Annotated in this window: 58 protein-coding genes (2 of these 58 only partly in view); 38 read left to right on the top strand and 20 right to left on the bottom strand. The window is 61.1% G+C overall.

Annotation, left to right across the window (positions count from 1 at the left end; translation table 11 throughout):
* From SIN04_RS00595 to SIN04_RS00585, 3 genes are all read right to left on the bottom strand, one after another.
* Positions 1-899: the 5' portion of a HEPN/Toprim-associated domain-containing protein gene (locus tag SIN04_RS00595; RefSeq protein WP_134493464.1), read on the bottom strand. 370 nt of this gene lie to the left of the window's left edge; 899 of the gene's 1269 nt are visible here — the first part of the coding sequence; its start codon is at positions 897-899; the stop codon falls past the left edge of the window.
* Between the two features lie 358 nt (positions 900-1257).
* Complete coding sequence (locus SIN04_RS00590; protein WP_166796091.1) at positions 1258-1401, bottom strand: hypothetical protein; 144 nt, start codon at positions 1399-1401, stop codon at positions 1258-1260.
* 16 nt (positions 1402-1417) lie between these two features.
* Complete coding sequence (locus SIN04_RS00585) at positions 1418-2338, bottom strand: DUF2971 domain-containing protein (RefSeq protein WP_244606082.1); 921 nt, start codon at positions 2336-2338, stop codon at positions 1418-1420.
* 600 nt (positions 2339-2938) lie between these two features.
* Here SIN04_RS00585 and SIN04_RS00580 point away from each other — a divergent pair.
* Positions 2939-3808, top strand: coding sequence for a DUF2726 domain-containing protein (locus SIN04_RS00580; RefSeq protein WP_134493461.1), 870 nt, complete (start codon positions 2939-2941; stop codon positions 3806-3808).
* A gap of 223 nt (positions 3809-4031) precedes the next feature.
* Positions 4032-4382, top strand: a complete 351-nt coding sequence (locus SIN04_RS00575) for a hypothetical protein (protein WP_134493459.1) — start codon at positions 4032-4034, stop codon at positions 4380-4382.
* A 29-nt stretch (positions 4383-4411) separates the two neighbouring features.
* Here SIN04_RS00575 and SIN04_RS00570 read toward each other — a convergent pair whose 3' ends face one another.
* From SIN04_RS00570 to SIN04_RS00560, 3 genes are all read right to left on the bottom strand, one after another.
* Positions 4412-5362, bottom strand: a complete 951-nt coding sequence (locus SIN04_RS00570) for a toll/interleukin-1 receptor domain-containing protein (protein ID WP_134493457.1) — start codon at positions 5360-5362, stop codon at positions 4412-4414.
* A 611-nt stretch (positions 5363-5973) separates the two neighbouring features.
* The gene (locus SIN04_RS00565) at positions 5974-6474 is read right to left on the bottom strand and encodes a winged-helix domain-containing protein (RefSeq protein WP_341263903.1); all 501 of its coding nucleotides are present in this window, start codon (positions 6472-6474) and stop codon (positions 5974-5976) included.
* Between the two features lie 513 nt (positions 6475-6987).
* Positions 6988-7257, bottom strand: coding sequence for a hypothetical protein (locus SIN04_RS00560; protein WP_244606072.1), 270 nt, complete (start codon positions 7255-7257; stop codon positions 6988-6990).
* A gap of 1484 nt (positions 7258-8741) precedes the next feature.
* Between SIN04_RS00560 and SIN04_RS00555 the strand changes: the two genes are divergently transcribed.
* The 5 genes from SIN04_RS00555 to SIN04_RS00535 all read left to right on the top strand — a co-directional run bounded on the left by SIN04_RS00555 (position 8742) and on the right by SIN04_RS00535 (position 14969).
* Positions 8742-10934 (top strand): ATP-dependent RecD-like DNA helicase, encoded by a 2193-nt coding sequence (locus SIN04_RS00555; protein WP_322843420.1) that lies wholly within the window; start codon positions 8742-8744, stop codon positions 10932-10934.
* 442 nt (positions 10935-11376) lie between these two features.
* The gene (locus SIN04_RS00550; protein ID WP_134493449.1) at positions 11377-12198 is read left to right on the top strand and encodes a helix-turn-helix transcriptional regulator; all 822 of its coding nucleotides are present in this window, start codon (positions 11377-11379) and stop codon (positions 12196-12198) included.
* Positions 12199-12289: 91 nt separating this feature from the next.
* Positions 12290-13168: a hypothetical protein gene (locus tag SIN04_RS00545; RefSeq protein WP_341263902.1), complete on the top strand. Its 879-nt coding sequence runs from the start codon at positions 12290-12292 to the stop codon at positions 13166-13168.
* A gap of 102 nt (positions 13169-13270) precedes the next feature.
* Positions 13271-14422 carry a hypothetical protein gene (locus tag SIN04_RS00540; RefSeq protein WP_244606071.1) on the top strand — a complete coding sequence of 384 codons (1152 nt, stop codon included), beginning with the start codon at positions 13271-13273 and terminating at the stop codon, positions 14420-14422.
* 226 nt (positions 14423-14648) lie between these two features.
* On the top strand, positions 14649-14969 hold the full coding sequence (locus tag SIN04_RS00535) for a hypothetical protein (RefSeq protein WP_134493445.1): 321 nt from the start codon (positions 14649-14651) through the stop codon (positions 14967-14969).
* A 680-nt stretch (positions 14970-15649) separates the two neighbouring features.
* On the opposite strand, the gene SIN04_RS00530 is transcribed toward SIN04_RS00535, so the two are convergent.
* From SIN04_RS00530 to SIN04_RS00500, 7 genes are all read right to left on the bottom strand, one after another.
* On the bottom strand, positions 15650-16249 hold the full coding sequence (locus SIN04_RS00530; RefSeq protein ID WP_134493443.1) for a hypothetical protein: 600 nt from the start codon (positions 16247-16249) through the stop codon (positions 15650-15652).
* A 1-nt stretch (position 16250) separates the two neighbouring features.
* The gene (locus SIN04_RS00525; RefSeq protein WP_134493441.1) at positions 16251-18617 is read right to left on the bottom strand and encodes a DotA/TraY family protein; all 2367 of its coding nucleotides are present in this window, start codon (positions 18615-18617) and stop codon (positions 16251-16253) included.
* A gap of 107 nt (positions 18618-18724) precedes the next feature.
* Positions 18725-20482 (bottom strand): hypothetical protein, encoded by a 1758-nt coding sequence (locus SIN04_RS00520; protein WP_322843418.1) that lies wholly within the window; start codon positions 20480-20482, stop codon positions 18725-18727.
* 29 nt (positions 20483-20511) lie between these two features.
* Positions 20512-21711 carry a hypothetical protein gene (locus SIN04_RS00515; protein WP_134493435.1) on the bottom strand — a complete coding sequence of 400 codons (1200 nt, stop codon included), beginning with the start codon at positions 21709-21711 and terminating at the stop codon, positions 20512-20514.
* Positions 21712-21721: 10 nt separating this feature from the next.
* A complete protein-coding gene (locus SIN04_RS00510; protein ID WP_134493433.1) occupies positions 21722-22264 on the bottom strand; it encodes a hypothetical protein in 543 nt (180 codons plus the stop codon).
* Entirely contained in the window at positions 22261-22734 is a 474-nt protein-coding gene (locus tag SIN04_RS00505) for a hypothetical protein (protein ID WP_134493431.1), read from the bottom strand. The genes SIN04_RS00510 and SIN04_RS00505 overlap by 4 nt, the downstream gene beginning before the upstream one ends.
* Before the next feature lie 61 nt (positions 22735-22795).
* Complete coding sequence (locus SIN04_RS00500; RefSeq protein WP_134493429.1) at positions 22796-23230, bottom strand: hypothetical protein; 435 nt, start codon at positions 23228-23230, stop codon at positions 22796-22798.
* Positions 23231-23521: 291 nt separating this feature from the next.
* On the opposite strand from SIN04_RS00500, the gene SIN04_RS00495 reads away from it, so the two are divergent.
* From SIN04_RS00495 to SIN04_RS00375, 25 genes are all read left to right on the top strand, one after another.
* Positions 23522-23956 carry a helix-turn-helix domain-containing protein gene (locus SIN04_RS00495; protein ID WP_134493427.1) on the top strand — a complete coding sequence of 145 codons (435 nt, stop codon included), beginning with the start codon at positions 23522-23524 and terminating at the stop codon, positions 23954-23956.
* A 69-nt stretch (positions 23957-24025) separates the two neighbouring features.
* Complete coding sequence (locus SIN04_RS00490) at positions 24026-25144, top strand: hypothetical protein (RefSeq protein WP_322843417.1); 1119 nt, start codon at positions 24026-24028, stop codon at positions 25142-25144.
* A gap of 670 nt (positions 25145-25814) precedes the next feature.
* Positions 25815-26420 (top strand): DotI/IcmL/TraM family protein, encoded by a 606-nt coding sequence (locus SIN04_RS00485; protein WP_244606070.1) that lies wholly within the window; start codon positions 25815-25817, stop codon positions 26418-26420.
* Between the two features lie 16 nt (positions 26421-26436).
* A complete protein-coding gene (locus tag SIN04_RS00480) occupies positions 26437-27390 on the top strand; it encodes a DotH/IcmK family type IV secretion protein (protein WP_134493421.1) in 954 nt (317 codons plus the stop codon).
* Positions 27391-27484: 94 nt separating this feature from the next.
* Positions 27485-28642 (top strand): DotG/IcmE/VirB10 family protein, encoded by a 1158-nt coding sequence (locus tag SIN04_RS00475; protein WP_322843415.1) that lies wholly within the window; start codon positions 27485-27487, stop codon positions 28640-28642.
* 187 nt (positions 28643-28829) lie between these two features.
* Positions 28830-30320, top strand: a complete 1491-nt coding sequence (locus SIN04_RS00470) for a hypothetical protein (protein ID WP_134493417.1) — start codon at positions 28830-28832, stop codon at positions 30318-30320.
* An 11-nt stretch (positions 30321-30331) separates the two neighbouring features.
* Complete coding sequence (locus tag SIN04_RS00465) at positions 30332-30871, top strand: hypothetical protein (RefSeq protein WP_134493415.1); 540 nt, start codon at positions 30332-30334, stop codon at positions 30869-30871.
* Between the two features lie 100 nt (positions 30872-30971).
* Positions 30972-31400 (top strand): hypothetical protein, encoded by a 429-nt coding sequence (locus SIN04_RS00460; RefSeq protein WP_244606068.1) that lies wholly within the window; start codon positions 30972-30974, stop codon positions 31398-31400.
* A gap of 152 nt (positions 31401-31552) precedes the next feature.
* Positions 31553-32029 carry a hypothetical protein gene (locus SIN04_RS00455; protein ID WP_341263901.1) on the top strand — a complete coding sequence of 159 codons (477 nt, stop codon included), beginning with the start codon at positions 31553-31555 and terminating at the stop codon, positions 32027-32029.
* Positions 32030-32111: 82 nt separating this feature from the next.
* Positions 32112-35171: an ATP-binding protein gene (locus SIN04_RS00450; RefSeq protein ID WP_322843412.1), complete on the top strand. Its 3060-nt coding sequence runs from the start codon at positions 32112-32114 to the stop codon at positions 35169-35171.
* 48 nt (positions 35172-35219) lie between these two features.
* Positions 35220-35660, top strand: a complete 441-nt coding sequence (locus tag SIN04_RS00445; RefSeq protein WP_322843411.1) for a DUF805 domain-containing protein — start codon at positions 35220-35222, stop codon at positions 35658-35660.
* A gap of 63 nt (positions 35661-35723) precedes the next feature.
* Complete coding sequence (locus tag SIN04_RS00440; protein WP_341263900.1) at positions 35724-36221, top strand: DotD/TraH family lipoprotein; 498 nt, start codon at positions 35724-35726, stop codon at positions 36219-36221.
* A complete protein-coding gene (locus tag SIN04_RS00435) occupies positions 36214-37170 on the top strand; it encodes a type IV secretion system DotC family protein (RefSeq protein WP_322843409.1) in 957 nt (318 codons plus the stop codon). The genes SIN04_RS00440 and SIN04_RS00435 overlap by 8 nt, the downstream gene beginning before the upstream one ends.
* Before the next feature lie 20 nt (positions 37171-37190).
* On the top strand, positions 37191-38363 hold the full coding sequence (locus SIN04_RS00430; RefSeq protein ID WP_134493399.1) for a type IV pilus twitching motility protein PilT: 1173 nt from the start codon (positions 37191-37193) through the stop codon (positions 38361-38363).
* Between the two features lie 40 nt (positions 38364-38403).
* Entirely contained in the window at positions 38404-38622 is a 219-nt protein-coding gene (gene icmT / locus SIN04_RS00425) for an IcmT/TraK family protein (RefSeq protein ID WP_244606067.1), read from the top strand.
* Entirely contained in the window at positions 38619-39029 is a 411-nt protein-coding gene (locus tag SIN04_RS00420; protein WP_134493395.1) for a hypothetical protein, read from the top strand. Before icmT ends, SIN04_RS00420 begins: the two co-directional genes overlap by 4 nt.
* Positions 39026-39547, top strand: a complete 522-nt coding sequence (locus tag SIN04_RS00415; protein WP_244606066.1) for a lytic transglycosylase domain-containing protein — start codon at positions 39026-39028, stop codon at positions 39545-39547. Before SIN04_RS00420 ends, SIN04_RS00415 begins: the two co-directional genes overlap by 4 nt.
* Before the next feature lie 3 nt (positions 39548-39550).
* Positions 39551-40717, top strand: a complete 1167-nt coding sequence (locus SIN04_RS00410; protein ID WP_134493393.1) for a hypothetical protein — start codon at positions 39551-39553, stop codon at positions 40715-40717.
* Positions 40718-40779: 62 nt separating this feature from the next.
* Positions 40780-41247, top strand: coding sequence for a hypothetical protein (locus SIN04_RS00405; protein ID WP_134493391.1), 468 nt, complete (start codon positions 40780-40782; stop codon positions 41245-41247).
* Positions 41248-41250: 3 nt separating this feature from the next.
* On the top strand, positions 41251-43623 hold the full coding sequence (locus SIN04_RS00400; RefSeq protein WP_244606065.1) for a type IV secretory system conjugative DNA transfer family protein: 2373 nt from the start codon (positions 41251-41253) through the stop codon (positions 43621-43623).
* The gene (locus SIN04_RS00395) at positions 43620-43778 is read left to right on the top strand and encodes a hypothetical protein (protein ID WP_166796084.1); all 159 of its coding nucleotides are present in this window, start codon (positions 43620-43622) and stop codon (positions 43776-43778) included. The genes SIN04_RS00400 and SIN04_RS00395 overlap by 4 nt, the downstream gene beginning before the upstream one ends.
* 144 nt (positions 43779-43922) lie before the next feature.
* Positions 43923-44444 carry a DUF2726 domain-containing protein gene (locus SIN04_RS00390; protein ID WP_134493389.1) on the top strand — a complete coding sequence of 174 codons (522 nt, stop codon included), beginning with the start codon at positions 43923-43925 and terminating at the stop codon, positions 44442-44444.
* A gap of 34 nt (positions 44445-44478) precedes the next feature.
* Positions 44479-44655 carry a hypothetical protein gene (locus SIN04_RS00385; RefSeq protein WP_166796083.1) on the top strand — a complete coding sequence of 59 codons (177 nt, stop codon included), beginning with the start codon at positions 44479-44481 and terminating at the stop codon, positions 44653-44655.
* A 76-nt stretch (positions 44656-44731) separates the two neighbouring features.
* Positions 44732-44884, top strand: a complete 153-nt coding sequence (locus SIN04_RS00380; protein ID WP_341263898.1) for a hypothetical protein — start codon at positions 44732-44734, stop codon at positions 44882-44884.
* Between the two features lie 18 nt (positions 44885-44902).
* Complete coding sequence (locus SIN04_RS00375) at positions 44903-45223, top strand: hypothetical protein (protein WP_134493387.1); 321 nt, start codon at positions 44903-44905, stop codon at positions 45221-45223.
* Between the two features lie 97 nt (positions 45224-45320).
* Here the strand turns inward: SIN04_RS00375 and SIN04_RS00370 are convergent, their stop codons facing one another.
* The gene (locus tag SIN04_RS00370) at positions 45321-46055 is read right to left on the bottom strand and encodes a helix-turn-helix transcriptional regulator (RefSeq protein WP_134493385.1); all 735 of its coding nucleotides are present in this window, start codon (positions 46053-46055) and stop codon (positions 45321-45323) included.
* A 197-nt stretch (positions 46056-46252) separates the two neighbouring features.
* Between SIN04_RS00370 and SIN04_RS00365 the strand changes: the two genes are divergently transcribed.
* Entirely contained in the window at positions 46253-47617 is a 1365-nt protein-coding gene (locus tag SIN04_RS00365) for a hypothetical protein (protein WP_341263897.1), read from the top strand.
* Positions 47618-47662: 45 nt separating this feature from the next.
* Here SIN04_RS00365 and mobF read toward each other — a convergent pair whose 3' ends face one another.
* From mobF to SIN04_RS00345, 4 genes are all read right to left on the bottom strand, one after another.
* Positions 47663-50791, bottom strand: a complete 3129-nt coding sequence (gene mobF, locus SIN04_RS00360) for a MobF family relaxase (RefSeq protein WP_134493381.1) — start codon at positions 50789-50791, stop codon at positions 47663-47665.
* Between the two features lie 2 nt (positions 50792-50793).
* The gene (locus SIN04_RS00355) at positions 50794-51120 is read right to left on the bottom strand and encodes a hypothetical protein (protein WP_134493379.1); all 327 of its coding nucleotides are present in this window, start codon (positions 51118-51120) and stop codon (positions 50794-50796) included.
* Positions 51121-51250: 130 nt separating this feature from the next.
* Positions 51251-51889 carry a hypothetical protein gene (locus tag SIN04_RS00350; protein WP_280178201.1) on the bottom strand — a complete coding sequence of 213 codons (639 nt, stop codon included), beginning with the start codon at positions 51887-51889 and terminating at the stop codon, positions 51251-51253.
* A 2-nt stretch (positions 51890-51891) separates the two neighbouring features.
* The gene (locus SIN04_RS00345) at positions 51892-52191 is read right to left on the bottom strand and encodes a BRO-N domain-containing protein (RefSeq protein WP_134493375.1); all 300 of its coding nucleotides are present in this window, start codon (positions 52189-52191) and stop codon (positions 51892-51894) included.
* A 761-nt stretch (positions 52192-52952) separates the two neighbouring features.
* Here SIN04_RS00345 and SIN04_RS00340 point away from each other — a divergent pair.
* From SIN04_RS00340 to SIN04_RS00320, 5 genes are all read left to right on the top strand, one after another.
* Positions 52953-53555 carry a hypothetical protein gene (locus SIN04_RS00340; protein WP_322843404.1) on the top strand — a complete coding sequence of 201 codons (603 nt, stop codon included), beginning with the start codon at positions 52953-52955 and terminating at the stop codon, positions 53553-53555.
* The gene (locus SIN04_RS00335; protein ID WP_134493373.1) at positions 53552-54343 is read left to right on the top strand and encodes a hypothetical protein; all 792 of its coding nucleotides are present in this window, start codon (positions 53552-53554) and stop codon (positions 54341-54343) included. Before SIN04_RS00340 ends, SIN04_RS00335 begins: the two co-directional genes overlap by 4 nt.
* Positions 54340-55050: a hypothetical protein gene (locus SIN04_RS00330; protein WP_134493371.1), complete on the top strand. Its 711-nt coding sequence runs from the start codon at positions 54340-54342 to the stop codon at positions 55048-55050. Before SIN04_RS00335 ends, SIN04_RS00330 begins: the two co-directional genes overlap by 4 nt.
* A 128-nt stretch (positions 55051-55178) precedes the next feature.
* On the top strand, positions 55179-55421 hold the full coding sequence (locus SIN04_RS00325; RefSeq protein WP_134493369.1) for a type II toxin-antitoxin system VapB family antitoxin: 243 nt from the start codon (positions 55179-55181) through the stop codon (positions 55419-55421).
* On the top strand, positions 55418-55828 hold the full coding sequence (locus SIN04_RS00320) for a type II toxin-antitoxin system VapC family toxin (RefSeq protein WP_134493367.1): 411 nt from the start codon (positions 55418-55420) through the stop codon (positions 55826-55828). Before SIN04_RS00325 ends, SIN04_RS00320 begins: the two co-directional genes overlap by 4 nt.
* Before the next feature lie 110 nt (positions 55829-55938).
* On the opposite strand, the gene SIN04_RS00315 is transcribed toward SIN04_RS00320, so the two are convergent.
* Both SIN04_RS00315 and SIN04_RS00310 read right to left on the bottom strand, forming a co-directional pair.
* Complete coding sequence (locus SIN04_RS00315) at positions 55939-56076, bottom strand: hypothetical protein (protein WP_166796081.1); 138 nt, start codon at positions 56074-56076, stop codon at positions 55939-55941.
* A gap of 480 nt (positions 56077-56556) precedes the next feature.
* A protein-coding gene (locus SIN04_RS00310) for a hypothetical protein (RefSeq protein WP_197732049.1) crosses the window boundary here: on the bottom strand, positions 56557-56989 show its 3' portion. 140 nt of this gene lie beyond the right edge of the window; the window shows 433 of its 573 coding nt (coding positions 141-573); its start codon lies beyond the right edge, outside the window — the gene reads right to left on this strand; its stop codon occupies positions 56557-56559.

Below are 56989 nucleotides of genomic sequence, written 5' to 3'. Positions count from 1 at the left end.
TTTGCCGGAAGATTGAGCTGCCGCGTCCGTTCAAAATTGGCAGCGCCTTCAGCGTCATTGTCATAAACAACGATGACGTTGTTCAGCACCCGGATGCTGATGAGGCCCTGGACGAAGCGAAACACGTTGCCGGTTCCAGTAAAGGGGTAGCCTTCCTCCATATCGACGAAATCGAAAAAGTCGGCGATGTGAGGTCTTAGGAGGCGAAACCCGTTGCCTATAATCGCCGCGTCAGAGCTTCCCTCGGTGACAATCAGAAAGCGCGACGACTGATCGACGGGCTTCACAAAATCGCTGCGCTTCGCCCAGCCTCCGTCTTCGACATCATTGAACGCCCATTGCACATTCAGGCCGCGTGCCGTTGGATTTTCCGCAAGCAGGTGGAGGATGGTGTAGGCACTGAGGTTCTCCATGCCTTCCGCGATGCATCCGAGTTCCATTGGGTCGGGGCCACTCGCTTTAAGGCCGAGCCGCGGAAGGATTTGGCGCCGGAAGAATTTGCCGAAATCCTCGCTCCCTTCGCCATAATTCGGAGACAGCGAGCTGACATCAATGGATGCCAAGGCCTCGCGCAAATCAGAGAACGAAAACGTGGTAGCATCGAAGCCATTGAATTCGGCCAACGCCGCAAACTCGGCGTCGCATACCGAATGGGTGTGGCCGAGCAAATTGATCCGCTCGATCACCTGCGCAAGCGGCTTCGATAAGCCTTCCTTTAGCTCGGTGATCACCTCCCAATCGGGCGCGCCGTCCGCGCCCTCAATCTCTTGTCCCGCGTAATAGTAGGGAATTTGCGCCGTATCATCGGACTGAAACAGCGCGCTGTGATCGACGAAACCATTGTTCTTTCCCCAATCGACTTCAAGGCGGCCGACCGCGAGGCTGATCATCGATCCCATAACGCAATCCTCGACTCAAAGCCGTGCCGCATACTCGGCTGGCACCAGATCGTAACCCTGATCGGCGACGCCAACAACGATTTCAAAGCTGCCGGTTGTCGCATATCGCGGCGGAATTCCGCCTGCGCCTGACAGCAGGTATAGGCTCTCCACTCGCGCAGAGTCCGTCATAGGTCGAAACTGACCGCGGGGCGCTCCTGAAAACCACCGTTCGCAGGAACAAGCCGATCGGCGGCTTCCCCTGGCTCGCGCGAGAAAGCCGCCATTCCGATTCCGGCCCGCCGCTTCTGTTTCGCGCCCGTTCCGGACCTTGTCGGGCCGCAAGGATCGTCCGCCAAGCCGACGATCGCCAACTGCCCTACTCAGCTCTCCAGAACCCTTGCGCGCAAGCCAGAATGACCGGTAGCCCCTTGGCGATGAAGGTCAGGCGGTCGGCCGGCGACATTTGGCAGAGCCGGTTGGCCTGCTTCTGCTCGATCTCTGGTGCCTTAGGGTTTGCCATCACACGCGCCTTCTCGTCACTTGATGGGCTCAAACGACAGGGCGTAGGCTCCCGGGGAAATCCGTGCCTGGAAGATCGCCACATCCTTGTTCAGGGCACGCGCTGCCGCAACGAGCTCGTCGCGGTCACCCGCAGCTACACGATGGCCGAGATAGAGTTCGGCCAGTTCGGTCGCATAGTAAGAGATGAACACGGCCGGTTGCCCTTCCGGGACATAGGATGGGATGACGACGCGTAGTTCCTCCTCGTAAGCCCATTGGGTGCTTTTCACGGCCGTCAGCGAGCGGGTGAAGGCGCGCATAGTTTCTGGGGTCGGTGCAGGCATGTCCCCCACCAGTGGGTCGAAGGGTTTATAAAAACTCGGCCGGATGTCACTGTAGGTGACGGGCTCGAGCAGGCACAGGAACGAGTCCCGTGCAGCATCCGGCCGGAACCCGAACACCACCCCGCGGTGCTCGTCAGCATAGTGCGACCACATAAGCAGGTTGCTGTTGCTCCGTGTAGCGCAGAAGATCCCGGAGTTCCTGAACTGGGCGACGATCGCGGCCTTCTGGATTTCGAGGGCTTCGCGCTCTGTCTTCAATTGAGGATACATCTCCTCGACGGCTGACGAGGCGAAGAGCGCAAGCAGCTCATCACGCTGTGCGACCGTTCCTGCGTTCATGGCGGCTGATGCAGCAATGGCCTCCTCTAGCGGCACGCCGATCCGCTTGGCGAATTCCGCGGGGTCACGGGACAGTATGTCGACAAAGGTCACCGCGGCCGCCTTGTAGCTGTCCTTCAGCTCGACGTCGAAAAGGTCGTCGATATAGGCGTCGAACGGGTCGTTCATCTCGGTCGGCCGGCCGATGCGAAGGGTGCGGTTGGCGATGATGAGCCGCGCCGCTGCCGGGCTCGTGTATTTGTAGACGATGTCAGGTAACTTCAGATGGGGCACACTCAAAATTACACTCCGCGTTTGTCCCAAGGGGGGCAGCGTCCGATATGACAGACGTCCGCTTCTAAGCCCTTTCCGAAGGTCTCTTATCGGCCAGCTGCTTCTATTTCGCGCCCATCTTCGCCGTTCACGAGCCAAACTCGCCTTCCCGAAAACGGCCATTCGTTCGGGTTGCCTCGGAGACACGTTTTGCGCAATTTGTGCGGCCGAGCCTGAGCAGCGCTCCTGACCCTGAGCCGACACTGAGAACGTCCGGTTCCAGGCGTTTTGGCAGCTGGACCTTCCCGGACACGCAGAACGCCAGCTTTGCGGCAGCCTCCCAGAGGTTATTCTGCGAATATCCCGATAAGGGATTACAATCGATTTCTTGGCGATCTTTTGGGGATTTGGGGAAATGACCGTGAAATATACGATCTAATGCAAGAATGACGGAATGTCAGGCGAATGCGGATAACTCGGCTAAAAAGTTAAAAACTTTCGATCGGTCCGGTCGCTTGACGTCGAGTTGGGCGAAACAAACGTTCTGATTGGGCTGCGAAGCCGTATGGCCGCCACGACTAGGATGGCGGCCAGCTCTTTAGGGTCTTTGGTGAACGCGTCATGCTGAAACGACTATCCAATCGTGGCGAAATGTATGTGCACGACCTCTTGGTACCTGCCGCCGACCGTCATAACGCGGAAATCTATCGGAAAGTGCGAATAGCCGACGTTGTTGACATCAAACATTTAACCTCAGACCCTCTCGGACGCCTTGCCCTGATGGGGCATCTCGATTTCGTCGTCACCGACCGCAATCATGATCCGCAATTCGCCATTGAATTCGACGGTGGAGGTCACGAGAGCAAAAACGACCACCTGAAAGACGAGATATGCCGGCAGTCTAAGTTAGCACTCTTCCGCCTCACGCAGAACTCCACCTGTGTCCAAATTCGAGAGGCTTCCTTTGTGGCTTACCTCGTGGATGTCTGGTTCTATGGCCAAGAGTTCGCGCGGATGCAGGCAACGGGCGAACTCGGACCCGATGAGCCGTTCATGATGTCCGCATTTCTGAGGCCCAATGCGAAAAACGTCTTTGACAGCGAATTCTATTACGTATTGAGCGCCATGGCGCGGCTGAAGCAATTGCTTAACACGGGCAATCCCGTGGAGCATTTAAATGCGGCGTCAATTTCGATGACCGGACCCGAAGGGCAATATGCGGCCTTCGCCCAACACGGCAATTTTTGCGGGAGCTATCGCATCGCTGTCCGCACAATCAGTTGGGGAGATCTGGACGCCTTCTCGGCCACGCGGGAACTCAGCGAATTCTGCCATGCGCTGGCCTATCACGATCTATGTGAAGATATCAAAGCGTGCCGATCTGAGCCTCCCCTTCCACGCCCGGTCATCGACATCCCGAAGGAAATCGCCTACCTGAAATCGAAAGGCTTTCGCTTAGTGCTCGGGTTCTGCACACCTGATGACTGGTAACGCGCACGCATTTGAACAATTGGGGCCGGTTTGTAGGGCGCGGAAGGGTCGCGCATAGAAACAATGGTCAATCATTTACTTATATGTAAGCCTGGCGTAGGGGGACAGCAACTGACGTCGCGTCATGGCGGCGTCGCGCCAATCTAGGTCATTCTCGTGCTATTTTGGCGTGATCCGAAACGGCCATTCAAAATAGCACGAAGACGATAAACTGGAGTGTTCGATGGAACTCGTGACCTTGGCACACGCAACCCTTAATAGGATCGGGTCGGCGTCCGCAACGGGAATGGTGAAACACACAGAAGTGCGCCGGGTGGGTGAGGTCCCCGACGGAAGTCCTGAAGCGTTGCGAGAGCTCGTAATGACGATCGCCGAAGAACACGGAGAGCCGCGTGAAAGCTTACAAATGATGCGGCAAGAGAACGGGTGGCACTACACCCAGCAACGAGACGCCGTCGTTTTCAACATCCAAGGGCGGAACGTGCAATACAGCACGCCTTACGCAATTTGCTACGCGCATCCGGCGTTGAAAATCGGCGAGAGGTACTTCAAGCTTGACGAAGTGAAGTGTTGACCTGCGCGCCCCAGATCGCGGGCCTGAAATCAATCATATTCGATTCCAGCCTGTCTGACGAACTCGCCCCACAGTGTTTCCGCGGCCTGCTCCGGCGTTGTCCTCTCCCGGTCGCGCCCGGACGACATCCCGTAATGGTCCATATTTAGGAAAAGCTGGTAATCGTCGTTAGTGACCCGAATCGAGCCGTTTGAGGTATTCCTCTCGGCATGAGGCTGGTTGACGTAGCTGATGTCGCCAAACCCGACGTTCCGGGACTTGCAGTTGTGGACCGTGATGTGAGCCTCACCTCGCTGGCGCTTCGCCCGGTTCACCACGGAGCAGGTGAAGGCCGTCGCGTCGATGTCCTCAAACTTGGAGCGCAAATCATCGCCGATTTGGGCTAGCTCGGCGCACGAAGCACGGAAGTAGTCCCGAATGGTAGTGAACGCCCGGTCCGCATACTCGGCGCGTTGGATGGAGTCGAAATCCTGCTTGATGCGAGGCCGTCGCGCCTGACCCGGCGACGCGATCCCGTCAGCCGGTGCGCTCGTCCCGTTCCCGGGGACCTCGATGAGGCGTCGCAAGCCAACCACCACGTTCAGATACGCGTTGTTCGGGTTGGTGAAGCCGGAAATCGGTTGACCATCCTTGGGAAGAGCTGCGAAGTCCTTGAATGGGGACGAAAGCCAATCGCAGGGCTCCAGGATGACTGGCACAATCCGCATTCGCCCTGCCGCGGCTAGCTCGAGCGCTCGGGCGAATTCCTTGTCATAGCAGTATTGAGACGCGAGATAGTCCGGGCTGACCAGCGCCAAGAAGATTTGGCTCCGCTCCAGCTGGGCGCTAATCACGCCGTCGAGTCGGTCGCCAGCCAGAATGGCATGGTCGCTCCAGGTGGGCAATGTGCCTTCTCGCTTTAGGACTGCAAGATGCTTGTGCAACCGTTCGAGCGCTTTCTCGTCGGCATGAGAATAAGATAGAAAGGCCTCTGCGACCATAATGAGACTCGCGTTGGAGGATCAAGCGCTGACTTTAGCCCATCGCCGTTTGCGGCGCACCTGACCGGCTCCGGCGGGCTTAAGGCTACGCAACAGAGGCCTATCGCCACAGTGGAACCAGGCGTCGTTCTTGGTGGAAGCCGCCTACGTCGTCGACGAACCCGCCGGTTGCAGTCGGCGCATCCGGAACGCATGCTTCCGCGATAACGGGCTAATATCACGCTTCGGGCAGCTTGGGCATGTGAGCTTCGGACCGTGGCAAACTGTAACGATGTCGGCCTTTTACCGCTCAGCGCCTGAAAGCTGTCAGTCTCTTTCCGGCCCGCTCCTGCCGTTAGGATAGCACGCCCCACAGTCCCGTCATGGCGCGAACCCGCCCGGCATACCGGACGGGTCTTTGGAAAGCCGCCGAGGCCCGCCAACGTCAAGGGCCTGAAGATCCGTGGCATCCAAGTCCCGGATCTCCACGTCGATACAATCAAGGCGAAGGCGCGAGAATTTCGCCAGGCCGCCCGCTGTGCATTCAGCGCGCTGAATGTCTCGTCGGCCTGGCAAGGGTTCCGTCTCGCGCCCGCGATCCCAGGGCTACAAGCGCCAGAACCCTCCCTTTTTTACTCGGCAGCTTCTGCCGGTTGATTGCTCGCTTCGGTTGACGCAGCAGGGCGACGTCCGCGCGCCTTCGGCAGCGACCATTTGCCGTCCGTGTTTTTGGCAAGGCCCCGCTTTTTCAGCGCTTGCAGCGCAAAGGACACCGTTCGATTGTTGATGTCCCGGCCGGTGGCCTTGACGTGTTCGGCAATCTCGGCGGCGGAAAGCGCGCCATGCTGGTCGATTACGCCGGTGATAGCGTTGCCGATGGTCTGGCGCGCCTCGGCCGGCGCCTTTGCCTTCGGTTCACTCTGAACCTTCGGTCGAAGGCTCGCCTTCGGCGCGGGCTTCTGTTTCGCCTTCGGGCCGGGCTTTTGTTTTATCTTTGGCTCGGGCGCCGGGGGTGCCTGTCGCGCCGAACTCTTCTCAAGGGCGAGGAGTTCGCGCTCGGCGATGCGAAGATCAGCGATCTTCGTCTCCAGCTCAGCGATCTTCGCGTGGATTTGTTCGACTGCGGTGGGCATGATGCCTTTCCTTATGTTGATGGGGCGACGGCTGGCTTTCAGTTCGGTTGGACTGAGATGGCCGATTTTGGAGATCACGAAATGGCGCGCGCCTTATCCTGACTCAATTATCTTCCGCGCCGGGGAGACGTTCTTCGTCAAGTGATTCGATCAATTCGCACGAATTCTTTTTGGAATCTACAGTCCACTCCAAATCACCGCGATCTTTTTCACAACAAGGTTCAAAAGGGCGTGAAGAATCGGCTGCGCGTTCGCGCGGCGCGCTTAACGGTCTGACGCAAATTGCGGTGGAGGGTTTAAGCGCCAAAGCGATGAGGCCGGACTTCGATCGAATGGCCGGCTGCAATGGCGGTGAGGTGCGAGAGGCGCGTTGCCGATCTCTGAGACCACGACCAGCTATCCAATTGGGCGCCGCGCGAAACCGGAGCGCGTCAAAGACCTGAGCGGCGCCTGCATCGCACGGTCGAGCACGTTCTGTGGTCATGCCTCAGCGCTTTGAGTGCGCACTGGGCGTCAATCGGATTTCCGTTGCGGCGATATGGCGGCTTTGTCGTCGCGCTTTTCGAACCGAATGACGACGCCAGGAGCGCGCCTGCGCGCGCTGATTCGACTTCGACCCGTTCCGGTCAACACGTAATGGCCACGGCTGTCGTCCCAACGCATCAGATCGGCCTGGACGGCCCTCTCACGGAGCACCATCGTCATCGGATCTTGAACGTGAGCCGGCGCGATGTCGCCATGCGCGTCGACCTTCGTTAAGGCCTCGATCAGTCTTTTTTCCAAGGGGTCTGTCATTGCGGTTTGAACATGATAGCGCATAGCACTCTGGGCAAGGGCGCCGGCTTAAGCTCTGCAGGGGCTCAACAAGTACCCCGAACGCCCGCCAACAGACTTGCCCCGGGCCTTCCCGCGGCTCAGACGCCAGCCTGCCACCTCAGCCTCGATAATTTCGTTGGTCTCACAATTGCGCCACGCATCCTCCGCGCGGCGGCAGGGAAAGGGAACCACATAGGTTCCATTGTGATCCACGCACAGCAATTCGACCGGCGATCCCTCGTCCGGAAATCGGTCGACGATGAACTGCGCGATCCTGTCATTCAAAGAGGTCAAGTTCTGGCGCCTGTTGCCTGGAAGATGAAACTTAGCCCAAAGTCAGCGCGCAGCCTGGCGCAAACGCCGCTTCCATTTCTCGCCGGCGATAAGCGCCGTCTCGAAAACCCAACGCTTTTGAATCGGTCTGCGCTCGCGGCGAGGCCTTGAGACGATCGATATTTCCGGCGATGAACTCTCAGCAGGCAGTTCCTCGGCAACTCTCGCAACTTCACCTTTGGGTTGGAGGGTTCGTTTCTGGCGCCCGGCGGGAGATGATTTTTCGGCCTTCCCCGGCCCGCGACCACGGCGGATTTTTTCATCCGCGTTGCCAGATCGCACCGCGGGCGCATCCTCCGCGGCGACAAGACTCTGCAGTATGCGGCCTGCGGGGGCGTTCGGTGACGAAGTGGTCTCGGGCGAGGGGGCTGCCGAACCGCCTTTGCGAAACACCGCGTCGGCGGCTTTCAACGCAGCGCTGCGTTCATCATCATGATTGGCCTGGCGAGTCGCGAAAACGCCGAGATCCAGGAACGACGGCTTGGAGCCATCAATCTTGGCGTCGCCGATAGGGCCTGGATTAGCAGCCGGCGGTTTGGTCGAACGATTCTTGAATTCCTTAATGAAGGGGCGGACGGTATGACGCACTGGACCTCTGGATGTGAAATGCTCCTCTGATGAGGAGCCAAAAGGACCGTTCAGTCCCCGCGCCGGCATGGACATGATCGGTCTCGCATGAAGGAATTGCCTATGCCTGGACGGCGATGGTTACTCGTCCGGCGAAAGGCATTGCGCATCTTATCTGACGTGAAACGTGCATTCCCTGACACGGAATGGACAAAAAATGCAGTCGACAGAAGCGTATCTCAAGCATCTAAGGATTTTGCAAGGAAACGCAATGGCTTTCTTGGAGGTCAACGCAATAACTATCGCAACACATCAAGGTCGCCTGGCAGAGGTTCCTCCGGATGGTGATGGGTTTCGAAAGGTCGCCGTTCAAATTGGAGCGCCGCGCGTTGAGTGATGAAGTTTGAGCCTCGCCGCCGCCCGCACTAAAAGCATAATCGACGCCATCCCACGGGATGAGCCCGATTTCTGAGTCACCTGCCTGTTGAAACCGCAGCGCCGGCGTCGTTGGATATGGGATACCCGTCGGCGTCCCGCGAAGGCGAAGCATCTTGAAGCCCCAAGCCCATGCGGCTCCCTCCCGTGAAACGCTCGTCGGCTCCGTCGAGCGGGTGACGTTTCACAATGAGGAAAGTGGCTTCGCTGTGCTGAAGGTGAAGGCGCGCGGGCGGCGCGATCTTGTCGCCGTCGTCGGCCACGCCGCTTTCATCTCGGCCGGCGAGTTCATCCACGCCGTCGGCGTCTGGTTCACCGATCGCACGCATGGCCTGCAGTTCAAGGCCGATACGCTCAAGACCACCCCGCCGACGACGGCCGAGGGCATCGAGAAATACCTCGGCTCCGGCATGGTGCGCGGCATCGGTCCGACGCTCGCCAAAAGGATCGTCGGCGCCTTTGGCGAAGCGACATTCGAAATCATCGAGGCCGCCCCCGAAAAACTGAGGGAGGTCCCAGGCATCGGCGAGTTCCGCGCCGGGAAGATCGCCGCGGGCTGGGCCGAGCAAAAGGCCGTTCGCGACATCATGGTCTTCCTGCACTCCAACGGCGTCGGCACGTCGCGGGCGGTGCGCATCTTCAAGACCTATGGCCATGACGCCATCCAGGTGATGACCGAGGATCCCTATCGGCTCGCCCGCGACATCAAAGGCATCGGCTTTCGGACGGCCGACGCCATCGCCATGAAGATGGGCATGACGAAGGAGGCGCCGCAGCGCGTTCGGGCCGGGATCTCGTTCGCGCTGCAGGAAGCGACCGACGAGGGCCATTGCGGACTTCCGGTCGAGCCGCTCGTCGAGCTCGCGACCAAACTCCTCGAAGTCGACAAGACGATTGTAAGAACGGCGCTGGATCATGAACTGACCCATGATGAGATCGTCGCGGATGCGATCGGCGCGGAACCTTGTATTTTTCTGCGCGGCCTCTATCTCGCTGAACGCGGCGTCGCTGAGCGGCTCCTCTCTTTGACGCAGGGCTCCCCGCCCCGGCCGGCGATCGACGCCAGCAAGGCGATCGCCTGGGTCGAGAAAAAAACCGGCAAGACGCTCGCCGCCTCGCAGCGCGCCGCGCTCGAGATGGCGCTCGGCGCCAAGGTCGCGGTCATCACCGGCGGCCCCGGCGTCGGCAAGACGACGCTGCTTGACGCTATCCTGCGCATCCTCGCCGCCAAGGGCGTCAAAATCCTGCTCGGCGCGCCGACCGGGCGCGCGGCCAAGCGAATGACCGAGCAAACGGGCCTCGAGGCGAAGACCATCCATCGCCTGCTCGAGATCGATCCTATCCACGGCGGCTTCAGGCGAGGTGCGGAGAATCCATTGGCATGCGACCTGCTCGTCATCGACGAGACGAGCATGGTGGATATTTCGTTGATGTTCGCCGTCATGAAGGCAGTCCCGCCAAAAGCCGCCCTTTTGCTCGTCGGCGACGTCGACCAGCTGCCCTCGGTCGGGCCGGGCCAGATCCTCTCTGACATTATCAATTCCGGCTCCGTTCCGGTCGCCCGATTGACCGAAGTGTTTCGCCAGGCCGCGGAGAGCCGCATCATCGTCAACGCCCACCGGATCAATCGCGGCGAAATGCCTGAATGGCCAAAGCGCGGCGAGGATTCGGATTTCTGGTTCGTCGACACCAAAGACCCCGAAGATGGCGCCGCCAAGGTCGTCGAGCTCGTGCGCGAGCGCATTCCGCGCCGGTTCGGCCTCGATCCTATCCGCGACATCCAGGTCTTGTGTCCGATGCAACGCGGCGCTCTGGGCGCGCGTTCGCTTAATGCCGATCTTCAGAAGGCGCTCAATCCGAACCCGCCCACCCGCATCGAAAAGTTCGGCTCGGTCTTCGCGCCCGGCGACAAAATCATCCAGACCGAGAATGATTACGACCGCGACGTTTTCAACGGCGATCTTGGAACCGTGCTGCGCATCGACGAGAACGAAGGTCTTCTCGTCGCCGGCTTCGACGGCCGCGAGGTCGAATACCCGTTTGGCGAGCTCGATGCGCTGCTTCCCGCCTATGCGATGACGATCCACAAATCGCAAGGCTCCGAATATCCGGCCGTCGTCATCACTCTTGCGACGCAGCACTATGCGATGCTGGCGCGCAACCTCGTCTACACCGCCATTACGCGCGGCAAGCGCCTCGTCGTCATCGTCGGCCAGCGCCGGGCGATGGCGATCGCCGTGAGGAGCGGGGCAGGGCGGCGACGGTGGACAAAACTGGAAGAGTGGTTGAAGGCGCCCCGGAGGACATGACCGGCGCGTTCGCCGACCGATGAGCGATGAGCGCTCTGCGGTCCCACGGCTGGCGGCTCCCCGCCCCGACGCAATCCGCAAAAATCGCATGCGACATCGTGGGCGATGCGCGTGATCCGGATCGGATAGGTTCAGGATACATGCAAACAGTTCTCACAAAAGCATGGGGATCAATGCGGCCCCGGTAGCCCGAAAAAGATCTTTTTGGATAACTTTTCTGTGGTCGCCGAACTCTGGCGCGGAATGACCGGGCACGGCCGCTATCGCGCCTGGGGAATTCTCAGACAGAACGCCGCGATGTTCGCTCGCTTTGGCGTGCCGGACATTAAGACGCCTGCGACAGTCCGCCGCAGCACGGGTCGAAGACAATTTCAAAAACTACCGCCGATAGGGGATACCGCGACCACGAGCGGGGCAGTTACAAAACTGTGATGACTGAGCGTTGGCGCTCGCGATCCGGCTCGTTAAGCACCGACCGTGCCGCCATGAACTGCATCGACGCGAATATTACTGTTTTGTGACAGGCTGTCTGTCGAAATGCCAAGGAGGCGAGGTCGCGGTGAGAAGTGGAAACGAAATTGGAGCCGAGGTCCTGTCGCATTTCGAGAGAGAAGCCAGTGCGTTGGATCTTCCTGAATTCCTGGAATTCGTGCGCAAGCATCATCGCCTGGAAACGCTATCCTATGTGTGGCCCGCGCGCGGCGTCTGGCTGATCAAGAACACCTGTCTTTCTCTCGCCTATAGCGATGCGTGGCTCGATCATTGCGCTGCCAAAGCGTGCGTCGCGGCGCAGGAAGAGAACGCGCTGGACTGGAGCTTTATTTCGCGGCTCGATGCGGCGATTGAGCAGGCGCGGAAAGAGTCGAACTTCAGTGTGGCCAGCTGCAGGATGATTATCCCTTTGCGTGGGGAGCGCGGTTCGCTTGATGCGGTGGTAGGCGTTACCGTTAACGAGCCGGACGAGAGTTGGCCGAGAAGGCGGATCGGCCTCACCAGAGATCTTATGAATGTTGCGCATTATATCCACCAGCGCGCCGATGTTCTTTGGCCCAGTGGGAGCAAAGAAGAACATGAGCCTTTGACCATGCAGGAGATGGAATCGCTTGCCGGGTTGGCGGACGGCGTAGCGCTGACTGACATAGCCATGGCGATGCGGGTGGGCGACTCGGTGGCGCGCGCCTGTCTCGATTCGGCGCGTTGGAAACTGGGGGCTCTCACGCTCGCGCAGGCGGCGGCGAAGGCGCTTCGTGAGGGATTGATTTAGCTGGCACTGAGCCCTTGCCAATCAAACGAGGGGGACGATCGGCGAGGAAGCGCAAAGAGGATCAGGGCGGGGAACAATGTTTAGGGAATCGTTGGAACAGAAGGCTCACGTCGCGCCTCGCGAAGAGATCACGAGTGCAGATTTCGCGAGAAACGACAGCGAAGGCTTATGCACGAGGCCCTATTTACATGCCGCATGCGAGGCGTTTTGGCGGATCACGGATCAGATGCCGGCCACGGCCGACGGCAGCTTCGGGGGAGAGCTGTCAAGCGATGATGACGCCGAATTCGAGAGGTTTGCCGAACTATTGAGGGAACGCCGCCGCATTTGTCATGCGGTAGCCGCGACGCCTGCGAACAGCATGGAATCGCTGACGACGAAAAAAGAGATTGTTTACGAAATCACGCGAGAGGAAGGCGCGTCAGAGACAGCAAATCGTCTGATTGCTTCGTTGTTCGCGGACTTCGATCGCTTGATGGGCACTCGATCTGTTGGGCAGGTCAAGCGCCTTGCAAAAAGAATGGAAGGCATGGACGCATGCGTGGCTGCAAGTGAATCGGACGATAGTCATCTTTTTTCTGCGTGTATCGGGTTCTGGCAAGTTTGGGAAAGCGCGGAGAGGTTGTGGGAGGAGATAGAGTCAATCGAAATCGGTGGCGGGCAAGTGCCGATAGAGGCGGACGGGAAAGCAAGCGAATGCCTTGGAGCACTGGAAGCATCGATCGTCGCATTGACGGAGAAAGAAGCGCGGTCAGTCGACGGGATCGTAGCGAAGATGGAAGTTTTCGCGATCTCCCTTCTGTTTCAGGATTGCATGGAAGGGCTTCGACTATTAGCGGCGTCCCTGTTCGACGATCTTGATCGTGTCATCGCGGCATATCGTCCAGATACGAGGACGTCTTTCTGCAAAGGGGTAAGCGATCGCCGCACCGTCGTTGGCAAGGATTTTCTAGCGGTTGGAAAGCGCTGACGAACCAGTCGGCGCTTTTTTTTTGATGGGCCTGAATGTTCGTCCGTTTTTCGTTCGCGCGCGGCCTCTGTAGCTTCTCCGCAGGCAACAGGAGGTTTTTGAATGCGTGAACTTTTATCTTTGATGCTGATCGGCGGTGCGCTTGGCATCGCGGCGTCGCCGGCTCTGGCGGGAGAAGCGCCTCATTGCTCGCTCGATGCGTCCGCGCCCGTGATCAAGGCGGCTAATCAGCCCGGTGCCGTGGGCGTGGAGACCCCCGCCGCGCAAGCGCCGGCAGTTACCGCGCCAGCGGAAAGAGGCGTTGCTGGCGGGGTACTTGCGGCGCCCGAGGGCGCGGATAAGATTCCGATTTTGAATCATATTATCCGAACCGGAGCGAAGCTTCTCGATCTCGGTTCGACGCATGGCCTGAAAAGCGTCGTCGCCCGCAATGGTGAACAATTCATGGTCCTTCAGATCGCTCCAGATGGGGAAGCTGTGGTTTCAGGGCCGCAGCTGGACCTTTCGGTGTCGACATTGCTGACGATCGCCGGCAGTCAGGTGCGGGAGCTTGGCGAGAAACATGGTCTGCGTGGCTTTTATTTGCAGAATGGACCTGAATTTCAGGTCCTCTACGCAACGCCGGACGGCCAGGCGACAATCGCGGGTGTGATGTGGGATTCGTCCGGCAAGAACCTCACGCGCGAGCAGGTCGCTCCGATCGCAGGAGCCCTGCCGACCGTGGTTGTCGGCAAGGATGGCGCCGCTGGTAACGCGGCGGAGGGGCAAGCGGTGACGAAGCCCGCTTTGGAAGCGGCGGAAAAGACCGCGTTCGGGACCATGGGAAATGAGGGAGCGCCCCGGCTGTGGCTGTTCGTCGATCCTTTGTGCAGCTATTCGGTGAGGGCGTTGCAGGAGCTGAAGCCGCTCGTGGATCAGGGTCGCGTGCAATTGGCGATCATTCCGGTCTCGGTGCTCGATTACGAGGATCAAAATCAGAGCACGCCTGCCGCGCTGGCTCTTTTGAGCAAGGATCCGGCGGCGATGGCTGCGGCTTGGGAGCATCGCGAATATAGAGGCGCACAGGCGCCCGAGGCGGCGGAGCGGCTTCGGAACAATATGGCGGCGTCGCAAGACATCGGGCTTCGTGGCACGCCGACGGTCGTCTGGCGGAAGGCGGACGGAACAGAGGGCAGGGTTGATGGCCTGCCCAACGACTGGAGCGCTGTGATTTCATCGCTGGGAGGGGACAATCATGTCGCCGCGTCAAGATAGCGGAGAAGGCCGAAGCGCGGGTGTGGAGGCTTCCCTGCCCGTAAAGAAAGGGCTCGGGGGGAGGCTGTGGGGAGGAACCTTATGGATCGCATCGGCTCCCTTGCGTCTCCTGCCGCGCGAAGAGATCGTCAAAAACGCCGATTTGATTCGCGGACTGATAGATGATGTGAAGCGCGGGCATCGGCGACGGCAAACGCTGAGAGTCGTGGACGACCGGTCGTTCGACATGGCGGCGACGGCGTTTTATCAGGGGGTGTCCGTCATGGATCTCGAGGCGCTGCTGTGGCGCCGGCGGCGATCGACGGCGCGCGCGGCCTACATTGCATTCGGGTTTGGGTGGTTGTTTTTTCTCGGATGGCTGTATCGGCTGACCCATACGGAGTGGAGCGCCGGATTTATTCTCACCGCGCTTCAGTTTGCTCCGTTCTGCGCCGTGTTTTTCCTGCTGGCCTTCAAGAGCGCGCTGGAGAACTACCAGATCAGGATGAGGCGGCTGGCGTCGGCGATGGAGTATCTGCAAACGAATGAGTCGTTCTGGCCGAGCTGATCGCGTGAGCTCGAGGCACGGAAAAAGGCGGCGTTTTTAACGCCGCCTTTTTGTTTGAGCCTCGTGGCGGTTGCCGGATATCGCGAGAGTTTACCGCATCTGATGCGCCGGCGCGTTTTCCGGTTGGCACGCAACCTCCGCGAACTTTGGCACGCAGTGTCATTTCTTCTGGCAAATCTGGCCCGCAGTGTCACGTGTTTTGGCAAAGTGCGCCGCGCGTTCTGGCGAACGCAAAAGAAAGTCGTGTAAAATCAATTAGGTCGGCCTCGGAATGTTTGGCAAGTCTCCCGACGAAAAGGTCAGAAGGTGCCCGCCGGCGCGCCCTTGCCATTTCCGGCAGCCCCGCTCGCCCAGCGAGAATTCTCATAATCCGGGCGATTTCCCTGACTTGAGGGCTCTGAGGGCTTTGTGATGGTGCCCTGTCTGTCAATTACCGGAGGGGTCCATGTGGCGTTTGACGAGCCATAGGCTGCGTTGGGATCGTAGTAGTAGCTCTTGATGGGTGGGGGAGCTACAGCGGCGTAGCTATTGGCTGATCGGACGTTGCCCGAGGCGCAGCCAGAAAGGAGCGCAGCGCAGATGACGAGGGCAGGGGGAACGAGGGATTTCATGATGGTCTCCTGTTGCGAAGACCATCATGGTTCATGAGCGCGCGAACGCGATGGAAGAGAGAGGAAGGATCAGGATTCGAGAGCCTTCCGGAGGCGGGTCCAGGCGGCGCCGATTTCTGCAGGAAAGGATGAAGGCCATTGCCCGGATGCGATTTGCATGGGGAGCGCCTCGGCGAACAATTTTAGATCCCGGTAGTCAGGATTGTCGGTCTTTTCGGCTTTCTCCGCTTGGGTGAGATGGGCCAGGAGGCGCATAAAGACAACCAAGAGGCGCTTTTCATCAGCGGTTTCTTTATGCTGGCTGCGTTCCAGCCTTAGTTTGGCCTCCCCCTCGCGGAGTGCCGTGTCCCGAAATCCAGCCATTTCATGGAGCATGGCGAGGCCCCGCTCGCCGAGGGCGACCAATCGAGCATTCTCTGCTTTGAGATCGGCGTTGTCGCGCTCAAGATGCTGGGCGTGGTCCATCCATTGTTTGCCCGTCGCATAATTATGATCGGCGGCGACTTGCGCTTGCTGTTGGGCGGCCTGGAGGCTGTCGATATAGGACTGGTCGATCGTGACGGGGCGGCGTCCTGCGAGACGCTCCTTGAAATCTTGCGCCCATTGATCCCGTTCAGCAGAGTGCTGGCCCTGCTGGTAGCCGAAGAGATAACTACTGGGACTTAACATATCAGGCATCCTGATGCGGCGGAGAACCTTTTACGTCGGTCGTCGCCTGAAGGGTTGTGTCCAGATGGGCGCTCTGGTTTGTCGAGCCGCCGGACGAGGAATTCGCACCGGAACGGCCAGGAAGGAGTGTTTGGTTGCTGGCTTGTGATTGGTTTTGTCCGCCAAGCCCCGCACCCCCGCCATATTGCAGCCTTTTAGGTGTAACGCTTTGTTCGACCGATTTCAAGGCGTTGCCGGCGCCCACGAGGGCGGCGCCCTGGGAGAATTCGTCCATGTCGACGCGATTGGTGGAGGAGAAGCCGATCAGCTTCGGCAGGTGATGGGGAATGATCGAAATCATGCGGAAGGACATGGTCGCGGTGACGAGATGGGTCAGGACGAAAATATTGAGGAGGATGATCAATCCGAGCCAGTTCGTGACCAGCCAGCCATTGCCGAGAACGAAGCCGGCGGCGATGCCGAAGCTCATGCGGATGAGCCACGACATGGCGGTGAAGATGAAATAGCCGAGGAACAAGCCGAGAAGCATGAGCACAGGACGGAAGAGCAGGTTGAAGATCAATTCGTAACCGGCGATCCCACGGCCATGCAGTCCTTCGCCTTCAAATGTCATATGGGCGAGCATCCACAAGGGAACGGCGACGACGGCTTCGCAAACGAGGATGAGATAGCCGGCGACGCCCGCCATCCATATGAGCCAAGGCACCATTGGGAGAATAAAGGCGATGGTGAGGCCGGGGATGAGCAGCCCCATGCAGGTGAAGAACACCGGAACGGCGAAGAATTGCATGAGGGCGCTGATGCCATTGGCGATGGCGCCGGAGACGCCGAGGGTGAGGACGTTAAAGAGCGGAGAACCTGCGGTCCCGGCTCCACCCGCGACAATGCCGGCGGCCCCGAGGGCGCTGACGGCGACCGTGATGAGTTTATTGCCCATGGCGACGAGGCCGCCAAACGGGTCGGTCCAATAGTCGCCCGCTGTCGGCGTCAGCATGCCGACGATTGTGTTGAGAAGAGTGGGGGTGAAAGTCAGCGTGCGGAAAAGCCGCTCGACGGCGCTTCCCGGATCGCTGCTGGAATATTGTCCGGTTGAGGTATCGGCATTGGCGCTGGGCGTGGTCAGCCCGTCGGATGCGTTGACGTAATTGCGGAGCTGGGTGAGAAATCCCGTCGACGAGGTAAAGAGCGGCGCAAGGTCCGATTTGAGAGACGGCGACAGGCCGTCGAAACTCGGCATATTGACGATGGGCGTGGAGCTGGCCAGCGACAATGTGAGGCCGTTGATCCGCGCGAATTCAAGGTAATAGGCGCCGGCTGACGTCCAGCCGAGCGCGGATTGCTGGGTTTCGTTCTGGAGCAGCCCAATGTTGCCGCTACGGGCGTCCGTGGACGCGGCGAGCTTGCTACGGATCTGGCTGGTGATTTGGGTGGCGGCGTTGGTCAGCTGCTGCGTGTAGCTCTGTGTAGTCGTCGTGTAGAGGGATTGCAGCGGCGACAAAGCGGATTCGCTCCGGGTTTGCCAATAGTTTTGTGCGACGCTTTCGATTTGGGGACGTAGTGTCGTGAGAATATTTTGAAGGATTGAATTTTGCTGGGCGGACATGTCGATTGAAACGCCGGCGAGATTTGCGCCCGCGGACAGCGGCTCGACCAGTGAGATCGTTCCGCAGGTCGCTGTGCCGGTGCCGTTACCGGCCGCAAGGGAATAAGTATAGGTGAGATTGCCGCCGTTGGCGTTGGTTATTGTTGTGACGGTCGGCGCGGGGACCAGCGTCGTCCCGCTTGCCTGGTTGATCAAGGCGCGGCAAAGCTCATTCTGCATGAGATCGAGAACAGTAATGGCGGTGCCTGGAATGATCGGGTCGGCGACAACCATGGCGTCAGGACCAATTGCCTTGATAGCGTTGGTATAGACCACGCGCGCCATGCCAATACCCCATTTGGTAGCCTGAAGCACAGCTGCCTGCCCGGTCGAGAAGCCAGACGAGAGAGGGAACATCATCACGGCTGCGAAACCGAGCCGCACCAGGAAGAGCGAGGACATGCCGTTCGAGAGAATTTGCGACGATTCGGCAACCCGGTGAATGTTGATGATCGTCGTATAGGCGAGATAGGACATGGCGATGGCCATGACGAAGCCAGTCAGCTGTCCGACGATCTGACCGATAATGGTCGCCGCGGTTCCCGTCGATGTTGGCGGCGTCCCGTCAATCGGGAAGACGCTCTGGACCATTTTCCAGGCCCAGTCGTCGCCGGGATCGAGGGCGGCCCAGCTGATGTCGAAGCTCGTGGCGGCCATGGCCGGGGAGGCGTCTCCGGCGAGGGCGAAGAGAAGAAGAACGGCGTGGGGGAAAGGAAAGCGCAGCATGGCATCCTCGATAATGAAATCTTGATCGAGGATGCCACGCGCGCGCGCGAACGGGATTTTCTAAAGCCGGGTTTTAGTGTGGCGGATATTTTGGGCGTCGTGAGAAGCTAACGGCCGGGGCTCGGGCTCGGAGAGGGACGGCTGTGCGCGTCATGGCCGTGATCGCGGGAGAATGCGCTACGGATGGAGTCGACGAGATCCTTGAAGACTTCCTTGGCTTTTTCCGCCGCCTCGTCCAAAGCGCTTTTCCCGGCTTCCTTCCCCGGCAGGTTCGCGGCGGCCGCGACAATCTCGTGGTCGATTTTTTCGAGATCGCCGAGACTGGTTGTGGGACGCGCCTTGGAGATCTCGGCGACCACGCCGCGCTGCGTGGCATAGGATGAGAGGTCATTGGCGGCTCTGTCGTAAGCCTTCTGAAAGCCGGGTTCTTCGCTCATCGCGCGATCGAACTCCTTCCTGAGATCTTCGAACGCGCCGCCAGGGGCCATTTCAGACAGGACTTTCTCCATGCCGCCGTCATTGTGCTCGGCTGCTTCCCTCATTCGCTCGAAAAGCGCGGCGGCGTGATTTTTCTCTAGAGAGGCGAGGGATTGTATGGCTTTGGATCCGGCCGTTTGGGCCGCCGTAACTGCCTTTGCGTCCCGGCCGGGCTGCATCTGGTCATTGTCGAAAATGCCGAAGCGGCCGATGAGATTGCCCTCGGGTGAGGCACGTTTGGCAGGCGCCGCATTTTCCGCCGCCGCCGCTTTGTCCGCTTCGAGCGCCGCCTGTTTGCGATCGAAGGGCGAAGGCCGGCGAAGCGATGCGAGCAGGGTCGCAAGTGCTGTAGCCGGCGTTGTGGCCGTTTGCCGCGTTTCCTGCGTGTTCTGATCGGCTCCATTGGCGTTGGCAGTCGCCGCGACGGGCTGCGCCGGGCTGATGGAAGCCGCAGGGGGCGCTGCCCGCGCGACAGGATCGGGGGGCGGCGGGACCGGAGAGGAAGCCTCTTGCCGCGCGGCGATCGACGGCGCCTGGTCCTCAGCGGCTGACGTGACGCCTGCGTTTTGAGGAAAGAGGATCGTTGGCGCCATGGCGCGCGGCGCGGCGAGTTCGGGAGGCAGGCTGACGCCCGCCTGTCTCTCGGGCGCCTCCGCGCTGGCGCCCGGGTTTTCCGCCGGTTGGGCGAGCGGAGGATGGCCACTGAAGGCCGCGATCTGTTCTTCGGGCGATGCGAGGGGTCGGCGCGCGCCATCTTCGGCGCCAGGAAGGGGTGGGTCTAGCGGAAGGTCGATGGACTGCGTCTGGTTTCTCTCAGCCAAAGGCACGGCCGGTTCCTCGGGAGTCTGGAGCGGGGTGGGCGCTTGCTCGGGGTCGTTCACCGGAAAGGGGAGGACGGCCTGATCCGGAGCGGTCGAGGTGATCTCATCGGCGGGAAGGTCTGGAGCGAGGGTGGACGTTTCGGTTGCCGTCGTTCCGGATTGAGGCGCGAGGGGGGCGTCGCCGATGGCATCGGGGTGGGACTCGACAATGAAGTCTTGCTTTCCGCGAGCGCGATCAGCCATGGCGGCGACAGGCGTTTCTTCGTTGCGCAGGGCGAGCCACGCTAACGCGGCCTCTTCGCCGCTCAGCGTCGCGCGGACATTCGAAACGAACTCGACGCGGTCTTCGGGAGGCAGGAAATTCAGCTTGTCGCCAAGCAGATATGTGACGTCATGGTGCGTCTTGCCGCGAGAGGTCGCGTCGGCAATTTCCGCGGTGAGGCCGTGGTCGTCGGCCTGGTCGCGATCGGCTTGCGCGCGCTGATTGAATTCAGCCTCGGGGTTGGGGCCGAGGTGGTGGCGGGGCAAGGGGCCATCGGGGGGAAGAGTGAGTTCGGCTTCGGGCATTTCGTGCGGTCCTTGAGTGGATGCGTCGATCAGTTTGACATGTTCGGGGTGGGTAGCTGCACGGTGGGCACGAAAGTGGCTTCCGTTGTCGCGGCGAGATGGGTTGCGTTGGCGCTCGCATTGAGAAGAGAGACGCGATAGAGCTGCGTTAACAGATAGTTGGTGGCAGCCAGCTCGTGCGCGATTTCGCGGGCGACGGAAGCGGGTGGCATGGCTTGGAGTTGGGCCGCCCAATCGACGTCGCTATAGCGGCGGTTCGCGTCGAGCATGAGCGCCTGGAGCCAGGAACCCGTGTCGATCGGCGTCAGGCCTTCATTTTGCATCTGCTGTTTTTGCGCCGTGCTGAGAGGGACGGATGGCGATTGCACGGCGACCGCATAGTCGAGGACGTTTCGCGCGAGGGACATCCGGGCGTTGTATTCTCGCCTTTTTGTAGCGGCCTCCCTGCCGATTTCGGAGGTCAATTGTTCGGCCCGGAGTGCGGCCGGGACGATCGGCTGGATCGCGTTGGTGACAAAATCATTGGCGGCGGTGACGCCGTCCTGCCCGCTCAGCGTGCCTGTGCCGAAGAGAGTGGAAGCGCGCTGATCGGCGTTCTGCGTTGAGGATGCGGTGCAAAGTCCGGCGGCGGCTTCGGTCGCCGAACAATATCTGGCGAAGTGGAGCTGGCTGATGGCGGCGACAGCCTGCGCCCGGCCAACATAGGCGGGTTGGCCGTTCGCCGCTTCGCCGCGCTGGTCGCCGACGTCTTCGATCGACTGCGCCACCTTCCAGGACTGGCCGGCGCCCACGGTGACGGCCTGCCCATTGTCGAGAGCTTGGCAGTGAACAGGACTGGTCGTGTGCTCGACGCCGATCTGAGAGTTGCGGAAGTCGCGCAGGACGCGGGTGTGCGAGATGAGCGCCCCGTCAACGATCTGTTGCTGCGCGTCAACCGAAGCCTTGGCGTAGTTGGCTTCCTGCGTGAAACCCTGCTGCAGGAGCTGGGTTACGGTGCCGTTTTCAGATGAGCCGAGGAGGCTGCCGATGGGGCCGGAAAGTCCAAGTTGGCCGCTGATGGAGGTAAGCGTGTTGGAAATCTGGTCCTGAAGGACCTTTAACGCGTTCTGCACGGCGATGCTGGCCCAGTCTACGACGAACATTTGCGAGAGGGCCGGGCTGGCGCCGAAGACCAATGCGCCGAGCATGGCGCCGGCGGCGGCGGATGTGAGAAGTTTCGTTTTGTTCATGGCGGGATCCTCAGTAAAGCCCAAGCATCGAGGTAATTGGATAGCCCGTCGGCGCCACGGCGTTGCCGGTCACGTAGAGTTTTCCGTTATTGTTTGTTCCAGTTCCAATATATCCGATCGGTGGACCGCCGCCGCCAAAGGTGAGTTTCGGGCAGGACAGACCGCCACCCAGCGTGCTGCCGCCAAGAAAGCCAAGCTTGAACCCGGTAATGGTAATTCCGCATTGTGGCGTGCCGAGAGAGCTTTGCCATACTGTTTTCAACTTGTTGCAGATCTGGTTTTCGATCGATTGCAGGAGTGTTGTCGGGTTCAGGAGATTGATGACGACGTTGAGGCCTGTTCCCTTGAAGAAACTATCGAGACAGGTCAGCGATTTAACTGATTGCGGCTGGGCTATATTGGTGTCGTCGGCCGAGATGCGCGACGACGCCGCGTTGGCGGCCGCCTGGGTGATGGCTGCGCAACCGGCGCTTCCCGCGGTTTGGGCGGCGGCGGCGTAAGGCAAAAGAGCGCCGAGGGCGGCGGCGAGCAGGGCAACGCGAAAGCGGTTCATGCCGGTTCTCCTTCGCGGGAGGCGTCGCGTGGCTGGCAGGCGCGGAGAAGCGCCTGGATTCGAGCGTCGTTCAGCATGCGGCGCACAAGGTCGCGCCGTTGCAAGGCCTCGAGTGACGGGAAGTCGGGGCGGGGCGCCAGCGCGTCTGGGGTGAAAAGATCGAGGACCATCGTGCGGCGGTCTTCATTGGCCACCGCGTACATTCGATCGAGGAGGGCGATGAGCTTGAGATCGCCGATTTTGCCGGCGATCGCCTGGAAGGAGGATCTGCCGGGTTCTTTCGTGAGATAGGTCTTGACCCGTTTCAGGGCGTCAGTCTGGGCGTCGCCGACGGCGACCGCGAGAGCCGCTAGAGCGGTGTCCAGCGCGGCGTGCTCGCGGGCTTGGCGCGCGGCGGCCTGCGGGACGGCCAGCGGCTGGACCGGCGCGTCGATCCAGCTTTGGAGTTCAGGGGAATTAAGATCGGGCATATGACCTCCGTAAGTTAATCCGGAGGATTATTGGGCAGCGCTGCGCGAATACCGAAAAGCGTCAGGGATCTTTTGCGGCCGGAGCGATTACGGCGGCGGCTTGATGACGCTTCAGCTCAAGGCCAAGGGGCCGGATAGCCTCAGTGAGGACGATGTTCCATCGTTTTCCACCCTGCCAGTCGACGAGGGCGTCCTGGTCGGCGCCGGGGGCGAAACTGACGTTGATGGTGGCTGGCACGATTTGCCGGACGGCAAATGCTAGGGGAACCTTTGAGCCGAAGCCGCGGGCCGTGAGCGGATCGGGGGCGAGATGGCGTTCGGCCCGGCGATTGTGGCGTTTGGCTGCTTGATGCGCCGGGCTTTTTGAAGAGGGCGCGGCGGCGTCCGCCGCCTGAGGGGGAGAAGTTGGCGAAGATGCGGGCAGCAGGGCGAATTCGGCGCGTGCGCCGACGCACATAGCGAGGAAAGAGAGGATCATAACCGGTGATTTGAGCATGCTGGTCTCCGTATGGAGATAAGCATGAGGCAGTCTGGCGCGAATGGCCGCAAAATAATATGGAGGTTGTCCGGAAACGAGCGGGCGAAGTCGGCGCGGCGGCGTGGGGAGGGGCGGCGCGGGAAAATGTCACGCGATCTCAATGGAATTTTTTATTGAGAAATAAACCATTCACAAACAATTCAGTCGGGTGAATGTGCTTTAGGCGGCAGGCTGGGTGCGATTAGAAGCTGAGAATATAAAGAAGAAGGAGGAAAATTAGTGGCGACAGGTCGGGGCGGGGGCTAACCAATGGTTAAAAAGAGCACAATAGGAAGTGTGGAGGATGACCGAGATCCTGTTCTGGTGGCCTTGGGCATTCGGGTGAGGGAACTGAGAAAAGCGTCTGGACTTTCGGTGAGAGAGTTTGCGACGGCCGCGGGGATGTCTCACGCTTATGTTGTGACGATTGAGGCGGGCGCAGCAAATTTTTCGATCTCCGTTTTGGGTAAAATAGCGAATATCCTTGGGGTATCGATAGCGTCGTTTTTTGAAGTGACCACTCCAACAGGAAACGCCTTCGATCCGGTTCTTTCGAAAATGGCGGCCGAACTTCGTCAGATCCGGCAGGAGTTGCAGTCGCGCGGGGACACGATAGGTACGATTCTGGAGGAGATCGAAGCCAGGCTGGAAAAGCCAAAAGAGGGACCGTCTGGCGACAAATCGAAAAAAAGCGATGGTCACTGACGATCACCTATTGACTGGACGCTAGAGACCATTAATTCTGCTTCGGATCGAGGGTCCGGAGCAGTTTGCGTGTTTCTCAGTCGGGATGATGTAACAGAGCAGAACGCCTCGCCGTCATGGCCCGAGGTCGTTCTCGCCACCGTTGCGACGGCGCTCACATCGTTCGACGCCATTCTCTGCGGCATGGTCGCCGCGGGTCTGGGGATAGACGCTCTTTCACTCTATCTCGGCCTGACGCGAACGGGGTTGCTCGATCGGCTGGCGGCGCTTGGCCTGCCGACGCCCCACGACAGGCCAATGCGGCGGGCGGGGGGTAAAAACCCCTGGAGCGCCGAGGACGTCCGCCTGCTTATCGCCGCATGGACCGACGGCGCGCATGTCCTCAGCATTGCCGAGACGCTCGGACGTTCTCGCGGCGCTATATATTCAAAGCGCCGCCGCCTCGGCCTTCCCTCTCGTGATAGCAATCGCCGGCGGCGTCTCTCCAACGACGAGACCCGTGCAGCGGCGCTCGCCTGGCACGGCGAGATTGCCGGCGATCCGGATCTTTTCTCCGCGAACCCTCGGCCCGCGCCGGCATTGGAAACGCGCCGCGCGCGGACTTCGACATATCGCTCCCCGTCCGCCCGCCGCGTTACGCGCGAAGACACCCCCGATCTTTGGGAAAGCAGCGACGCAGTCGGCCTCGTCGCCCCCGCCTCTGTGGATGCCGGCGAGGTTCTGGAGGCGCTTCGCGAGGGTTTTGAAAGCCCGACGACGTGGCCGGATTTTGGCGAACTGTCCGTTTGGGACGCGCCCGCCCTTCCAGAAACCGAGTCGAAAAAAAGCCGCCGGATTTCGATCCGCAAATTGTCGGCGGAGCAAAAAGCCGAAATCGAAGATAGAGGGCTGGCGGGGCAGAGGCCAAAGGCGATTGCGCGAGACATGGGGGTGACCGAGTGTCAGGTAACATCCCATCTCTGGCGGTCGGAAGTCGCTGTTTTACGAACCGAATTCGGCGTGATCCTCCTCGATGCGTATGATCCATCGGCCGCCGTGGAAAACATCAGGGCATGGCGGATCGAGAAGCGCCCGCCATGGAAGCATGGCGACAACGACAAACTGCGACAACCATATTGGCGGGTCCGAGGGCGCCACAATCTCCCAAGATTCTACACTCAATCGAAAAGGTTTAAGGGATTGCCGTAAAGCACACGCTCACGTGGGCCGCGCGCCAACCTGTGCGCCTGTTCCGATGCGCCGTAGCGCAATGCGCTAGGGATAAGCCTCTATTCGTTATTGTCCCACTGGATGATCTCTATATGGACGCGGTCGCGAGAGGCCGAGAGGATGAGTCGCTCCTGCGGCGCAAACGCCATTGTCAGTCAGCGGTGTATGAAACGACGCGAGTCGGACAGTGTACAGAGATGATCTCGCGCGCATTTCTTGAGATCGCATCGACTTGTATGAGTCGCTGTTTTGCTGGCATTGGTTCTTCCGCGTCATTGCAGGCGTCCCAGTCGCGCCGGAAACAGTCATCGTGATTGTGGGCAAATGGCGCGGGGGAGATGTTGAGCCGACACGGGTGTCGTTGCGTCGTCAATCAATCGGTTTCGACGCGGATCAAATAGGCGCGCCGGCGTGGTTTCGGGTTGTATCCGCGACTCGGCCACTTCGACGACCTGTTTGCGGAGCCCGAACTGAGCGTAGAGGTCGGCTTGGCGGCAAAGCCGCGACCAAGAGCCAACGTGCGTTCCATTACCCAATTAAGCTCGGGCGGTGCGGGAATAAAACACATAAAACATAGCTGGAAATAGCCCCATGCGTTCGCGCCGCGCGATGCCATGGTCTGGCTATGCAAAACCAGAACGCGGCCATCATGAGAAAACTATCCGATCCTGATTTCCAGGCATCGCTCGTCAATCGAAGCCTCGGCTTGGTGACGGGCCTTTCGGTCCTTCTTGGGGCCTTTGTGATCCATGACGCATGGATCTGGACGCATCCGCCGACGCCAAAATATTTCATCGTGGACGGCAAATCAGCGCCACGGGCTATGACGGCGGTAGACAGTCCTATTGTCAACGATGCGGAGCTGCTTGACTGGACGGTGAAAGCGGTTCTCGCACCGTACAACGTCAACTATCACGACTATCCGCTGGAACTAAACACGGCGGGGCGCCGCTTCACCACCAATGGCTGGTCCACCTTCGCGGGAAGTTACATCAAGTCGGGCAATTTCGAGGCGATGAAGAAGGGCATGCTGCTCTGCTTTGCGCAGGCGCAACGGTCGGCTGTTATCGTTGATTCGAAAATTGTCGGCGGCGCTCTCGCCTACAGGGTCCAAGTTCCGATCGTTCAGACCTGCCAAAATACAAACGAGGCGAATACGCAGAGGATGATGCTGACTGCGCTTGTGGTGCGGACAAACGCAGAAGACCATCCGGAAGGTCTGCAAATCGAGCAACTCGTCGCGGTGGCGCAGTGATATGAGGAATTCAGAGATGAAGCGACAGGCAGTGTGGATCGGATTGGCCGCCCTTTTGGGCGGCCCTTGCGTATCTTTAGCGCAGCAAGCGGGAGGTCCGCCGCCAAACGGGAATGCCGGCTCAATTCCAGGGCAGGCGACGGGTTCTGGAGCCGAGGCGGCAATTCCGTTGACGCCCGGGATGATTCGGGATCTAGGCAAACGACTAGGCGATAACAGACGTGCGCAGGAAGACGTCATGACGCAATTTGCGTCTCCGGCGAGCCGCCGTGTGAATGTCGCGTTCACGCCGGGACAGACGACGCCGATCATACAGGTCGTGAAGGGGTATCCTACGGCGGTGTCGTTTTTTGACAAGACAGGATCGCCCTGGCCGATCGAGTGGGACACGAATTCCAACCCGGCAGGGGTCGCAGGCGGAACCAACTGCAACGCCACGTCGACCGGGGGCGGCCCTGCGGTGGCGGCTGTTGGCTTCTACGTATGCACCCCGGTGGCGGGGAGCAACGTCCTGGAGATTACGCCCAGCTCGCTGCAGCCGCGTGGCGGCCTGCTCGTGACATTGAAAGGGGCTCCGAAGCCGATTTCCTTCCTGCTGATTGGCGGCGGCGGAACCTATGACGCCGACCTCAGCGTGCAGGTGTCGGAACGCGGTCCGAACGCCAAGGGACCGCCCGCGCAGCCAATGGCTCCGGACACCGCATCACCGTTCTTGACGTCGATGCTTGACGGCGCCCCGCCCGCGGAGGCCGCTCCTTTGTCGGTGAGCGGCGTGTCGCCGGATGATTTGAGAGCATGGCGCGTCGGGGACCGGATGGTGATTCGCACGCGCTACACCTTGATTTCGCCGGAGTGGATGGCGTCCGAAAGCGGCGAGGGCGGCTTGACGGTCTATTCCATTCCGCCAACGCCGGTTGTGCTGCTATCCAAGGATGGCGTCACGATGTCGGCTTCACTTTCGGAGAACTGAGATGTCTGCAGGCTCGACAAGAAAGTCATTGTTAGCGCACTTCAAAGGGGGCGTGTTTAACGGCGTGGGAAGAGGAGGGCCGGGGCGTCTGGTCATGATCGTTGGCGTCGGGGGCGCGATGATCGCGCTGGCGGTAGGTCTGTCGATCAACCATCAGAACGATCCTGTGGAGTCCAAAGTCGCCAAGATGAAGGCGATGAACCTTTTGCCGGGTGGGACGCATAGCACGCCGGCGCAGGAATCATTGTTGCTTCGGCATTCGCAGGTGGAGGCGGACAAGGCGCTGAAGCAGAATGTCTCCTATACGCCGCCGATGCCAGGCAGCGTCGACATGAACGCCCGTGCGCCAGCTGAGATCGGACTCGATTTGACGCCGCCACCGGCCCCGACGCCGCCTGTGCAGGTCGCGAGCCTTGATGTCGACGTACATCCCGTTCCTGTTCCGCCGCCGCCCTATGTTGCGCCGGAAACGCGCGATCCGCCCGAGGCGCGCATCGAGCAGATCAGCGCATCGACCGTTAGCGAGATGGATCCGGAAGTGAAGAAGGCGCTGAATGATATGTTCAGCGGCTGGGATGGGCGTCCGCCCCGCACGGACATCGTCCTTGCCCCGGCGGAGATGAACGCAGGAGAAGCATCTGGCCGGCCGGCGGCGACGCCGGAACGTGCGGTGGCTGCTCCGGCCCGTGACGTCGAACAGGTCGTTCTCGTGCCGGCAGGTCGGGGCATTTATGCTCATACGGTGCTTTCCGTGAATTCGGACACGGGCGGCCCGATCATACTCGAAGCCGATACGGGCCCTCTCGTCGGGGACCGCATGCTTGGCACGTTTTCCAAGAACCAGGGCGAGCGTCTTGTCGTGCGGGTGACGTCGATCGAGCATCGCGGAAAATCTCTTCAGGTCGCGGGATTGGTCGTGGCGCCGGACTCCATGGAAACGTCCGTGGCGAGCAGCGTCGACGAACATTATTTCGAACGCTTTGCGTTGCCCGCCGCCGCCGCCTTTGTCGAGGGATTGGGGCAGGCTGTCGCCATGACGAATGCGACGACGTCGGTGTCGCCCTTCGGGGGCACGACGACAACTTATGGATCGTTGAACTTCAAACAGCAGGCCGCGGTCGCCGCGGGCGCCGCGGCGCAGGCGGTCGGGAGCGCTTTGCAGAGCTCTACGCCGAAAGGGCCGACGATCAATCTTGCGTCGAATGTCGGGGTTGGCGTGGTGTTCCTGAGCAATGTGACCGAGCCGAAGTGACGGGGCGGGATTGTGGGGGGCCGGAGACTTAGCCGCCAGGCGCCGGTTGGCGCGGCGGCGGCGGTCTAATTGAATTTAATGGAAAGAACGGACCAGTGATCGCTTCAAGCGGTCGCTGGTTTTTTTGTTTGTGCTGTTCGCGCGCGGGTGCGCCATCCTTTGGTCTCCAATCAAAGGAGTGTGCGCGATGACATTGCATTTAGCCAGGTCGGACGTCGGGGTAATCGACGCCGAGGGAGACGAACTGCCCGTGGCGTTGCCCGGAGAGACGGCAGCTCCATTTGCCATATTTGCCGACGAGAGACCTGTTGTCCAATCGGGCAGTGCGATTCGGTCGCTGCGCGACCGGCTGAACGGCGCTGTGATCTCGATGCAGGGGCGGTTGCGCCGGAAGCCGGATCAAAGCGGTGAGGAAGTCGACGAAGGAGAGGTTGCGGCAGCGTCCACCGTTAATATCGAAGAAGGGGCGGTGGGGTCGGAGGCGCCGCCGGCGTCTGCTCCGGCCGCGCCGCTTTGGCGACGTCCAGCGTTCATCGGGGCGGCGTCAATTGTTGCGCTCGCCGCTGCGGCCGGCGGCGTGTTTGTGAGTCTTTCGGGAGAGACCGCGAAACCCGTCCAGGTCTCGGAAGTGGGGGTGCCGCAGGGAGGGCCGCCGCATCCAGCCTTGATGGCGCCAGCGGCGGCGCTCGCGACGGTTCCGGAGCGGGAAGCCACTGACGCCGCTGGATCGAGGCCCGCCGTCGTTGGTGAGCGCAACGATCAGCTTACGGAGATCCTGTCCTTTAAGCAGGATCCCGTCAAAAAAGGCGAGCCGACGACCCCGGCGCTGGAGAAGACGACCAGCGCGGGCGCGCCTGTCGAGCAAGCGGCGAAGGCGGCGAGCGCGCAGACGACGCATGAGGAAGTCAAGACAGCGGACGCGACGCCCAAGAGTGAGACCTCTGCCGCGGCTGCGGCGCCTGCGACGGAGAGAAAGGCGGAAGCCGTCATTCTCGAAACAGGGAGCGCTGGAAGTAAGCCGCGAATCGGCAATGACGTTGATGTAAGGGTCGCTTCGGTGCGGACGGACGAAATGAAAGCGGTCGCGCCCCCGCCGGCGCCGATCCCGCCAGCTGCGCCCAGCATCGCTCCGGCGCAAGCTTCGGCTGCTGTCGATGGCGGCAAGAAAGACACCGAGGCGCTTGCGCTCGTGACTGAGTTTGGGACGCTGTTGCGCGAAGTGAAGGCGGAAGTTGTCGCCCTGAAAGCGGCGCAGGTTGGAGCGGCGGCTGCGACCGAATCGAAAATCAACGATTTCGAGCGGCGGCTTTCGCTGAGTGAGGCGAAGAGGGCGATTGAGAGCGTCAAGGCCGTTGGAGAGGCGACCGGAGACGCTGTGCAGGCCAAAACGACACCTGCGCCGGGCAAGTCCATCGGCCCATCGGCTCCGGGGATCAGGACGGCTTCCTTGACGATGCAGGCTCCCGCTCCCGCCGCCGCCGATGAGCAGCGTCGCTATCGCATTCAGGCGGCGTCGCCGGGCCTCGCCATGCTGGCGGCGATCGACGGCCCTGGCGATCAGGAAGGCCCTTTGCAGGTGGCCATCGGCGCCAGCATTCCGGGATATGGGAAGGTCAAGAGCATAGACCAGCGCGGCGCCGCATGGGTCGTCCAGACTGAGCGCGGCGTCATCCAGTAGGAGGGCGGGAAATGCAGGGACTCGTTGATTTCGCCGGAGAGATTGGCAATGCCATGGCGATCCTCCTCCCGACATTCTGTTACCTCATGGCGCTCGCGAGCTTCCTTTTCGCTGCCTGGGGTTTCTGGATGATGGCGCATCCTGGCAACCCCTTCCACGGCCGGCCGTGGATTCCCTTCGTGTCGCTGGTTCTCTGCGGCGCGTTTGCGTCTTTCGACAAGGTGTTGACGATGGCGAACGCGAGCGCGGGAACGAGCCTGCAGGTCTCGGTCGGCGCGTTGACCAGCTATGTCGCCCCGACGGTCGGCACGGTCATTGGGACGGCGCCTGGGGACACTGTGGTGAACGTCGTCACGCTATTCCAGGCGTTCTTTCAGTCGTTTGGAGCGATGGCGTGCTTCTTCGCCGTAGTGGCGTGGCGATCGGTGATCAATGGAAGGAGCAACCGTAGTCAGGGTGGATGCCTGGTGCAGTTCACCTTCGGCATCATGTTGGTAAATATTCTCACGATTACGACGTGGCTGGCGGGGGTTTTTCAGGCCACGGCCTGAGAAATGATTTTGGCGTTCGCAAGCACCGCTGCCAGTCTGGATCTCGCGGGGGAGGTCCTCGTTCAGTACCACACTCAGTTCGATGTTCAGGAGAGATCTGGTGAAATTCGATCTTGTCAAATACACAACGTCTACCATTCTGGTTAACCCTGTTCGCCGCCGGGTGGGGTCCTTCGTCGCCGCGCTCGCCGGGATGGGCGTTGCCTCGAGCAACGCCTTCGCGGCGACCGGGACGATCGGCTCGCAGGTTCAGACCATCGCGCAGGAGTTCTCGACCTCCGGCGGCTTCGCAGCTTCGACCGCCATGTATGTTGGGGCTCTGATCACCTTCATCGCGGGCGCCTGGTATCTGTGGCAGTCGCGTCAGCCGGAAAATCGTGAATCCGGGAAGGTCGCCGCCGGCGTGGCGGGTCTCGTTTTGACCGGCTTGCTGGTCACGGGCGGCAACTGGATCCAGAAAGCGGCGAACACGGCGACCGGCGCCAACGCGACGATCACCGATACCTCCGCAGCGGTGACGTTCCAGTAAGCGCCATGCGTCTACTGCCGCTCACCCTGTCGGCTCATACGTCGGCTCTTGTGTCGTGTGAGGAGCCTTCGTCCAAGCCGCAGGGAAGCGGCAGTTACGGCTCCTGCCGGTTTTGCGGTCTTAAAACCGCAAGCTGGCAGGAGCCGTTTCATTTGAACGGCGACCACCTTGACCACGCGGGCGAGAATATCGTTGCCGCATGCGTCCTATGTCATCTCGCCCAACATCTGGATCGCGAGACGATAGACGAAGAAGCAACCCTGGTCTGGATCCCTGAACTGACGCAGGGAGCGCTCAACGCCCTGGCGCGCGGCGTCCACGCGACGTTGGCGGTCCATGGACTGCCGGCCGACGTGGCCCGCGCCCCAGCGGCGGGCGCAGCGGCTTCGGAAGCGGCCTTCGCGGCGTCCATGGCTCTGCGCGCGCGGTCGGAAAAGGTTGAGGCTTTGCTCGGAACTTGTTCGCCGCGCAATCTTGGCTTTGCGCTGCTTGGCCTCAAGCCGGATATCTATTCTCAACGCGCGACGCTGCTCGGGGGACTTAGGCTTTTGCCGCTGGGGCGCTTCTACCGCAATGGCAAGGATATTTATCCAGAGCTCATCGCGGCGCTGGGGGCGCCGCCGCGATAATCGCGGCGCGAGGAGGGGCGCTCCCAACTGTGCGAGCGCTAACGTGCGTTTTGAGATCCCTGGAATACTCAAAAGTCGGGAGATGATCGTGTTGAATAGCATTTCACGGATGTTGGCCGGCATCTCATTGGCGCTGAAACAGCCGCTTGCCGGCTATTGCGACGTGGAGACCTCGCACGGCGATGCGCTTGTGACGAAGCAGGGCGATTACCTGTCCTTCATCCGCATCGGCGGCATGAAAAGAATGGCGACGCGCGCCGACATCGAGAGGTTGTCGTCGTCGCTGAGACTGGATCTGTCCGGCACACTGGAGAACAAGGGCCATGCCATCGTCGGGTGGTACTTGTCGGATCCGGATCAGGCGATCAGTGAAATTGAGCGCGTCAACATGGACGCGTGCCGGCATGTCGCCCACGAACTCGGAATTGATCTGAAGGATATTCTCGACGAACGCTTGCGGCTTTGGGCCTCCACCATGCGCTGGGAGGCGTCCTATCTCATTCTCTGGACGCGTCGCGCTGTGTTGACCAAGGAAGAGGTCAAGCAGATGAACGAGGAGAAAGCCGCGGCGGCGAAGCAATGCCCCGCCATCGGCGATTCGCAGCGCTTCTTTTTACGCAGTGAATTGATGGCTGCGCATCACACGGGATTTGTCAGGCGCGTCGCGGCGGCCCTGCACGGGCTCGATGTCGCGGCGACGGAGCTTTCGGCGAAGGATGCGCTGATCGCGAGCCGGGAGGCGATGTATCGGGAAACCGTCGCCTCCAAATGGAGTCCTATCCTGGTCGGCGACAAAGTCATGCCGCGCTTGCCGGAAGAGGACGTGAAGCGGCCGGGAAAGGAAGGCCTTTTGTGGCCATCGTTGCGCAGCCAGATGTTTCACGCGGACGCTGTGACGCATGGCGGGCAGCGGGTCGAGATTGGCGAAAATGAGTATGTGAGCGTCGATATGACGATCGGGCCGGAGGATCCACGCCCGTTCGTCGAACTCGCCAGCTACCTCGGTCAGGACCGGCTGCCTTGGCGATGCTCCTTCATTCTCGAGGGCGGCGGTCGCGCCGGCATGGCGTTCAAGGAAATCGGCGCGTCATTCCTGTCGATCTTTCCCGCGAATCGGGATTTGCAGCGCGCCTTCGCGATGCTGCGGTCGGCGCGCGAGAAGGACAATCATATCAGCGTGAAGCTGCGTGCGTCCTTCGCGACATGGGCTCCGGTGGGGCAGTCGCGGAAACTTCGGCGCCGCGCCTCGACGCTCTCGCAGCGTGTCGAGGGGTGGGGCAATTGCAAAACCGCGCGCATCGCGGGCGACCCGCTGGACGGGGTTATGAGTTCGGTGCCGGGTCTCGCGCTGGCGTCGACAGGCAATCCCGCGCTCGCCTTGCTCGGCGATGCCCTTCCGATGTTGCCGTGGAATCATACCGTGTCTCCATGGGAACAGGGCAGCGTCCTGTTCCGGCTGCCGAACGGGGCGATCTGGCCTTATGACCCGTCGGGGGGATCGAAGCGTCCTCTGGTGATTGATATTTTTGTAGCGCCGCCAGGATCGGGCAAATCCGTAATGGCGAACACGATTAACATCGGGCTGTGTCTCAGCCCCGCGGTGCTGGACGGCCGGGGAGCGAAACTGCCGCTTATTGGGAAGGTGGACATCGGCTCGTCGGCGGAAGGATTTGTGCGGCTTATCCAGGAAGCGCTGGGACCGGAGCGCCGGCATGAGGCGATCTATACCACGATGCAGTTCGCGCCGGGCTATGAGTTCAACGTGTTTGATTTGCAAGTCGGATGCGAGCAGCCTTTGCCGCTGGAGAAGGCGTTCCTGCAGAATTTTCTGGCGCTGCTTACGTTGCCGCCGGAGGAGAGCACGCCGTTCGAAGGAATGGCGCAGATGATCGGGCTTGTCGTTGATGAGGCATATCGTCTTTGCACGGATGTGCCCGGAGCCTCGCCGAAGCGCTATCGGCGCGGCGTCGAGGAGATGGTTGATGCGGCGATCGCAAAACACAGGATAGAGCTGCATGCGGAGGATCCGCTCTGGCGGGATGTCGTCACGGCGTTGTGCAATGTGCGCGAATACAGGCTCGCTGAGATCGCGCAGCGTCATGCGGTGCCGGTGTTGGAGGATCTGATCAGCGCGGCGCGCTCCGAACAGGTCATGGACATGTTCGCCAATCTAAAGATCGCGCTGACCGCGGAGCAGGCGTCGCAACTCTTCGAGCGCTACATTTACGACGCGATCCGCAAGTTTCCGACCTTGAACAGTCCGACGAAACTCGATTTCGGCCCGGCCAGAATCATCGTGCTCGATCTGCAGGAAGTCGCGCCGACAGGATCGGCCGCCTCCAATCGCCAGACAGAAATGATGTATCTGCTGGGGCGCCATATCCTCGCCCGGAACTTTTTTCTGAAACCCGATTACCTGCGTTACGTGCCGTTGCCTGTCCGCTCCTATCACGCGCGCCGCTTTCAGGAGATCTACGAAACGGTCAAGCGGCTCGACTATGACGAATGGCATCGCACCCTCGGCAGTCCGCAGGTTCGCGCGCAGGCGGAGCTCGACGCGCGCGAGGGGCGCAAACACAATATTCAGCTGGGGTTCTCGAGCCAGAGACTGTCCGACATGGGCGACGCCCTGATCAGCCAGTCGACGGGGCGTTTCGTGCTGCGGGCGGGCGACGAGAAGGAGTCGGAAGAGGTGATCACCCGCTTCAATCTTTCCGAGGCCAGCGCCGCAATCGTGCGGCACGGGCTACACGGCCCGGGGCCGAACGGCGCGCCGTTCCTGGCGGTCTTGCAGGTCGATAACTCGAAATACGAGCAGCTGCTGGTCAATACGCTTGGCCCGATCGAATTATGGGCCTTGTCGACGACGCCAGGCGACACTGCGTTGCGCAACCGGCTCTATGACAAGGTGGGGTTCAGCGAGGCGCTCCGGCGGCTCTCCAAGGTCTTTCCGACAGGCTCCGCGCTAAAGGAGATCGAGCGGCGAAAATCCGACCGGTTGCGCGGCGGCGAGGTGGACGCGCGCGCTCAGACCGGCGTGATCGATGATTTGGCGGACGAGTTGATCGACGGCAGAGGGATCGCTCTTAAGCTTCGACCCTATGCTGACGAAGAGGACGAGATGGCGATCGCCGCCGAATAGCGGAGTCGAGCAGGGCCGCCGGATGCGGGGCAAGAAAAGGATATCCCTATGAATTCCTATCTGGCGGCGATGCGGAACTATGCCTTGTTTGAAGGGCGCGCGGCGCGTTCGGAGTTCTGGTGCTTTTTTCTGTTCGCGACTCTGTTTTCCATGGGGGCGTCGATCGTTGACGCCCTAGTCCTGACGCCCCGCTTTTTGGGGGTCGGCGCGCTTTGTTGGCTCGTGAACCTCGTGCATTGGCTGCCGTCGATCGCTGTCGGCGTAAGGCGGCTGCACGATATCGGCCGGACCGGCTGGTGGATGTTGGTCGGACTGACCATCATAGGCCATCTCTTATTGTTCGTGTTTTACTGCTTGCGGGGGACGCCGGGCGACAACCGGTTTGGCGGCGCGATTGCGGAAATGGATGGCTCGCGCAAAAAACCGCGAGGCGGCAGGCGCTGGGACGACAGCCTGAGCTGGGTTTCGGCACCGCCGAAAAGATATTGAATTTCGTGCATCCCGTTCGCGCGCTCGGCCACTAGGCTGGATCGTGGACGATGGGAGCACAGCATGTCGGATACACTGAAACACCGAACAAGATGGAGAAACAGGATCAGCGCGGCGGCGATGCTTTTCGCCGCGCCGCTCGCGGGCTGCGCGTCGGTCGAAGTTCCGACGACTGTCGCCACGACCGGAATGCCGAACGCCGAACTCGCTCTGCAGAAAAGCATGCAGGAGGTCGATATCGAGATGGGGCGGATAGGGCGCCTCCAACCGCGCAAGGCGGCCGGCGCCTTTCCCATAATCGTTCCCGCCGAACTGGATCGCGTCGTCGCTTTTGAGTGGAATGGTCCGCTTGACGGAGCCATCGAATCGCTGGGGCGGACGATCGGTTACAGGGTGGCGATCAGCGCGCCATCGAACGCGCAACCGCTGGCCATCGGGATCTACAGCGGGCCGCATCGCATTTACGACCTTCTCGAGCAGATCGGCGAGGACGCCGGGGGCCAGGCGACGGTCCGGGTCGATCCGCAGCATCAAACGATCGAGGTCATCCATCATGTCTAATTTGCGGAGGATTTACCGCGCGGCCCTGCTCGCCGCGCTTCTTCCCGTCTGCCCGGCGCTTGCGGAAAACGGCGTGACGATCATGCCGGTTCCGCCCATGCCGCCGCCGGCCGTGGTCGATGACGCGGCGCATGAACTTGGCAATCCGTTGAACAAACCCGTGACCGGAGCCGCGCAAGTTCCGGCGGTCGTGGGGGGCGAGCGCCCGCCGTCACTGGAGACGCTGCAGGCGGCGCGGGCCGGAGCGACCGGGCCGGGGAGCGGCCTCGAACCGGGGCGAGAAGAGGTGCTGCACGCCGCCGGGCTCGCTTATGGCGCGCAAGGTGGTCTGGCGGCGCGATCCTTCGCAATCAATGAAATGCTTCGGCGATACGAAGCGTCGCTCGACAGCGTTTACGACTTTGGTCCTCTCGTTCTTCATCACGGTTCAAGCCAGATCCTGATGCGCCCGCCGATCGTGTCGCAGGCGCAGATGGCGTTTGCGCTCGGCGATGCGGGGCAGGTGGCGCGCGAAACGGCGTGCGTTTATTCGATCACGAGGCAGGCGCAACTGGCTTCGGCGCCGCCGAACTGGCGGTCCTATCTGGTGCGGGACTGGGGCTGGCCGCGCCGCCCTTCGGAAGCGGTCTTGCCGCGGACGGAGCCTGAAGCGGCTTACTGGAATAAATTTGTCGCCGAGGGTTGGGCGCAAGGCGAAAAACAGGGCGTCGAGATCTTCCTGTCCGATCTCGGCCGGCTGCAGCGCGACATCATTGGGATGGCCCGCTATCGCGTTCTGCTTCGGGCCGGCGTCGTTGAAAACCCGAAAGTTGTTTTTGAGAACAGCGTCGTGAACGGCGGCGGCGCGGAACTGCGCGCGGGCGACAAGATCGCGCGGATCACCGAGCAGCGGGGCTTGCTGGCGAACAAGGCGGTCTGGCCGTCGACGACGACCAATTGTCCTAAATAATCCAGCGGAAAGAGAGCGTCATGCTCGATCATCCAGAGAGCGGCGCGGCGCGAGCCGGCGCCGCCGACCGTTATGCCTGGCCAGACGAAGGGCTTGCCTGGGTCACGGAGCCGCGCAGACATGCGCCTGGGCTCGACTCCTTCATGTCTCATGTTCATCGGCTCGGCGCCGAGCAGATCATGTTCACGACATGGCAGCCCGCCTCGTTTCGCCTTTACGGCGAGAACCACAAGATTAGTCGGCCACCCTTGGACGAAAAGGAGGCGGCGTTAATCGTAAACCATCTTTACGGCGCGGACGGCATGGCGCGCCTGCAGGGCGGCAAAGACCTCAACGTCATGTATGTGATCGGCGTCAGCCGGACGACGACGCTGCGGTTTCGCGTCAATGTGTCGGGCACGGTGACGAGCCGGGGCGATGGCGCCAACGTCACGATCCGACCGGTGAAAGACCTGCCGCCGCCTCTCGAAAAACAGAATGTCGAAGCCGGGATCCTGTCGTCTTTTCAGATGAAGAAGGGTTTGATGATTGTGTCGGGCGCGACCGGATCGGGCAAATCGACGTTGATAGGCGGGATGACGCTGGCGAAGCTCGTGGATCCGGCCTCGCACCGCAACATCATCGAATTCGCGGAGCCGATCGAGTTTCTGTTCGACCGGGTGAAAAGCCCTACTTCAGCCATCAACCAGAGCGAGATCCCGCGCAACATCCAGAGCTTTGATCTTGCGTTGGCCGGGGCGATGCGTCGCCAGCCAACCGACATCATCGTCGGCGAGTGCCGCAAGCCCGAGCATATGCAGGCCGTCATTCACGCGGCGATCTCGGGGCATGCGGCGGCGACGACGCTCCACGCGGAAAACGTCGCGCTGACGATGCAGCGCGTCGCGAGCCTGCTGCCGGCGGAACAGTTCAAGGAAGCGATGATCTCCTGTGCGCAGTCCCTGAGGTTGGTGATCAATCAGCGATTGGTCAAACGCCCGGATGGGAAATGGACGCCGCTCAGAGAGTTTTTGGTTTTCGAAAAAAAATTCAGGGACAAACTTGCGAGCGCTGCGGCCGATGATTGGCCGCATCTGACGATGGAAGCCCTCGAAAGAGACGGCCAGTCCTATGAAAAGGCGATTGCGATCGCTTTGGAAGAGGGCCGGATCGATGAAGAAACGGCCGCCGATGTACGGCGCGAACTGGAGTGAGGGTTTCAGAATGTGGAGAGATACTGGGCGGCCAGTAAAGGTGTTGGTTCTTGATGCGCGCGCGTGCCTACCGTTGCTGGTGTTCGTCGTCTATTGGTGCTGGACGACATTCTACATCGCCATGAGCGGCATTATCTTCTTCTCGGTTATCAGCTGGGCCGGACTCACCATGCCCACAGCCCTCAGAATGCTGCGTCGCCTGTTCGTCGGTCCGCTGCGGCCGGCGGTTCCCTCGTGGAAACGGCGGAGGCTCGCGTGAAGGGCGATCTCGACATTGATTTCGTCGGCAGCGTATTGACGCGCCTTCTCGAAGAGGGTGGACGGCCGATCATTCTCGAAGACAAGGCGCAGGGTGTGGAGGTGGTGATTCCGGTGGACGCGGCCGTGGCCGCGCATGGGCTGCTTCCCGTGTTTCTGTTCGCGGGCGAGGCGTTGATGCGCGACGTAACCGGAGGCGGCTTCGCGCTTGAATTGGAGCGGGACATTCAGGCGCTTCTCAGCTGGCGGGTGAAACGAATTGGCGGCGCGGCTTTTACCGGGGTCATGCTGGCCGTGATGGAGGCCATCGCGCAGGCATCGACGTCGCGGGGGATCATGGTGGTGGAGTTGGGCCGTGTCTTCGACGAAGCCACGGCGCGCATCAGGAACAGGGAGAGGAAATCGTGAAAGCAGTTCTTGGCGGGGTTCTGGCGTCTCTCCTCGTGGCGGGGCAGCCTGCGCTGGCGGGCGAGTACGCAACGGACGGGAGCGTCGTCGGCGAGTGCCTCATGGCGGCGGCGCGCCTCTATCAGTTGCCGCCGGATTTGCTCGTCATTCTGTTGAATGTCGAGAACGGCAGGCTGGGGAAAGTGAGCCAGAACACAAACAAGACGGTTGATATCGGCCCGATGCAGGTGAACGACACATGGATCGGCAAGCTCGCGGAGCATTGGCGCGCCTCGCCTGAAGCAACCTATGTGGCGTTGCGCGATAATTTCTGCGCCAACATTGAAGGCGGCGCCTGGATCCTGCGCAAGGGCCTCGACGAGGCGGGCGGCGATATTTGGGAGGGCGTCGCCCTCTATCATTCGCATACGCCTAAATACAAGCAGGAATATCTGCAGCAGGTACAGGCGCATGTCCTGCGCCTGCGCCGCCAGGCGGAGATTGAACTCGCCGAGGCGAGCGCGGCTGACGGGAGGTAGGCGATGGCGGCATCGGCACATTCGGGCGGGACGCCGGAGAATGATCACACTGGCTACAGCCTGATCGTCATCGTCGTCGGGAGCGGCGTTCTGTGCTGGGCGGCATGGTATTTTCATCATCGGGAAGTCAGCCAGGCCGCAATGGAGGTCGCGCATTGGCAAATGAGGGTCATTCACCAGTTCACGGAGCGCTTCGATCGCGCGGATGCGCAGGTGCTGACTGCGAATCCCGCCCGCGTGACATTCGACCAGCTTGTGCGTCTGTTTCGGGAGATTGGACGGTTCTTTCTCTATCCGGCGATGGGACTGTCGTTGCTTCTCGCCGCGCTCTGTTTTCGGCGCGCGGCGTCGGCGCGTTTTAGTCGCGCGCTCGATCTCGAAGGTCTCATGGCGGAACAGGCGAAAGGGTTCCGCAGCACGGCGGCCTTCGTGGGGCGTCGTCTTGGCTTGTCCGCCATCCGCAAAGGGGAGCCGCGACCGGGCGATGCGGCCTTGAATATGGTGGAGTGGGTCGCGGCCTGGGCGAGCGGGAAGGATGGCGCATTTGACGCGCTAATGGCGCGGAAGGAACTGGCGCGGCAGCTTGGGGAGGTGTGGCGCGGCATTGATCAAGCGCGCCCGCATGTGAGGTGCATGCTTGCAGTGATGGCGCTGCATCACGCCCGCAAGCGGAGCGAAGCAATCGCTTTGCTGGGGGATCTCGCGGAATCGCTTCCCAAAAGGAAACACGATGGTCGCGCCGGGCCGGAGAAGGCGTTGTCTTTTCCAGCTGACGTGGTGGCTCTGGCGGATGGGCATCTTTCCGACAAGAGCGTGATAACGCCCGTGCTCGAAATGATGGGTCGGCATTTCTTCACGACGACGGGGTTGATGAGCGTCTTATGCGAGGCGCGGCTGCGGGGAGGCGTTCTCGCGCCGGCTCAATTCGCTTTCCTGAAGCTCGTCGACCGGCGGCTCTGGTACGCGCTGCACTCCCTTGGCTTCGAGATCGATGGACCTCGGGCGCATCCGCACCCGAGCCAGAGGATCGAGGCGATCGGCGCGCGAGATCATTGGGCGGCGGAAAGACTGGTTGGACGCCCGGTGCCGGCGCCATCGGTCGATCGGGCGATCAAGATGATCCGGCTTGGACATGAAAGCACGAAGTCGCCGGCATCACGTCGGGGGTAATTTTGCGTTCGCGCGCGTTCGAGTGAGCCTTTGGATCAGGTTCATGGTTGGGAGAATGATCAATGGCTGAAGAAGTCGCGGAGAAAGCGAAAACAGAGGACCAGAACGCGGAAAGCGTCAGGTTTCATTTTGACGTGCATTTGCACCTGACCGTCGATCCGTCGAGACAACTATACCCCGATCCGCGCCTGACGGGCGCACCGCTCGCGGGATATTTGCCGGCCGGCGGCCACGGGTCGAATGCCAATACGGGCGGCGGACGCGGCCTTTTGTCGATTTTCGTCATTTGCGGCCTTCTCGGCTTCGTCGGGGTGTTCGCCTATAAGGCGGGCGGCGGCGGGGCCGGGACGCGTTCGGTGGTCGCTTCCAGAGGTTCTGAGCCATATACGCCACCTGTTGAACGGCGCCTCGCCGCCGCGCAACAGCCCGCTGTTCTCAGAGAGCTGGAAGAAGCGCCGCGGGTAACGCCGCCGCCGGGCGCGGCTCCGGCGGGAGCGCCTTCGGGGCCGCGCGTGTTCGGGCTTAATTAGGCCGTGGTGATCCAGCGGGACATCAAAGGGCCGCAGGAGCGGTTCGAGCGTAGCGGCGCTCAGCGCCTGCGCGACATCCGTCCCCTGACGACGCGGCTCTGGTCCGGGCTGATGAGCGACGCCTCGGCGCTCCTCCTTGCGGGGGGCGCGGGGGCGATGTTCGTCGAACCCTCGCTGGTCGATTTGATCGCGCCGACGTCCTTGCTGTACGCCGCCTTTGTTTTGACGCGGCGGGTCACGCTGCCGATGAGACTGCCGCGAAGCGCCGGAATAAAGGACTGGAACTATCCGGACCCGGCCTTGCGGCGCCCGCGCATGGCGGCGGGCACAATCTATCTTGGCCGCGACCTGGAGCGGCGCGAATTATGGCTCTCGTCGGATGATGCGCGGCAGCACGCGACTGTGCCGGGAACGACCGGCGCCGGCAAGACCACGGCGATCGTCAGCTTTCTGGCGAATGCCTTGACCCATGCCAGCGGCTTCGTGCTCGTGGACGGCAAGGCGGACAACAAGCTTTACGGAGAAGTGCTCGCCCTCGCCCGCCGGTTTGGCCGCGAGGACGATGTGTTGTGCCTGAATTTCATGGTGGCGAGTGGGGCGAAGGAAAGCAATACGTTCAATCCGTTCGCGGTCGGCAACGCCGATGCGATCGGAGAGATGCTGTCGAGCCAGCTTGGGGAATCGGCGGGCGGCGATTCGAACCAGGTGTTTCGCGACCGCGCGGTGGCGCTCGTCGGCACCATGGCGCCCGTGCTGGTCTGGATGCGCGACAATCACGGCATCCCGCTGAATATCGATACGATCCGCGCCTCCTTCGAACTTCGGTGCATCTGGAAGATTGCTATGAAGAAGAAGTTCGAGGTCCGCGATCCGGTGACTGGAAAGGTCGAGGATCTAGACGTCGGAACGATACCAGAGGACATCATCTACCCGCTGAAAGCGTATCTCGGCGAACTACCCGCCTATGACATGACGCTCGACTGGAACAAGCAGAAGACGGAGGAGCCGTCGAAACAGCACGGCTTCGCGGTGTTCTATTTCACGCGGACCTTTGAGCTGCTCGGGGTCTCGCTGGGACATATTTTCAAAGTCGAGCAGAGCGACGTCGACATGCGCGACGTCGTTTTGAACCGCCGCATTCTGGTCGTGAACCTGCCCGCGCTCGAGAGCTCGGATGACAGGCTCGCCTCGCTTGGCAAGATCGTGGTCGCCTCCCTGCGGGGGATGATGGCGCAGATGCTCGGATCGAGGCTTGAGGGCGATTACAGCGAGATCGTGGCCAACAAGCCGGGGATGGGCCCAGCGCCGTTCCATGTCGTGCTCGACGAGGTCGCCTATTACGCGGCGAGCGGCATGGATCGAATGCTGGCGATGGGCCGCGGCCTGAATTTCATGTTCTGGCTGGGTTTTCAGGAAGTGTCGGGGATATGGGCGCGGCTGGGCGAGAAGACGCAATCGCTGCTCGGCAACGCCAATCTTACTGTTGCCATGCGCCAGCAGGACGCCAACAGGACGCGGCAGTGGCTCGAGGACACCGCGGGCAAGACCTTCGTCACGCAGGCCGGAAGTTACAATAGCAGCGGCGTGGGAGAATATTCGGAGGCGCGGCAGGCAGAAGTGCGTGAGGTGTCGCGCGTCGACTGGCAAGATCTGCAGAGCTTGATCGAGGGCGAAGCGATCATCCTCTTTGGCGGCCGCAGAATTTACGCCAAGCTGTTTCACGCGGCCGTCGATATGTCGGGCCCCATGCGCCTCAACCGCCCGTTGGCGCTGCCACCTCCGGATCTCAAAACCATCAAGGCGGAGTGCGATCTGATCGATGGGGTGATGCGGGCGGTCGAGCAGGGACTCGGAAAGGGAGGATCGCGCGCGGAACAGTCGGGGACGGTTGCGAAGATGGTTGCGGCGTTCTCCGCCGCCGCGGCCGAAGGGGGAAATGCCGACGCCTGCGTCGGCGCGGCGATTGCTGCGGCGCGCGGAACGCCCTTCATGGAGACTCTTCCGGCCGGAACAATCATCACGCCATTTACCGAAATGCTTGAAGGCGGCCGTTGGCCCTCGGCGACGAGAGCGGTTCAAAAGGTTCCGGCCGGGGCGATCGACACGAAGGCGCTGGAGGCCCTGATTGCAATCGAGGTCGCGGCAGGGGCGTCCGTGCAGACAGCGCGCGGCGCCGCTCTGACTGTGCTTGCGGTGCGCGAAGAAGCAGTCGATGCGCTTCAGCCGAAAGAAAGCGCGTCGGCGCGCGTCTCGGCGCTGGTCGCCGATGTCTCCGGGGTGATCGAAGGGGTCAACAACGCCGCGCGCGCGAAGGCTGACGCGAGGGCTTCCGCAGAGATGGAGCCTGCAATCAAGAGAGCGGGGCTGTCGCGATGATCCTTCCAATTGTGTTGTGCTTCCTTGCCGACTTCGCGCCCTATTTCGGTCTCGCGGCGCTACTGATGGCCTTCGTCATTTTCATGGTGGTTTTCATCCGCTCGCTTCTGAGGAACGCGGCGGCGTCGCGACGGAGAGGTCTCGCCAATGAGTGACGGGAGCGGCCGGCGAGGCGGCAGGCGATTTGTTGGGGCGGCGTCTCATTCGTCGCGTTGCCGGGCGAACGCGCGTGGGTCTTTCGCAGCGCCCAGGCTGTCGTTTTGCCACGCGGTCGAGGGGCGGACGGAGGGGCGGGCGGGATGAACAGCGTATTGGGCATGCCACCGCTTCTAGCGCTGTTGTATGCCGCTGTGGCGGTGCTGCTGGTTCTAGGGGTCAGCCTTTCAAGGAAGGGCGGAAGGGCGTCTTATCGCCGGGGCAGATTTTTGAGCGCCAACGAGAAATGCTTTTTGGGCGCGCTCGATGCGGCGCTCGGTGGCGGCTATCGCGTGTTTGCGCAGGTGCGCCTTGCCGAGCTTGTTGTCGTGGACGGAAGATCCAGCGACGCCAGGAAGAGCGCGGCTCTCAAAAAGGTTTTTGGCAAGAGCATCGATTTCGTGATCTGCAGCGCGCTCACTTTCGATCCGATAGCGGCGATCGAGGTTGACGACAGGACGCATCTTCTTCCCGCGCGGCGCGAGAGGGATGTTTTCGTCAACGCTGTGTTTGAAGAAATAGGGATGCCGCTTTTGCGGGTGACGGCAAAGCGAAACTATTCGGTTGATGTTCTGCGCAACATGCTCGTAGGCGCGGGCGTTCGCGAGGAATGGGACAGAGTCTGATCGTTCAACGAAAAGCTGGAAGGAGGAAGGAAAAATGGCGGGAGACGAATACGGCCGGCTCGAGGAGATGAAGCGCAATGACGAGCGCCGGCGGCAGGAAGACGCCCGCCGCGTGGAGGCCGATCTGGCGCAGCGCCGGCGAGAGGAAGATGCGCGGCGGGAGCGCGACGAATTGGCGAGGCGGGACTCTATCAATTATCGGCGCGGATAGCATTCGGCGGATGGAACATCTCGCGTGACGCGCTGTGAATGGTCGCGCCAGCCGGCGTCAGCAAAAGGGGTCGATCGTGAAATATGCGTGGATGGCGGGAGCGGCGATCATCGCCGTGGCTTTCGCTTCAGGTGACGGGCCAGGGTTGATGCGGTCGGTGTTGCATGGCTTTGGCTGGGGAATAGGGCGCGAGGTGGCGCACAACGTCATTCGCCACGCGCTGCATTGAGGAATGGAGGAGGCATTGATGAAACGGGTTTCTGTGTTGAGAATAATTACGTTGGGCGGCGTTCTGCTTATGGGAGGGTGCGCGGCGCAAATGCTGTCGGATGACAGGCTTGGCGACAACACCGCCGGCGTATTGGGCGTGCCGGCGAGCGACCTTACCTTGTCCGACAGAGTGGAGAAGACGCCGAACACTTACTACACGGCGACGACAAAGGATGGGCGCAAATATTCCTGTCTCGTAAATGGCGGCGGGATCCTGGCGGCCGGAATGGTTAACCCGCCGTCTTGCGTGCCCAAGGGGCAACCCCTGCGCGACACAAATCCGCTGGCGAGCCGGTAGAGGCATAGGGGATGCGAAAAAGGGGAGCGGCGGACGCGTGCTGGCGCGGCCGCCGCCAAAGAGGCTGGATCAAAGCGTCCGGATCGTAGGGATCAACTCAGCGTATCAGGCCTGTACGGATGGCGCGGGCCACCGCATGGACCCGGTTCAAAGCCTTCAGCTTGAAGCGCGCGGAATCGAGATGCGTTTTTACGGTTTCCGGCGAGATGCGCATGCTGGCGCTGATCTGGGCGATTGTCTTGCCGTCCGATGTGAACTCAAGCGCCTCGATTTCTCGTTTGGTGATGACGTTGGGATCGATCGTCGGTCCGTCGGCATATTCGTCGCAGGCGCGCTGATGCAGATAATGGGCGACATGGACCATATCCCTGACGAGCGGGTGCCGGCGGCCAAGCCAGGAGGCGTCGGTGTCATCCGAGGAGACCGTGAAAATGCCGAGAGTTCCGGGCGTTGGTCCGTGAACCGGGATTGTGATGCCGTGGGGGCCTATTCCCGCGTCTTTGGCTTCGTCGAAAAATCTGGCGACCTTGGGGGTGGATCTGGGGAGGAGAGACCAATCGCGAGGGGCGACTGACCGCATGGCGACCTGAAATGTAGGATCGATCTGCTGATAATTCTCTTTGGTATAATGCGTGACCCAGCGTTGATCGTAATTCGTCAGATAAAAAGGTAGCGAAGCTTCGGCCGGACGAAACGTAGGACAGACATAAATACTGTTTTTTAGATTGAAATGTTCGCGAATTTTGTCGGTGAAAGCTTCGAGGGAGTCGCCGGACTTCGTAGCCTCGAGACCAAGTATTTCTCCCAAGGCGAGTGTATCAAGATTATACACGTCCAGGCTCCAGAAATCGCTTAAAAGTGAATAGTTTATTGGGCGGCGAAATAAGGCAAATATGTGGCGGCGGCCAGATAAATGGCCGTTTTAGCGTCATGTAATCGAACGGTATAAGGCGGCAATACTGGCCCTATTGGGAGCTATAGTTCTGCAGCTGCGAACAGTAGAAAGCCATCAGGCGTCATGAGGGTGTCATGCGGGGCGGATGGGACGATCAGGGAATGTTGCGCGCGGCGCCCAAGGGACGCGCTGATTGGACAACGATTCTCTCGCGGGAAGAAGATCGGCTGCTGCGAGATGCTTTTGGGCGGCATGGAGGGAATGCCGCCGCCCGCGCCGCCGCGGCGCCTGTCGTCGCCCGCTATCAGCAAATGAGCGGCGGCATGTGGTTTCTGTGCAATTGCCGGCCAGAAGGCGGCCGTCATCCGGTTCTGGTTCCCGTCGCCTTGACGCACATACGGCGGCATGAGGACGCGCATTGGCCGGCGCACCACGAGGATTGCGCGTTTTTCCGGGATCCTTCAGAGCAGGCAGCCTTCCTGCGAAGTTACGGCCGCGTGCAAGCGGCGCCGCTAAGGCTCGCGCGGGCGTTCGGGAAAGCATCCGCGCCGCTGGAAAAGGCGATCGTAGGGACCTCTCATGCCAATGGCCGGCCCCGGCTCGCGCGGCTTCTAATGCGTCTGGTCGATGCGGCGGGACTCCAACGTCTGGACGCCGGCGAGCGCATTCCGTTGCTGGTGGATCAGGTCAAGTCGATTTGGCGCGCAGCGCGAAATGTGGAGATCGACGAGGGCGTGCAATTGTCGGAATTTCTCTGCACCAGTCCGGGGCGGCTTGGGGAATTGTTTGAAAAGGTCGCGGCGGCGCCGGCAGGCCGGTTCAAGGAAACCCGGCCTCATGGGGTGCTGATCGCCAGGATCGGAGCGGTTTCGGCCGGGGTTCTTGAGCCGCTGGCGGGGGAGCCTTTGGCGGTCAGCGGACGCGTCGCGGTTTTCGGAGAAGGCGTCGGAGGAACCAGGGAAACGCCTGCGGCGCGCGCGGCCCGGGCGCCTTATCTTGGGGCATGCGTCGTCGGGCGCTCGGCGGAAAACGGCGAGGTCGAAATAGTCTCGGCCTATCTGCATCCCTGCGCGAGCCCGTCTCATCTGATGCTTGTCGACAGCGATTATGAGCGGCAAACGCTGGCGCAGCTGCGCAGCCTGCAAGCCTGGATCGGCGCCAAGCGGAGCGTTTCAATGACAATTGAAAAGCCGGTCTTCGACCTCCTCGATCACGGGAACGCGGACGAGGGTGCGGCGGGAAGAGGCCCCTGCATTCCCGATTTCGTGCTTCGGGCGACGGGCGTTGGGGCAGGCGGGCGCCAGACGGCGATCGTCGAGACGATGGGATATTCGGACGAAACCTATTGGGCGGGCAAGGAGAGGATGCACAAAACGATGAGCGCCGCTCTCGCCGGCGCGCCCGTCGTTCTGCACGACTTGTCGAGAGGGGCTTCCGGCGAGGCGGATCGTGAGTTCTGGCTCGGGTTAATGCGACTGATCGTTGGGCGGTGCGCGTAGGAGAGCGCGGCCCCTGCGCGCGCCTGATGGCGGCGTAGTCTTGGATCAAGGTCCGGGGGAGGGAGATGGCCGGATCGCCGCCTCCGGAGGGCGCTCGGCGGGAGAAGCGGCGCCATGCACAGCGGCGTCGGGTCTGATGGCGACGCGCAGGGCGTTCATGTGCTCCTTCACAGTCTCGGCTGCTTCTTTGAGCATGGCGGCGCATTGCTGCACAAACTCGTCAAGCGCCTCGCGCTGGCGGCCGAACGCCTCGCGCGCGGCGGCGCCATCGAAGGTTTCGCGGATTTTCTGGCCAAGTGCGGGCGTCGCTGCGGCGGCGCGTTCAATCCTGCGGTGGGCGGACAAGCCATTTTTGACGGTCGGTTCGGAAGCTATTTTTGCCTTGGCCGCCAGATCGATGGCGAGGGCCTTGTACGGCTTTTGGGAGGTGTCCTTGGCGATTCTGTCCCAAAGATCTTCATCGGTGACGGGCGTGGCGTCGCCTAGCGCCATCGACCGTTTGACGGCGCCGAGGACGGCGGCCTTGGAGATCATGGTGTGGGTCTGGCCGGTTGCGCGGCTTTCAGCCGTGTAAGTCTTGAACGCCGAGGCGGCTCCGGTTCCGTGGGGGAGAGCGTTGATGTGCTCCCCCCGTGTGGACATCCCTTGCGCCGCGTCGATCGTGAAAGCGCGTCCGAAGCCGACGAGAAGGCGTCCGGTTTTCTTGTCTGTCAGGCGCTGCCAGTCGACCTCGGCGACTTGCCCGCGTTCGTTGCGTAAAGCAAGGCCCTGGTTGGTCTTGCCGACGACCGAGACAATGTCGCCATTATTACCGATCGTAGCGCTGCGGCCGCCGATATTCGCCGTCGTTTTCCGACAGAGCCGGAGTTTGTCGCCGGTGGCGATTGGCATATTGAAAAGTTCCGCCTTCTCGCCGCGATAATAGACGGCTTTATGGATCGTTTGGTCCGTGCCAATCGCGCCTCTCTGGATCAGACGTTTGCGAATCGCCTGGCTTATGTCGGACGCTTCGGAATTGGTCAGGGTCGTGATGGTGACGCCCATGCGTTTGTCGGCGGCCTGAAGCGCGTCCGTGCGCTCGATATAGAGGTCGGCGATTTTGTGGACCACCTGGTCGTAGTCGCCCTCGACCAGATGGGCGGTTCCGTCCTCGCGCTTCATCTCAAACGCGGTCTCGGCGTCGCCGTCGCGGAAAAGAGACGCGATTTTAAGATCGCGCGCGCCCTTCTGGCGCTGAGAGATCAGAACTTCGGGCATGGCGGATTTCGGCAGGACGCGGCGCAACAGTTCGATCGTATCGCCTGCCTCGATCGACTGGACCTGTTCCCTGTCGCCAAGCATTTTGATGGTCATGCCGGTCTGCGCCTGGAGCTCGAGCAGTTTGAGCATCGGGCGCGGGCCAATCTGGCTGACTTCGTCGATAACGAGGACTGTCCTGGCGTCTGGCGTGAAATCTCCGGTCTCGATCGCGTCCAACAAGGGCTGAAGCGCGAAGGTGCGCTCGATTCCAGGGTCTTTCAGCGCGTCGGCCTGACGCCAGGCCGTGGACATGCCGACCATCTCGTAGCCTGCATCCTTCCATGCGCGCACGAGTGGCCGCAAAAGCGTGGTTTTGCCGGCGCCCGCGACGCCGGTGAGAAGGGAAAGCTTTCCGCCGCGGCCGATAGCGTAAATGGCGGATCGCTGTTCATCCGTGAACTGGACGCCGGGATCGTCTTTTTGGACGGCGCGGATCGCGGCGAGGATCGCAGGCTCGGAAAGGGAGGACGTTCGCTGCGTCGCCGCCGCGCGAGCCTGTGCCGAAAGGCTTTGCTCGATCCGGATCTGCTCTGTGTGGGTGACGCTCAGCTTACCGTCTCTTAGTCCCGCGACGACGGAGACGGCGACGCCATTGTGTTTGAACCCCCTCGCCTCAAGGAGAGCGACGACGCGGTCGACGTCGTCGCGGCCGCGATTGACGCCGCCGGCGATGAGGCCGCGCGCCGCGTGGACGCGAAGCCTGTCATAGTCGATGACGGCGCTCGTCTGGAACTCACCCGAAAGAGCCGCGGCCGCATGGCGATAGGCCGTGTCGCAGCGATCCTCGTCGGTGAGGGCGGGATGCTGAATCGCGCCGATAACGGTGTCATGAGTCCAGCCTATTTCAGCCGCCTGCTGGCGCCAGACTTCGTGCGCCTCGTCCTTCGTCTTGCCGAGCCGGCCCTCGGCGCTCGCTTCGTGCAGTATCTGGCGTTTGCGATCAATCGTAAGCTCGTCCCAGTCGAGAGCTTGTTCACGGGCGATTTTCCGCGCGTCGCCGATGACCTGGCGGTCGCGTTTGCTAAACAGCGTGACAGCTTTCTCGGGGATGTCGGTCAGAACGACGGCCTGTTCGTCGTGATCATAGCCGGTGCGGACGCCAAGGGCGCGAAGCCGATCGGCGAGCTGGGCCTGAAAATAAGCGCCATATTCGTGGACCTTGTGCGCGCTCAGCGCGCGGCTGTCGATCGAGCCGACGCGCCCTTCTTTGGTCACCACCATGTTCGGGATGAAATTATGCAGATGGTAATGGGGATCGCCGGCAGTCGGCACATCGAGGAGATAGGTCGCGCCGTCCGGACCATTCTGGACGGCCACCGTCGGACGCGCGGCGTCATGAGCGAATGTGACCCAGCCGATTTCGCCATGGTCGGCGCCCTTTTCGCCGGCGTGACCCTTTCGGGCGAGGGCGAGGTCGTCGGCGGCGTAGCGCAAGGCGTCGTCGTTGGCGGCCCAGATGGCGTTGCGGATGGCCGCTGCTTCGGCTGGATTTGACGCGAATTCGGCTGCCAGCGAGACGGATTTGTGCGGCGAAAAGACAAAATCGAAGCCGCTGTTCTTGCGCTGGTGCTGAGACCAGCCCTTACCATTGTCGGCGCGTTTGGCCTCAAAAAGGCGGTCGAGTTCCATGTCACGAGGCTGCTGGCGGGCGTCCGCCAGCCCGATAGCCGCGGCGACGGCGGCGGGCATGTCAGGCCGCCAGCTCGCCCGCGCGCCCCGGCCGGTATAATATTGCGTCAGCTTTTCGCCCGATTCGAGGAGCTTCCCGCCGGCGTCGATTGCCCTGACGGGGTCGGGCTCTGGCTTGTCCTGGGTCATATAGCGACGGATTTCCGATCCGTCCGAATCGGCGGAGACTTTCCTGAAATTCAGCATTTTCAGCCCCCGACCTGAATGCCGAGGGAGCGCTGTTCCATGCGCAGGACCGCTTGGACCGTGTCTTTCTGAAGCTGGAACAGGGCGATCTGCTGCTGGACGATCCGGTTTAGGAGGTCGGACAGGGTCGGCCCTTCTTGGTCGCGGGGCGGCGGGGTGACCATTTCGACCAGATGGTTGAGGAGGCTGGCGACGGCCTGCATCTGTTCGTGAAGAGCGTGTCCGTTGAGGAGCAGCGCGTCCTGCGCATGGTCCATCGTGTTAAGTTTTTCGGAAATCTCGGCGAGAGCGTCTGTGACGGGGGTTAGGTTAAGGCCGGCGGCTTGCATCAGTTTCTCCATGTTCCATGGACGCGAATGTCCATGGGAACGGAGGATGCGAGCGCGGAGCGCGAACGGAAATTCAGTTTGAGAAGGGCAGACGCCCGGTCTGCCCGGGGGCCACCCCGCCTGTTCGCGTTTAAGAATCGGAATCCGGTTCAGCATATTGCGCGGCAAGACTGAACGCGGCGGTCAGCGCGGACTCGAAATTATGAAGGAAGGGGTCGAAGCCGTCGAGATCCAGGCGCCGGGGCCGGAACTGCTGCCAGCGAAGAAACGCTTTTGTGGTCAGCATAGCCAGAAGACGTAGGTCGAAACGATTGATGTAGTCGACGCTGCTGAAGGGTTTCGTGATCCGTGGAGCTCTGTCTGGACGGTTTCTTGGCGTGAAGGCGAGGCAGTAAATCGCGGCTCCGGTGATGGCGGGCAATTGTTCCGGGCCCAGCGGCGTATAGATGGTGACGGTTTCCTGTTCCGATTTGGGGATGAGTTCGAGCGCGGCGGCCAGGTCGGCAAGGCCAAGCGCGTCGCAGGTTGGCCCTGCGAGAAAGCGGTATTTCTCGTGGCCGGAGAGGGGAATTTTCTCGCCGAACAAAATCTGGAGCAGTTCGTCCGTGATCAGGACGTCGCCGCAAAAGGCTTGCTCGAAACTGCCGCTTTTATGGTCGAGGGAGGGCTGCTGTCTTGACTCGTACCGCCCGGTTTTACGGATCGCGGGGAGAACGTCTTCCGTGACCCAGTCCTGGAATCGTTCGGCAGCATCAAGCTCGGATCGCATGATCAGACGATAAAGGTCAGATTCCGGTATAACCTTAAGTTGAGGATCATATTTGAACGCAACCGGCAGGGGGCGTAACGATTCGTTACCCCCCAGAGGTCTTTTAAGGACTTCGCTTGTTTACAATGGTCCGAGATAGCTTTGCGAGTGTTCTCGTAGCCGAGGATCTCTGCGACGTCCTTGGCGACGAACAAAATCCGTTCGCCATCAGGAACCGTTCTTACGGCGTGGCCTTCGAAACTGAATTCGACGGGCAGGTTCTCCGCATTCACAGCGGATGCCTGAGTATTCTGGTCTTCCATCTGGATGTTCCTTATTCCGTTTTATCAATAATTTAGCCAGCGCTCCTAACGCACTGTCGGAACTGGTCTGTCGCAGTGTCCCCTGCGATGGCGCTGTGTCGGACGCTGGTGTGACCACGCTGGCGCATGGCGACGCGAACGGGAAATCGGCATCGCGCCGGGCGCAATTGGCGCCGATCCGGGGCGTGAGCGGCGAACCCGCCGCCGGAAATCCTGCCTGGCCGCCGCCCGCCGGAAGCCCTGAGAGGACGCAGGGCTGGCAACAGACCGCCCTAAGCCTCGTTGGCACTCAAATGCCATCCAAAGCGTCCGGCGGCCTCCCCTGAAGCGCAGACGCGCAGATTCGAGGACAAAATAGGTCGCTGGATGCCGCGCCGCGCCGGGGCTGGGCGGCAAGTGCCTCGCCGAAGCGCCCGTTTGCCGCGAGCCCATCTCTCATTTCGCGCGGAGCGCGCGCGCCGAAGGCGCGAAGGTCCGCCAGCGCAGCGAGCGGACCTGCACCAATGGTGCATTGGTCCATGTAGCAACTTTTTTCGATTTTTGCCGCAGCGGTTGCGTAGCGAAGTCGAAGCGGCGCGGTAGCGGCGGTAACGCTATCGTAACGGTGCCGTAACGCGGAAATCTGTTGAGGGACGTCGGCGGGCGGCGGCGCCGTCCACGCGAATGTGGGTGGGGTGGCCATCCTTTGCCCGAGCGGGCGGATTTTTGCGTTCGCGTTTTGCGCGTCTAGCACTTGAAGCGTGGTCTGGGCGTTCGCGCCGATGCAACGCAAGGATTGGGAGATGAGTGCAAACCCGAAAAGCCGTGACTCGATTTTGAAACAGATCGAGCGACCTAAAACGCGGTCAGCGCTGTTTTGGTGGTTGTACGACAATCACGACAGGGTTCTGCACGCCGCGAATGGAGCGCGGATCTCGTGGAGAGAACTGTGTTCGTCGTTCGCTGATCAGGGGATTACGGACAGAGACGGGAAGGCGCCAAGCATTGGAACGGCGCGGCTGACCTGGTGGCGCGTTAGAAAAGAGCGCGCGCGCATGGAGGTGCGGCGTGGGGCAGAGGAAGCCGCGCAGGCAGCGCGCCGCGCCGCTGATCCGCGACGAAATATGCCGTCGCGGATTACTGGACCGGTTGGGCCGGCGTTAGCGGAGGTTCAGACGGAACTGCCGATCGGGGCGACGCTCTGGAACGACGACTATTTCAAAGATCACGAAGGGTGGATCCAGCCGGTGCAACAGAATATTCGCGAGTATATCAATTTGGCTGGTGCGGCTCGCAATAGGCAGGAATCTAATCGGTCTATCGGTCGCCCCATAGATCAAGGGATTGAGAACTTGATAGGACCAAAAAAGGAGTATGGAGCATGAATATTCAGGCGTTTGAAGAACAAAGTGGCGCGAGCGCGGAGAGGCCGCCTGTTCTTGTCGTGAGACATGGGCGGGGTAGAACGGGGGGATCGACGTTTCTTGACTTTCTGATCCAACGCGCGCGGCGGGCGGGGAGGGAAGTCATCATAGGAGACGGCGACAAGGGCAACCCGACGTTGGCTGCTTTTTATCCTGCGGAAGAACAGGACGGCGCACGGCAACCTATCAGCGCGGATATCGCGGATGTCTCCGAATGGGTGACTACATTGAGTGGAGAGATGGCGCTGAGAAAAGCGTCTCTCGTACTCGATCTCGGTGGCGGTGACAGGGTTCTCGCTGAACATGCGCGCGATATGAACCTTCCGGAATTCTGCGAGGACGTCGGAGCCACCGCGTTGGGGGTGTTCATGATCGGCCCCGACAAGGACGATTTTGAGCATGTCCTGAGTATTTTTCGGGCGGGCTATTTCCGGGCGGAGCATTCGATTCTGGTCCTGAATTACAACCTCGTGAAGGCAGGAAAAAATGCCGTAAGCGCATTTGAGTGGCTCGAGAGCCATTCGGGCTACAGCGAAATGCTGAAGAGGGGATCTGTGATCAGAATGGAGAAATTGGCTTGCATGGAAGTGATGCGCGCCGAGGGGTTGAGCCTGAATGAGGCGATAGAGGGCCGTCGAGGAAAAAGCGGCGTCCCGTTCGATCCGGCAAGAGCGTATCAGGTTAAAGTCTGGATGAACAAAATGGAGAAGCAATTCCGGACTTACGGCATTGAGGACTGGCTTCCATGAGCGAGACGGGGAAGATTGGCGACGGCGCGATGGAGAAGCTTCGCGCCGCCTCGGCGGAAATGGATGCCTCCCTCAAAGAGGAGGGGTTCGACGAGCACGGGCCCCTCGGGGTGTTTTCGCGTTATCAGCGGCTCGCGATCGAAGAGTTGGCCAACATCGTCGTCGGCGCCGAGGAGAAGATCGGGGGGACAATCGATCCTTTGTGCAAGCGGATCGAAGCATCGGCCGAGGAGTTTCGGGAGGGTCAACTCGCGGAGCTTCAGGCCCTGTTCAAGGCTGGTCATCAGGTTCTGGAGCTCGCGCAGGAGGCGACGAAGATCGCCGCGCGGGCGGAGGCCGAAACCCAATTCCAATACGATCAATCGATCCAACGGGTCGCGCGGACGATGGCGACGGCATTGTTGTCTGAAACGAGCGGATGGCTGATTCTCAAGCAGACGAATTACAATCGGGGGATGGCGATGCGCTTCGCGGCGATCGCCGGCGCCGCGATGCTTTTCATAGCATGGTCGGGCTATCAGGTGCGGGCGTGGGAGGACGGGCCGACGATGGATGCGGCGGGTCGTTGCGCTGCGACGTCGTTTTCGGTGCGCGTCGGGGATAACGCGGCGCCGCAACGGGCTTGCATGGCGAAATCCTTCGAGCCGCGCGAGTTGAAGGATTTGCCGAGCGCCGTGAAAGGGTGGTTTCGCTCATGGGGGTCGTAGAAAACCGGGTTCGTGTTGGCGGGACCGCCGCGCCGCGTTTTTCGGTTAGGGGGCCCGCCAAATGAGTTGGAAGGTGTAGGATATTCGGATATCCTGAAATGGATATTCGGATATCCTCGGGAGTTTCGATGCCTCTTTATATCAAGGACGATGTGACCGCCGAGCTGGTGGAGCGACTGGCGAAACAGCGTGGCCTGACGAAACAGGATGCTGTGAAATTAGCTGTTGCGGCTGAGCTGGAGCGATCAGCCGAGGCGATGCCCTTGCGCGATCGGTTCGCTCGGTTGAGAGAGGATCATCCGCTGCCGCCCGCAGTCCGCAACGTGAATGTCGAGGGCGGAGCGGATACGGTTGCGGGAGACAGCCGATGATTTTCGCAGACGCATCAGCGTTGATGTCAATCATCATGGGAGACGCTCAGTCGAGAGAAATCGCCGATCGGCTTGAAGGCGAGCGCGTGAGATTGTGTTCGGCTCTGTCGGTATCGGAAACCGTGGCCAGTCTTTGCGACAGCCACATGTTCTCGGTCAGCGCCGCGCGGGCGCATGTGCGCCTTTTTCTGGAAGCGGCCAATTTCAGGATCGTGAGCATCGGAGAACGGGAACTGGAGATGGCGGCGGATGCCTTCGCGCAATATGGCGAAGGCCGCCATCCGGCAGGGCTCAGTATGAGCGCCTGCTACGCCTATGCGTGCGCAAAGGTGAACAGGGCGAAGCTGCTGTTCACTGGGGGAGGGTTCGCGCTGACGGATCTCGGCGGCCAGGCGTTTCGCGCATAAGAGCCGGGGGCTGAAACTCAGCGTCTGCGCGGGTTGATGACGGAGGCAGTGCAAAAAAGGAAGAAAGGCGGAGGCGTTCGCCCCCGCCGGAGTGTGCGGCGTGCGTGGCGTCAGCTGGCATCCTGATCGCCGTCGGCGGCGATCAGTTCCTTTATATCGAGTTCCTGTCGAATGTGGGTGCGCTCCTCGGCGTCGAGGCAGTTGCGGAGTTCTGCGCGAAGTTCTTCAATTTGCTGGTGAATGCTCATTTTGCTCTCCCTTGTCTTGATGACAAAGGTCGCGGACTATGCGCGGTCTTTCTGGGTCAAGGATCGCGCAGCGACCGCCAGTGGCGGCGAATGGGGGAGCCGATTTTATCGAACGAAAAAACATAAAATGATGCGCGCTCTTGCGCGCGCTTTGCGTTCGACAAAATTGGGGGAACCGTTCTTAGGTTACGTGTCAACTGTCCTGTTGGGCACGAGCGGGCCCTGGTGTACGAGGTTAAGTGAATGGCCGCCCTCAAAGTCGACCGCAGACCCGCAAACCCGAAAGCCGGTGACTAAGCCTAATCCCGCAGGCCAAGGTCAAGGCGACCTTATGGGCGCCCTTGATCGCGGAACATCGATCTCGATGGGCTGGATTTGAAACAAAGCGGCCATAAAGGATGTGATCCGCATGGCCCATTGGCCGATGCGCGTGCGGATTAATTCATGTGGCCTTACACGGGACGAGACGGCGCCATGACCTCACCCGCGTCTTCCGGTCGTCTCAGCAAGCTGACCGCTGTGCGCCGAGACGAGGCCAGCCGACGCGCCTAGTTTGCTCACAGCGAGGAGCCCGACGAAGGCGACGGCGTTGATGGCGAAGATTCGTCCGATGATTAGCGGCCCATAATTCTCGACCCCACTTTGGACGATGATGGAGGTGAGAAAGAGAAGACCTTCATAGACCGCAAAGGCGGCAAGGAAGGCCGCGATCGAAGCAAGGATTCCATTGCGGCCGATCAAGCGCTTCGCGCCAAATTCGGCGGCAAAGACCGAAAGCAGCGCAATGACGCCAAGCGCGAGGCCCCAGGCGAGGCAATCCACTGTCCAGGGATAATGCAGCACGCCGAACCCGACGCATTGATTGGCGCCCCAGACGAGACCAACAAGCAGCAGGGCGTCGCGGCGCGTCATG

Origin of the sequence: Methylocella tundrae (assembly GCF_038024855.1) — a bacterium.
Taxonomy (GTDB): domain Bacteria; phylum Pseudomonadota; class Alphaproteobacteria; order Rhizobiales; family Beijerinckiaceae; genus Methylocapsa; species Methylocapsa tundrae.
This window is presented reverse-complemented; position numbering and strand designations above follow the sequence as displayed.

Coding starts and splice junctions, on each gene's coding strand:
- SIN04_RS00480 (WP_134493421.1), top strand. CDS start 26,437: ATGAAGCGACAGGCAGTGTGGATCGGATTGGCCGCCCTTTTGGGCGGC.
- SIN04_RS00315 (WP_166796081.1), bottom strand. CDS start 56,076: ATGAGCATTCACCAGCAAATTGAAGAACTTCGCGCAGAACTCCGCAAC.
- SIN04_RS00365 (WP_341263897.1), top strand. CDS start 46,253: ATGCGGGGCGGATGGGACGATCAGGGAATGTTGCGCGCGGCGCCCAAG.
- SIN04_RS00510 (WP_134493433.1), bottom strand. CDS start 22,264: ATGAACCGCTTTCGCGTTGCCCTGCTCGCCGCCGCCCTCGGCGCTCTT.
- SIN04_RS00390 (WP_134493389.1), top strand. CDS start 43,923: ATGAACAGCGTATTGGGCATGCCACCGCTTCTAGCGCTGTTGTATGCC.
- SIN04_RS00345 (WP_134493375.1), bottom strand. CDS start 52,191: ATGGAAGACCAGAATACTCAGGCATCCGCTGTGAATGCGGAGAACCTG.
- SIN04_RS00445 (WP_322843411.1), top strand. CDS start 35,220: ATGAATTCCTATCTGGCGGCGATGCGGAACTATGCCTTGTTTGAAGGG.
- SIN04_RS00320 (WP_134493367.1), top strand. CDS start 55,418: ATGATTTTCGCAGACGCATCAGCGTTGATGTCAATCATCATGGGAGAC.
- SIN04_RS00485 (WP_244606070.1), top strand. CDS start 25,815: ATGAGAAAACTATCCGATCCTGATTTCCAGGCATCGCTCGTCAATCGA.
- SIN04_RS00405 (WP_134493391.1), top strand. CDS start 40,780: ATGGCTGAAGAAGTCGCGGAGAAAGCGAAAACAGAGGACCAGAACGCG.
- SIN04_RS00350 (WP_280178201.1), bottom strand. CDS start 51,889: ATGCGATCCGAGCTTGATGCTGCCGAACGATTCCAGGACTGGGTCACG.
- SIN04_RS00340 (WP_322843404.1), top strand. CDS start 52,953: ATGCAACGCAAGGATTGGGAGATGAGTGCAAACCCGAAAAGCCGTGAC.
- SIN04_RS00500 (WP_134493429.1), bottom strand. CDS start 23,230: ATGCTCAAATCACCGGTTATGATCCTCTCTTTCCTCGCTATGTGCGTC.
- SIN04_RS00590 (WP_166796091.1), bottom strand. CDS start 1,401: ATGGCAAACCCTAAGGCACCAGAGATCGAGCAGAAGCAGGCCAACCGG.
- SIN04_RS00440 (WP_341263900.1), top strand. CDS start 35,724: ATGTCGGATACACTGAAACACCGAACAAGATGGAGAAACAGGATCAGC.
- SIN04_RS00570 (WP_134493457.1), bottom strand. CDS start 5,362: ATGGTCGCAGAGGCCTTTCTATCTTATTCTCATGCCGACGAGAAAGCG.
- SIN04_RS00540 (WP_244606071.1), top strand. CDS start 13,271: ATGCGTGAACTTTTATCTTTGATGCTGATCGGCGGTGCGCTTGGCATC.
- SIN04_RS00450 (WP_322843412.1), top strand. CDS start 32,112: ATGATCGTGTTGAATAGCATTTCACGGATGTTGGCCGGCATCTCATTG.
- SIN04_RS00325 (WP_134493369.1), top strand. CDS start 55,179: ATGCCTCTTTATATCAAGGACGATGTGACCGCCGAGCTGGTGGAGCGA.
- SIN04_RS00355 (WP_134493379.1), bottom strand. CDS start 51,120: ATGCAAGCCGCCGGCCTTAACCTAACCCCCGTCACAGACGCTCTCGCC.
- SIN04_RS00535 (WP_134493445.1), top strand. CDS start 14,649: ATGGCGGCGACGGCGTTTTATCAGGGGGTGTCCGTCATGGATCTCGAG.
- SIN04_RS00475 (WP_322843415.1), top strand. CDS start 27,485: ATGATCGTTGGCGTCGGGGGCGCGATGATCGCGCTGGCGGTAGGTCTG.
- SIN04_RS00430 (WP_134493399.1), top strand. CDS start 37,191: ATGCTCGATCATCCAGAGAGCGGCGCGGCGCGAGCCGGCGCCGCCGAC.
- SIN04_RS00530 (WP_134493443.1), bottom strand. CDS start 16,249: ATGTTAAGTCCCAGTAGTTATCTCTTCGGCTACCAGCAGGGCCAGCAC.
- SIN04_RS00335 (WP_134493373.1), top strand. CDS start 53,552: ATGAATATTCAGGCGTTTGAAGAACAAAGTGGCGCGAGCGCGGAGAGG.
- SIN04_RS00330 (WP_134493371.1), top strand. CDS start 54,340: ATGAGCGAGACGGGGAAGATTGGCGACGGCGCGATGGAGAAGCTTCGC.
- SIN04_RS00375 (WP_134493387.1), top strand. CDS start 44,903: ATGAAACGGGTTTCTGTGTTGAGAATAATTACGTTGGGCGGCGTTCTG.
- SIN04_RS00565 (WP_341263903.1), bottom strand. CDS start 6,474: ATGCCCACCGCAGTCGAACAAATCCACGCGAAGATCGCTGAGCTGGAG.
- SIN04_RS00470 (WP_134493417.1), top strand. CDS start 28,830: ATGACATTGCATTTAGCCAGGTCGGACGTCGGGGTAATCGACGCCGAG.
- SIN04_RS00580 (WP_134493461.1), top strand. CDS start 2,939: ATGCTGAAACGACTATCCAATCGTGGCGAAATGTATGTGCACGACCTC.
- SIN04_RS00385 (WP_166796083.1), top strand. CDS start 44,479: ATGGCGGGAGACGAATACGGCCGGCTCGAGGAGATGAAGCGCAATGAC.
- SIN04_RS00525 (WP_134493441.1), bottom strand. CDS start 18,617: ATGCTGCGCTTTCCTTTCCCCCACGCCGTTCTTCTTCTCTTCGCCCTC.
- SIN04_RS00515 (WP_134493435.1), bottom strand. CDS start 21,711: ATGAACAAAACGAAACTTCTCACATCCGCCGCCGCCGGCGCCATGCTC.
- mobF (WP_134493381.1), bottom strand. CDS start 50,791: ATGCTGAATTTCAGGAAAGTCTCCGCCGATTCGGACGGATCGGAAATC.
- SIN04_RS00395 (WP_166796084.1), top strand. CDS start 43,620: ATGATCCTTCCAATTGTGTTGTGCTTCCTTGCCGACTTCGCGCCCTAT.
- SIN04_RS00495 (WP_134493427.1), top strand. CDS start 23,522: ATGGTTAAAAAGAGCACAATAGGAAGTGTGGAGGATGACCGAGATCCT.
- SIN04_RS00410 (WP_134493393.1), top strand. CDS start 39,551: ATGGCGGCATCGGCACATTCGGGCGGGACGCCGGAGAATGATCACACT.
- SIN04_RS00575 (WP_134493459.1), top strand. CDS start 4,032: ATGGAACTCGTGACCTTGGCACACGCAACCCTTAATAGGATCGGGTCG.
- SIN04_RS00465 (WP_134493415.1), top strand. CDS start 30,332: ATGCAGGGACTCGTTGATTTCGCCGGAGAGATTGGCAATGCCATGGCG.
- SIN04_RS00435 (WP_322843409.1), top strand. CDS start 36,214: ATGTCTAATTTGCGGAGGATTTACCGCGCGGCCCTGCTCGCCGCGCTT.
- SIN04_RS00520 (WP_322843418.1), bottom strand. CDS start 20,482: ATGCCCGAAGCCGAACTCACTCTTCCCCCCGATGGCCCCTTGCCCCGC.
- SIN04_RS00505 (WP_134493431.1), bottom strand. CDS start 22,734: ATGCCCGATCTTAATTCCCCTGAACTCCAAAGCTGGATCGACGCGCCG.